The 56012-nt window shown below is 53.5% G+C and carries 53 protein-coding genes, 17 tRNA genes and 2 rRNA genes (1 of these 72 only partly in view); 58 read left to right on the top strand and 14 right to left on the bottom strand.

From position 1 onward, the window contains the following. The 28 genes from N0M98_RS16720 to N0M98_RS16585 all read left to right on the top strand — a co-directional run. Positions 1 to 177, top strand: a 23S ribosomal RNA gene (locus N0M98_RS16720); the annotation flags it as partial. Positions 178 to 330: 153 nt separating this feature from the next. Then, a 5S ribosomal RNA gene (rrf, locus tag N0M98_RS16715) occupies positions 331 to 447 on the top strand. Between the two features lie 7 nt (positions 448 to 454). Continuing rightward, positions 455 to 530: transfer RNA gene (locus tag N0M98_RS16710), tRNA-Asn, on the top strand. Positions 531 to 533: 3 nt separating this feature from the next. Further along, positions 534 to 622 (top strand) — tRNA-Ser (locus N0M98_RS16705). 9 nt (positions 623 to 631) lie between these two features. After that, positions 632 to 706, top strand: a tRNA-Glu gene (locus N0M98_RS16700). Between the two features lie 21 nt (positions 707 to 727). After that, positions 728 to 803: transfer RNA gene (locus tag N0M98_RS16695), tRNA-Val, on the top strand. A 15-nt stretch (positions 804 to 818) separates the two neighbouring features. Further along, positions 819 to 895, top strand: a tRNA-Met gene (locus N0M98_RS16690). A gap of 18 nt (positions 896 to 913) precedes the next feature. Beyond that, positions 914 to 990, top strand: a tRNA-Asp gene (locus N0M98_RS16685). 27 nt (positions 991 to 1017) lie between these two features. Then, positions 1018 to 1093, top strand: a tRNA-Phe gene (locus N0M98_RS16680). Positions 1094 to 1113: 20 nt separating this feature from the next. Then, positions 1114 to 1189, top strand: a tRNA-Thr gene (locus N0M98_RS16675). Positions 1190 to 1207: 18 nt separating this feature from the next. Further along, positions 1208 to 1293: transfer RNA gene (locus N0M98_RS16670), tRNA-Tyr, on the top strand. Positions 1294 to 1299: 6 nt separating this feature from the next. Further along, positions 1300 to 1373: transfer RNA gene (locus N0M98_RS16665), tRNA-Trp, on the top strand. A gap of 20 nt (positions 1374 to 1393) precedes the next feature. Continuing rightward, a tRNA-His gene (locus N0M98_RS16660) sits at positions 1394 to 1469 on the top strand. A gap of 9 nt (positions 1470 to 1478) precedes the next feature. Beyond that, a tRNA-Gln gene (locus N0M98_RS16655) sits at positions 1479 to 1550 on the top strand. A 10-nt stretch (positions 1551 to 1560) separates the two neighbouring features. Continuing rightward, positions 1561 to 1635, top strand: a tRNA-Gly gene (locus N0M98_RS16650). 10 nt (positions 1636 to 1645) lie between these two features. Then, positions 1646 to 1719 (top strand) — tRNA-Cys (locus N0M98_RS16645). 9 nt (positions 1720 to 1728) lie between these two features. Continuing rightward, positions 1729 to 1817 (top strand) — tRNA-Leu (locus N0M98_RS16640). Positions 1818 to 1836: 19 nt separating this feature from the next. Further along, a tRNA-Arg gene (locus tag N0M98_RS16635) sits at positions 1837 to 1913 on the top strand. A gap of 5 nt (positions 1914 to 1918) precedes the next feature. Then, positions 1919 to 1998 (top strand) — tRNA-Leu (locus N0M98_RS16630). 302 nt (positions 1999 to 2300) lie between these two features. Then, positions 2301 to 3242, top strand: a complete 942-nt coding sequence (locus N0M98_RS16625) for an ABC transporter permease (protein ID WP_249865639.1) — start codon at positions 2301 to 2303, stop codon at positions 3240 to 3242. A gap of 3 nt (positions 3243 to 3245) precedes the next feature. Further along, a complete protein-coding gene (locus N0M98_RS16620; protein WP_259618593.1) occupies positions 3246 to 4118 on the top strand; it encodes a carbohydrate ABC transporter permease in 873 nt (290 codons plus the stop codon). Between the two features lie 36 nt (positions 4119 to 4154). After that, complete coding sequence (locus tag N0M98_RS16615) at positions 4155 to 5168, top strand: response regulator (protein ID WP_259618592.1); 1014 nt, start codon at positions 4155 to 4157, stop codon at positions 5166 to 5168. Then, positions 5165 to 7015 carry a sensor histidine kinase gene (locus tag N0M98_RS16610; protein ID WP_259618591.1) on the top strand — a complete coding sequence of 617 codons (1851 nt, stop codon included), beginning with the start codon at positions 5165 to 5167 and terminating at the stop codon, positions 7013 to 7015. The genes N0M98_RS16615 and N0M98_RS16610 overlap by 4 nt, the downstream gene beginning before the upstream one ends. A gap of 13 nt (positions 7016 to 7028) precedes the next feature. Next, positions 7029 to 9056, top strand: coding sequence for an alpha-L-arabinofuranosidase family protein (locus N0M98_RS16605; RefSeq protein WP_259618590.1), 2028 nt, complete (start codon positions 7029 to 7031; stop codon positions 9054 to 9056). A 197-nt stretch (positions 9057 to 9253) separates the two neighbouring features. Then, the gene (locus tag N0M98_RS16600; RefSeq protein WP_259618589.1) at positions 9254 to 11371 is read left to right on the top strand and encodes an alpha-L-arabinofuranosidase family protein; all 2118 of its coding nucleotides are present in this window, start codon (positions 9254 to 9256) and stop codon (positions 11369 to 11371) included. Positions 11372 to 11723: 352 nt separating this feature from the next. Continuing rightward, positions 11724 to 13265: an extracellular solute-binding protein gene (locus tag N0M98_RS16595; protein ID WP_259618588.1), complete on the top strand. Its 1542-nt coding sequence runs from the start codon at positions 11724 to 11726 to the stop codon at positions 13263 to 13265. A gap of 77 nt (positions 13266 to 13342) precedes the next feature. Beyond that, on the top strand, positions 13343 to 14269 hold the full coding sequence (locus N0M98_RS16590; RefSeq protein ID WP_259618587.1) for a hypothetical protein: 927 nt from the start codon (positions 13343 to 13345) through the stop codon (positions 14267 to 14269). 85 nt (positions 14270 to 14354) lie between these two features. After that, positions 14355 to 16232 (top strand): fibronectin type III domain-containing protein, encoded by a 1878-nt coding sequence (locus tag N0M98_RS16585; RefSeq protein ID WP_259618586.1) that lies wholly within the window; start codon positions 14355 to 14357, stop codon positions 16230 to 16232. 56 nt (positions 16233 to 16288) lie between these two features. Here the strand turns inward: N0M98_RS16585 and N0M98_RS16580 are convergent, their stop codons facing one another. Beyond that, positions 16289 to 16513, bottom strand: a complete 225-nt coding sequence (locus N0M98_RS16580) for a hypothetical protein (RefSeq protein WP_249865631.1) — start codon at positions 16511 to 16513, stop codon at positions 16289 to 16291. 148 nt (positions 16514 to 16661) lie between these two features. Here N0M98_RS16580 and N0M98_RS16575 point away from each other — a divergent pair, with 148 nt between their 5' ends. After that, positions 16662 to 16949, top strand: a complete 288-nt coding sequence (locus tag N0M98_RS16575) for an alpha/beta-type small acid-soluble spore protein (protein ID WP_249865630.1) — start codon at positions 16662 to 16664, stop codon at positions 16947 to 16949. Between the two features lie 213 nt (positions 16950 to 17162). Here the strand turns inward: N0M98_RS16575 and N0M98_RS16570 are convergent, their stop codons facing one another. The 4 genes from N0M98_RS16570 to glpX all read right to left on the bottom strand — a co-directional run bounded on the left by N0M98_RS16570 (position 17163) and on the right by glpX (position 20195). After that, positions 17163 to 17687 carry a polysaccharide deacetylase family protein gene (locus tag N0M98_RS16570; protein ID WP_259618594.1) on the bottom strand — a complete coding sequence of 175 codons (525 nt, stop codon included), beginning with the start codon at positions 17685 to 17687 and terminating at the stop codon, positions 17163 to 17165. Continuing rightward, positions 17618 to 18238, bottom strand: coding sequence for a hypothetical protein (locus N0M98_RS16565; RefSeq protein WP_259618585.1), 621 nt, complete (start codon positions 18236 to 18238; stop codon positions 17618 to 17620). The genes N0M98_RS16570 and N0M98_RS16565 overlap by 70 nt, the downstream gene beginning before the upstream one ends. Positions 18239 to 18322: 84 nt before the next feature. Further along, on the bottom strand, positions 18323 to 19132 hold the full coding sequence (locus N0M98_RS16560; protein WP_259618584.1) for a sulfite exporter TauE/SafE family protein: 810 nt from the start codon (positions 19130 to 19132) through the stop codon (positions 18323 to 18325). A gap of 91 nt (positions 19133 to 19223) precedes the next feature. Continuing rightward, complete coding sequence (glpX, locus tag N0M98_RS16555) at positions 19224 to 20195, bottom strand: class II fructose-bisphosphatase (RefSeq protein ID WP_249865627.1); 972 nt, start codon at positions 20193 to 20195, stop codon at positions 19224 to 19226. Between the two features lie 320 nt (positions 20196 to 20515). Between glpX and ccpN the strand changes: the two genes are divergently transcribed. Beyond that, complete coding sequence (gene ccpN / locus N0M98_RS16550) at positions 20516 to 21169, top strand: transcriptional regulator CcpN (protein ID WP_249865626.1); 654 nt, start codon at positions 20516 to 20518, stop codon at positions 21167 to 21169. Between the two features lie 53 nt (positions 21170 to 21222). Beyond that, complete coding sequence (locus N0M98_RS16545; RefSeq protein ID WP_249866295.1) at positions 21223 to 22029, top strand: pyruvate, water dikinase regulatory protein; 807 nt, start codon at positions 21223 to 21225, stop codon at positions 22027 to 22029. A gap of 208 nt (positions 22030 to 22237) precedes the next feature. Here N0M98_RS16545 and N0M98_RS16540 read toward each other — a convergent pair whose 3' ends face one another. Next, positions 22238 to 23386, bottom strand: coding sequence for a GerAB/ArcD/ProY family transporter (locus N0M98_RS16540; protein WP_249865625.1), 1149 nt, complete (start codon positions 23384 to 23386; stop codon positions 22238 to 22240). A 114-nt stretch (positions 23387 to 23500) separates the two neighbouring features. Between N0M98_RS16540 and N0M98_RS16535 the strand changes: the two genes are divergently transcribed. Genes N0M98_RS16535 through N0M98_RS16525 form a run of 3 tightly spaced genes read left to right on the top strand, consistent with a single transcriptional unit; the run spans position 23501 to position 26125 of the window. Beyond that, entirely contained in the window at positions 23501 to 24160 is a 660-nt protein-coding gene (locus N0M98_RS16535; RefSeq protein ID WP_259618583.1) for an MOSC domain-containing protein, read from the top strand. Between the two features lie 26 nt (positions 24161 to 24186). Further along, the gene (mobA, locus tag N0M98_RS16530) at positions 24187 to 24813 is read left to right on the top strand and encodes a molybdenum cofactor guanylyltransferase (RefSeq protein WP_249865624.1); all 627 of its coding nucleotides are present in this window, start codon (positions 24187 to 24189) and stop codon (positions 24811 to 24813) included. A 58-nt stretch (positions 24814 to 24871) separates the two neighbouring features. Then, positions 24872 to 26125, top strand: a complete 1254-nt coding sequence (locus N0M98_RS16525; protein ID WP_259618582.1) for a molybdopterin molybdotransferase MoeA — start codon at positions 24872 to 24874, stop codon at positions 26123 to 26125. 62 nt (positions 26126 to 26187) lie between these two features. Here the strand turns inward: N0M98_RS16525 and N0M98_RS16520 are convergent, their stop codons facing one another. Together N0M98_RS16520 and N0M98_RS16515 are read right to left on the bottom strand one after the other, a co-directional pair. Next, a complete protein-coding gene (locus tag N0M98_RS16520) occupies positions 26188 to 26280 on the bottom strand; it encodes a YjcZ family sporulation protein (protein WP_249865622.1) in 93 nt (30 codons plus the stop codon). 137 nt (positions 26281 to 26417) lie between these two features. Next, positions 26418 to 27620, bottom strand: a complete 1203-nt coding sequence (locus N0M98_RS16515) for a C40 family peptidase (RefSeq protein ID WP_249865621.1) — start codon at positions 27618 to 27620, stop codon at positions 26418 to 26420. Between the two features lie 593 nt (positions 27621 to 28213). Between N0M98_RS16515 and N0M98_RS16510 the strand changes: the two genes are divergently transcribed. After that, positions 28214 to 29494, top strand: a complete 1281-nt coding sequence (locus N0M98_RS16510; protein WP_249865620.1) for an ATP-binding protein — start codon at positions 28214 to 28216, stop codon at positions 29492 to 29494. Next, positions 29491 to 30684: a GNAT family N-acetyltransferase gene (locus N0M98_RS16505; protein ID WP_249865619.1), complete on the top strand. Its 1194-nt coding sequence runs from the start codon at positions 29491 to 29493 to the stop codon at positions 30682 to 30684. Before N0M98_RS16510 ends, N0M98_RS16505 begins: the two co-directional genes overlap by 4 nt. Before the next feature lie 15 nt (positions 30685 to 30699). Here N0M98_RS16505 and N0M98_RS16500 read toward each other — a convergent pair whose 3' ends face one another. Beyond that, on the bottom strand, positions 30700 to 31182 hold the full coding sequence (locus tag N0M98_RS16500; protein ID WP_249865618.1) for a hypothetical protein: 483 nt from the start codon (positions 31180 to 31182) through the stop codon (positions 30700 to 30702). A 290-nt stretch (positions 31183 to 31472) separates the two neighbouring features. Here N0M98_RS16500 and N0M98_RS16495 point away from each other — a divergent pair, with 290 nt between their 5' ends. The 8 genes from N0M98_RS16495 (at position 31473) to N0M98_RS16460 (ending at position 37688) form a co-directional block, all read left to right on the top strand. After that, positions 31473 to 31775 carry a LiaF transmembrane domain-containing protein gene (locus N0M98_RS16495; RefSeq protein ID WP_249865617.1) on the top strand — a complete coding sequence of 101 codons (303 nt, stop codon included), beginning with the start codon at positions 31473 to 31475 and terminating at the stop codon, positions 31773 to 31775. A gap of 67 nt (positions 31776 to 31842) precedes the next feature. Next, positions 31843 to 32529 (top strand): PspA/IM30 family protein, encoded by a 687-nt coding sequence (locus N0M98_RS16490; RefSeq protein ID WP_249865616.1) that lies wholly within the window; start codon positions 31843 to 31845, stop codon positions 32527 to 32529. Next, positions 32529 to 33032: a PspC domain-containing protein gene (locus N0M98_RS16485; protein ID WP_249865615.1), complete on the top strand. Its 504-nt coding sequence runs from the start codon at positions 32529 to 32531 to the stop codon at positions 33030 to 33032. Before N0M98_RS16490 ends, N0M98_RS16485 begins: the two co-directional genes overlap by 1 nt. 2 nt (positions 33033 to 33034) lie before the next feature. Beyond that, the gene (locus N0M98_RS16480) at positions 33035 to 33748 is read left to right on the top strand and encodes a PspA/IM30 family protein (RefSeq protein ID WP_249866293.1); all 714 of its coding nucleotides are present in this window, start codon (positions 33035 to 33037) and stop codon (positions 33746 to 33748) included. A 155-nt stretch (positions 33749 to 33903) separates the two neighbouring features. Further along, complete coding sequence (liaF, locus tag N0M98_RS16475; RefSeq protein WP_249865614.1) at positions 33904 to 34569, top strand: cell wall-active antibiotics response protein LiaF; 666 nt, start codon at positions 33904 to 33906, stop codon at positions 34567 to 34569. Between the two features lie 69 nt (positions 34570 to 34638). Beyond that, on the top strand, positions 34639 to 35733 hold the full coding sequence (locus N0M98_RS16470; RefSeq protein WP_249865613.1) for a sensor histidine kinase: 1095 nt from the start codon (positions 34639 to 34641) through the stop codon (positions 35731 to 35733). Then, complete coding sequence (locus N0M98_RS16465; protein WP_283942821.1) at positions 35711 to 36361, top strand: response regulator; 651 nt, start codon at positions 35711 to 35713, stop codon at positions 36359 to 36361. Before N0M98_RS16470 ends, N0M98_RS16465 begins: the two co-directional genes overlap by 23 nt. A 1027-nt stretch (positions 36362 to 37388) precedes the next feature. Next, the gene (locus N0M98_RS16460; RefSeq protein WP_259618581.1) at positions 37389 to 37688 is read left to right on the top strand and encodes a hypothetical protein; all 300 of its coding nucleotides are present in this window, start codon (positions 37389 to 37391) and stop codon (positions 37686 to 37688) included. Here the strand turns inward: N0M98_RS16460 and N0M98_RS16455 are convergent. Further along, on the bottom strand, positions 37672 to 38457 hold the full coding sequence (locus N0M98_RS16455; protein ID WP_259618580.1) for a hypothetical protein: 786 nt from the start codon (positions 38455 to 38457) through the stop codon (positions 37672 to 37674). The two genes, N0M98_RS16460 and N0M98_RS16455, sit on opposite strands and share 17 nt — an antisense overlap. A 296-nt stretch (positions 38458 to 38753) precedes the next feature. Between N0M98_RS16455 and N0M98_RS16450 the strand changes: the two genes are divergently transcribed. Continuing rightward, complete coding sequence (locus tag N0M98_RS16450; protein ID WP_259618579.1) at positions 38754 to 39197, top strand: GNAT family N-acetyltransferase; 444 nt, start codon at positions 38754 to 38756, stop codon at positions 39195 to 39197. Between the two features lie 200 nt (positions 39198 to 39397). Here the strand turns inward: N0M98_RS16450 and N0M98_RS16445 are convergent, their stop codons facing one another. Beyond that, positions 39398 to 39772: a hypothetical protein gene (locus tag N0M98_RS16445; RefSeq protein ID WP_259618578.1), complete on the bottom strand. Its 375-nt coding sequence runs from the start codon at positions 39770 to 39772 to the stop codon at positions 39398 to 39400. Between the two features lie 291 nt (positions 39773 to 40063). On the opposite strand from N0M98_RS16445, the gene zwf reads away from it, so the two are divergent. From zwf to N0M98_RS16420, 5 genes are all read left to right on the top strand, one after another. Beyond that, complete coding sequence (gene zwf / locus N0M98_RS16440; RefSeq protein ID WP_259618577.1) at positions 40064 to 41584, top strand: glucose-6-phosphate dehydrogenase; 1521 nt, start codon at positions 40064 to 40066, stop codon at positions 41582 to 41584. A gap of 186 nt (positions 41585 to 41770) precedes the next feature. Then, entirely contained in the window at positions 41771 to 42835 is a 1065-nt protein-coding gene (locus tag N0M98_RS16435) for a metallophosphoesterase family protein (protein WP_249865607.1), read from the top strand. 30 nt (positions 42836 to 42865) lie between these two features. Next, the gene (locus N0M98_RS16430) at positions 42866 to 44443 is read left to right on the top strand and encodes a peptide chain release factor 3 (RefSeq protein WP_375295496.1); all 1578 of its coding nucleotides are present in this window, start codon (positions 42866 to 42868) and stop codon (positions 44441 to 44443) included. A 34-nt stretch (positions 44444 to 44477) separates the two neighbouring features. Further along, positions 44478 to 44996: a CcdC protein domain-containing protein gene (locus N0M98_RS16425; RefSeq protein ID WP_259618575.1), complete on the top strand. Its 519-nt coding sequence runs from the start codon at positions 44478 to 44480 to the stop codon at positions 44994 to 44996. A gap of 306 nt (positions 44997 to 45302) precedes the next feature. Continuing rightward, complete coding sequence (locus N0M98_RS16420; RefSeq protein WP_259618574.1) at positions 45303 to 46070, top strand: YheC/YheD family protein; 768 nt, start codon at positions 45303 to 45305, stop codon at positions 46068 to 46070. Between the two features lie 106 nt (positions 46071 to 46176). Here the strand turns inward: N0M98_RS16420 and N0M98_RS16415 are convergent, their stop codons facing one another. Both N0M98_RS16415 and N0M98_RS16410 read right to left on the bottom strand, forming a co-directional pair. After that, entirely contained in the window at positions 46177 to 47658 is a 1482-nt protein-coding gene (locus tag N0M98_RS16415) for an ATP-binding protein (RefSeq protein ID WP_249865603.1), read from the bottom strand. A 1-nt stretch (position 47659) separates the two neighbouring features. Further along, complete coding sequence (locus N0M98_RS16410; RefSeq protein ID WP_249865602.1) at positions 47660 to 48373, bottom strand: response regulator transcription factor; 714 nt, start codon at positions 48371 to 48373, stop codon at positions 47660 to 47662. Positions 48374 to 48532: 159 nt separating this feature from the next. On the opposite strand from N0M98_RS16410, the gene N0M98_RS16405 reads away from it, so the two are divergent. The 4 genes from N0M98_RS16405 to N0M98_RS16390 all read left to right on the top strand — a co-directional run bounded on the left by N0M98_RS16405 (position 48533) and on the right by N0M98_RS16390 (position 52767). Further along, entirely contained in the window at positions 48533 to 49603 is a 1071-nt protein-coding gene (locus N0M98_RS16405) for a LacI family DNA-binding transcriptional regulator (RefSeq protein ID WP_259618573.1), read from the top strand. Positions 49604 to 49669: 66 nt separating this feature from the next. Beyond that, positions 49670 to 50830, top strand: a complete 1161-nt coding sequence (locus N0M98_RS16400; protein WP_259618572.1) for a Gfo/Idh/MocA family protein — start codon at positions 49670 to 49672, stop codon at positions 50828 to 50830. A 15-nt stretch (positions 50831 to 50845) separates the two neighbouring features. Then, positions 50846 to 51574 carry a ThuA domain-containing protein gene (locus N0M98_RS16395; protein WP_259618571.1) on the top strand — a complete coding sequence of 243 codons (729 nt, stop codon included), beginning with the start codon at positions 50846 to 50848 and terminating at the stop codon, positions 51572 to 51574. Between the two features lie 89 nt (positions 51575 to 51663). Further along, complete coding sequence (locus N0M98_RS16390; RefSeq protein ID WP_259618570.1) at positions 51664 to 52767, top strand: Gfo/Idh/MocA family protein; 1104 nt, start codon at positions 51664 to 51666, stop codon at positions 52765 to 52767. A 148-nt stretch (positions 52768 to 52915) separates the two neighbouring features. Here N0M98_RS16390 and sspI read toward each other — a convergent pair whose 3' ends face one another. Further along, on the bottom strand, positions 52916 to 53119 hold the full coding sequence (gene sspI, locus N0M98_RS16385; RefSeq protein ID WP_249865598.1) for a small acid-soluble spore protein SspI: 204 nt from the start codon (positions 53117 to 53119) through the stop codon (positions 52916 to 52918). A gap of 278 nt (positions 53120 to 53397) precedes the next feature. Here sspI and N0M98_RS16380 point away from each other — a divergent pair, with 278 nt between their 5' ends. From N0M98_RS16380 to N0M98_RS16365, 4 genes are all read left to right on the top strand, one after another. Next, complete coding sequence (locus tag N0M98_RS16380; protein ID WP_249865597.1) at positions 53398 to 54057, top strand: potassium channel family protein; 660 nt, start codon at positions 53398 to 53400, stop codon at positions 54055 to 54057. A 9-nt stretch (positions 54058 to 54066) separates the two neighbouring features. Next, the gene (locus N0M98_RS16375; protein WP_259618569.1) at positions 54067 to 54879 is read left to right on the top strand and encodes a TrmH family RNA methyltransferase; all 813 of its coding nucleotides are present in this window, start codon (positions 54067 to 54069) and stop codon (positions 54877 to 54879) included. A 429-nt stretch (positions 54880 to 55308) separates the two neighbouring features. Further along, entirely contained in the window at positions 55309 to 55449 is a 141-nt protein-coding gene (locus N0M98_RS16370) for a hypothetical protein (RefSeq protein ID WP_259618568.1), read from the top strand. 209 nt (positions 55450 to 55658) lie between these two features. After that, on the top strand, positions 55659 to 56012 hold the 5' end (the start) of the coding sequence (locus N0M98_RS16365) for a sigma-70 family RNA polymerase sigma factor (RefSeq protein ID WP_259618567.1). The gene runs 606 nt beyond the window's last position; only the first 354 of its 960 coding nucleotides appear in the window; its start codon is at positions 55659 to 55661; its stop codon lies beyond the right edge, outside the window.

The following is a 56012-nucleotide window of genomic DNA, read 5'->3' as shown; positions in this document are numbered from 1 at the left end:
CTGGATAGCTACGTACGGACGGGATAAGCGCTGAAAGCATCTAAGCGTGAAGCCCCCCTCAAGATGAGATTTCCCAGTAAGTAAGACCCCTTGAAGACGACGAGGTAGATAGGTTCGGGGTGGAAGCACGGCAACGTGTGGAGCTGACGAATACTAATCGGTCGAGGGCTTAACCAAATTCCCAAGAAAGTGAAGAGAAGCTTTGAAGCTGATTCCAAATACTTTCTCGGGGCCCGGAAACAAACCGGGAAGAACAAATAACCATTGCTCGCTACGCGCACGAGTTTCGTATCTAGTTTTCAAGGCGCAAGCCTTGAACAAGCTATACCGTTTGGTGATGATGGCGGAGGGGAACCACGCGTTCCCATCTCGAACACGACCGTTAAGCCCTCCAGCGTCGATGGTACTTGAACCGAAGGGTTCTGGGAGAGTAGAACGTCGCCAAGCGGTACATTCCCTGATAGCTCAGTTGGTAGAGCACTCGACTGTTAATCGAGTTGTCACAGGTTCGAGTCCTGTTCGGGGAGCCATATGGAGAGGTGTCCGAGTTGGCCGAAGGAGCACGATTGGAAATCGTGTAGGCGTCACAAGCGTCTCGAGGGTTCGAATCCCTCTCTCTCCGTAGCAGTAAGGCCCGTTGGTCAAGGGGTTAAGACACCTCCCTTTCACGGAGGTAACAGGGGTTCGAATCCCCTACGGGTCACCATTTATGTTATAATGGTTATATGGAGGCTTAGCTCAGCTGGGAGAGCATCTGCCTTACAAGCAGAGGGTCGGGGGTTCGATCCCCTCAGCCTCCACCATATAAACTTCAACGACGCGGGGTGGAGCAGCCCGGTAGCTCGTCGGGCTCATAACCCGAAGGTCGCAGGTTCAAATCCTGCCCCCGCAACCAATTTATCTTTTATAGTGTGGAGCCGTGGTGTAGAGGCCTAACATGCCTGCCTGTCACGCAGGAGACCGCGGGTTCGAATCCCGTCGGCTCCGCCATTTAAGTCAGAAGCGAATGTATAGTAAGGCTCGGTAGCTCAGTCGGTAGAGCAGAGGACTGAAAATCCTCGTGTCGGCGGTTCGATTCCGTCCCGAGCCACCATGTACTACACAATGTGTTACGCCGTTGTAGCTCAATTGGTAGAGCAACTGACTTGTAATCAGTAGGTTGGGGGTTCAAGTCCTCTCGACGGCACCATTGATTACAACATAATATGGAGGCTTAGCGAAGTGGCCAAACGCAGCAGACTGTAAATCTGTTCTCTGACGAGTTCGGTGGTTCGAATCCATCAGCCTCCACCATATTATAGGGGCATAGTTTAAAGGTAGAACAAAGGTCTCCAAAACCTTTGGTGTGGGTTCGATTCCTGCTGCCCCTGCCAATTTTTTTATTATAGCTGTGGCGGTCGTGGCGAAGGGGTTAACGCACCGGATTGTGGCTCCGGCATTCGTGGGTTCAAGTCCCATCGATCGCCCCATGTTTATATTGGGGATTAGCCAAGCGGTAAGGCAACGGACTTTGACTCCGTCATGCCTAGGTTCGAATCCTAGATCCCCAGTTTATTTTATGCGGAAGTGGCTCAGCGGTAGAGCATCGCCTTGCCAAGGCGAGGGTCGCGGGTTCGATTCCCGTCTTCCGCTCCATATGTTACCTGGCGCCATAGCCAAGTGGTAAGGCAGAGCTCTGCAAAAGCTTTACCCCCAGTTCGAGTCTGGGTGGCGCCTCCATTTTTTTACGCCGGAGTGGCGGAATCGGCAGACGCACAGGACTTAAAATCCTGCGGTAGGTGACTACCGTACCAGTTCAAGTCTGGTCTTCGGCACCAAGTAAAACTTCATAATTATGTGCCCTTAGCTCAGCTGGATAGAGCGTTTGACTACGAATCAAAAGGTCAGGAGTTCGAATCTCTTAGGGCACGCCATACTTGCCGGTGTGGCGGAATTGGCAGACGCGCGCGACTCAAAATCGTGAGGGAAACCGTGGGGGTTCGAGTCCCTTCACCGGCATACAAAAAAGCATGAATCTTTAAGATTCATGCTTTTTTGTATTTTATACGAAAATCCCCAGTCGATCTTAAATCCGCTATGTGTCCGAAATACTCACTTTTCCGGCTGGCAATTGTATTCAAACCCGCTGGAGTCGTAATGTATGATAGTTTTATGAAAGCGTTTCCTCGAACTTATACTAGGGTCTGCCGATCATCGATAACAAAGTGAAATCAGTTAAGAAATCGATATATTGGGGAACGCAATTCACAGGATGAGCCTCTATAATGAGTTCAAATGCCGTTTATACATTGGAGGTCATTATGAGAGGTGCTCAAGCAGCAGCTGCATCCGTCGGGCAGGGTCTAAAAAAAGCGCGGATCGCAGCCCATCTTCCGTTTTATGTCATGATTTTGCCGGGATTGGTTTATTTCCTGATCTTTAAGTATGTGCCCATGCTTGGATTACTTATTTCGTTTCAGCGCTATGATCCGTTTTCCGGCATGTGGAGCAGTCCATGGGTCGGTATGGATAATTTCAACAGGTTATTTACCGAACCGGATTTTCCGTTACTGCTTACAAATACATTTGCTTTCGCTTGTTTGGATATCCTGTTTTTTTTCCCGGCTCCTATCATCCTCGCTTTGCTATTGAACGAATCCAGACTGAAAACGATTCGGAACACCGTACAGACCATCATGTACGGACCGCATTTTATTTCCTGGGTCGTTATCGTGTCCATGACGATGACTCTGTTCTCTTCACAAGACGGAATTATCAATCAATGGCTGGTGTCGGCCGGCTTCGGTAAAATCGAGCTGTTTACGAAATCGGAGTGGCTGCGTCCGATGTGGCTGCTGCAAAATATGTGGCAGGGTGCAGGATGGGGGTCGATTTTATATTTGGCCACGATGGCCTCCATCGATCCGTCGTTGTATGAGGCGGCCAAGGTGGACGGTGCGGGACGGTTTCGGCAAATATGGCATATTACGCTGCCGGGCATTCGCTATGTCGTTATCGTGCTGTTCATTTTAAGACTGGGTCATTTTATGGATATCGGGTTCGAGCATATTTTCTTGCTGCAAAATCCGCTCAATGTGGGCGTATCCGACGTATTCGATACGTATGTGTATCGTACCGGCATACTTCAGCGGGATTACAGCTACTCGGCGGTCGTCGGCATGTTTAAATCGATTGTCGGTCTTACGCTGGTGCTGACTGCCAACAAGCTGGCGCGCAAATTCGGCGAGGAGGGGGTGATCTAGCGGATGAAAGCGGGACAGTCTTTTAAGGATAATGTCTTCAATACTTGCGTGACCGTCATCCTCATCGGTTTGGCGGCGACCGTCGTCTTCCCGTTGCTGTTTACTTTGTCCAGTTCTTTTGCGTCGAGCAAGGAGCTGCTGCTGAAAGGCGTTGTTCTATGGCCTGAGGAATGGACGCTGGAAGCATACAGGTTTTTGCTGGACAACGCCCAATTTACGCGCGCTTTCTATAATGCTATTTACATTACCGCAGTAGGAACGCTCATCAATATGGCGCTGTCGACGCTCATGGCTTACGGGCTTTCTCATTCGGGGGTTAAGGGCAGGACGGCCGTCAATGTCATCGTGCTGTTCTCAATGCTATTTCAGGGCGGAATGATTCCAACTTACCTGGTGATCCATGGGCTCGGACTGATCAATTCGTATTGGTCCATATGGCTTGCGGGAGCGATCGCTCCCTTTAACCTGATTGTGATGCGCAGCTATTTTCAGACTTTGCCCGTTGAAATCAAAGAGTCGGCCCGGATCGACGGCTGCGGGGAATTTAAAATATTATGGCGGATCATCCTTCCGGTTTCGCTGCCGGTGCTAATCACTTTTACGTTATTTTATACGGTGGCTAATTGGAATACTTACTTTCAGGCGATTTTGTATTTGAATGATGCCAATTTATATCCGCTCCAGGTGTTTCTTCGCCAAATCCTGATCGTGAACTCCTCCGAGCTGGGGCTCGTTGTTACGGATACCGGGTACAGCTACACCTCCGCCGTACCGTATGCAGCTATTCTGCTGACGGCCTTGCCTCTGCTTATGGTGTATCCGTTCATGCAAAAATATTTCAGCAAAGGCATGATGATGGGTTCGGTCAAGGGATAGCTTAGCACCCTGCGCGGTATTGTGGGGGGGATTACAGTGTATCATGTGCTTGTCGTGGAAGACGAACTGCTGATCAGGGATGCGCTTGTGGAAATGGTGCATCAGTTGGACGGATTCAAGGTTACGGGGGAGGCCGCCAGCTGTGAAGAAGGCTGGCGCCTGATGCAAGAGCTGTGGCCGACGGTGGTCATCACCGATATTCAGCTGCCGGATCAGGATGGTCTGGAGCTGATTCACCGAATTCGCACTCAGCGGCTGCCGGTTGTCACTATTATAATCAGCGGGCATGACCGATTCTCTTATGCGCAAAATGCGATCCGGCTGCATGTATCCGAATATTTACTGAAGCCCATCTCGGAGGTCGAGCTTCACTCCGCGCTGTCTCGTTCTGTCGGCAGGCTGGAAACGTGCATAGAGCCGAATCAAATATTGCGCGACATTCAGCGGTTCATCGACCGGTTGCATGAATTCGAGCCGATCGGGCTGTTTGAACAGACCGACCGGATATTGCATGCGATTCTGGGCGGACGTTCGCTGGATCAGGGCTCCCAAACCAGTTATCTTCGCATTTTTATGGGGAAGCTCACGGAATTTATCAAGATCATTCATCCGGAATTTCAGGATGCCTCACTTCCGGAGGATTTGAACGAACAGCGGGTGCGGCACGTATTTCACGATCTGCTGCACGAATGGACGCTTCGTTACCCCCAGTTTGCCGGGAACAATATGAGATTGGTCATCAAACGCGCCTGCGAGTATATGGGGGCGCATATGCAGGACGAATTGACGCTGAAACAAATGGCGGATTACTCCAATTTGAGTTCTTCGTATTTCGGAGTGCTGTTCAAACAATATACAGGCAAAAGCTTTGTGAACTATTTGAATTATATCCGCATTGAAAAAGCGATGGAGCTCCTTCGGACTTCGGATAAAAAGGTATATGAAATCGCCGAGGATGTCGGTTTCGCCACGCTGCCCTATTTCAATCGCGTATTCAAGCATGTCGCGCTGGTGACTCCTAACGAGTACCGCAAAGGGTTGGGCCTATGAATGCGGGAAGCTGGTTCAGCCGCCGCTCGATCAAAGTCAAGCTGATTGTTATCCTGCTGGCGGCGGCGTTATCCTCCATATTGCTGACGGGCGCGCTGTCGCAATATTTCTATATGAAAGCGGCCAAAAACGATTTTTACCAGTTTGCCGACGATGCTTCGTATCGCCTCAACCGGCAAATCGAATTGTATTTTCAACAAATGAAAATATCCGTATCTACCCTGATAGCCGGTCCGCTGCCGGAACGCAACGATTTCACCCGAAACCGGGGCAAAGCGGGAATTATTCAGAACTGGCTTGTCAGCGGAGGGACGGTCACGCCGACGTACCCTGCGGACATTGAGGATGTATTGAACAACTATGTCGCTCTGAACTATAGCGAAGTGGACAGCCTGTTTCTGATGTCTCTTGACGGAAGGGTCATATCGAACATTCAGCGCTTTGACGAAATTTCCAAATCGTATACGAAGGAGCCTTGGTACGGACTGGAGATGATGAGCGACTTGAAGCTGCTTCCGACCCACAGATCCCAGGTGACCGGTAAAAACGTCATCTCCATGCTGGTTCCCGTCTATTCGACGGAAACGATGAAATTGGCGGGAAGGCTCGTAATGAATCTGAAAATTAGCGAGCTGGAAAAAACTATCGTCCGTTCCTCATTCGCTAAGAAGGGGTATTTTTTTATCGTATCCAAGGAGGGGACCATTGTGTATCATCCCGACTCGGCCATGATCGGCCAATCGCTTCAATCCACCTCCCTGGCCGGGCTTAAGTTCGATACCGCGTCCTCCGTTCAGACCATCCAAGACAAGGAGATGCTGGTCGCTTACAATACTTCCGAGCTCACCGGGTGGAGAGTGGTTGCCATGGTTCCGTTCGAAGTGATGGCCAGCGGGGTTACCGTAGCGCGCAATGCGATGATCGTGGCTATGCTGGGGCTCGCCGCCATGGTTCTGATCGTTGTGCCGGTCATTGCGCAAAGGTTTACAAGTCCGCTGCGCAAGCTGAAGCAGCTTATGGAACATGTAGAGAAAGGGAATTTGGATATGCGGGCGGAGGTGGTTCCGGGCAAAGACGAAATTCAGCTGCTAAGCCGCAGTTACAATCGCATGACCAAGCAGCTGCACGAGTATATCGAGACGATCGGCAGCATGAAAGTAAATGAGATGCAAATGCTGCTCAGGCAGAAGGAAGCGATGATTCAAGCTCTGCAAAATCAAATCAATCCGCATCTGCTGTATAACACATTGGAAATCATTAACAGCTTGGCCTACATCGAAAAAAACGAGCGCATTCAGGTGATCGCCAAAAATTTGGGGGATTATTACCGGTATACGGCCTCCATCGTCGAGCCCGTCGTTTCGCTGAGTGAAGAGATCAGTCAGGTCAAGAAATATTTGGAAATCGTCAAGATCCGCTTTCCCAGACATTTTCAAAGCCGTTTTTATGTTCACGAGAAATATTTGGACGTTCTGATTGTGAAATGCTCTTTGCAACCGATTATCGAAAATACGGTCAAATACGCGGTGGAGCCAAGCGGAGGCCATGGCACGGTCATCGTCAGCGCCTACAATGAAGCTCAAGACCTGATCATTGAAATCGCCGATAACGGCAAAGGCATTTCGGACGGCAAGCTGGCGCAGCTGCAGCAGCGGCTCAATAGCATCACGATGCAGGACAATAAGACGCTGATCCGAAGCGAATCGCTCGGCATTGTGAACGTTCATGCCCGGCTGGTTTTGCAGTATGGTTCGAAGTACGGGCTCACGATTACCTCATTCGAGAACAGAGGGACGGTCGTGTCCATCAGAATCCCTTTTCTGACAGAACGGCCCGCAAATAAGTGATAAGGAGCGGAAAATGATGGTTAACGTACAAAATGCACGGCTTACTATCGGCAGAGATATTGCGGATCATTGCATTCATCCGTATATTTTCGGACATTTTATCGAGGATATCGATGATCATATGCCCGCGATGCTGGCGTATCCTCTAACAAATATGGATTTCGAAGAGGAGGATCATAATTTGGACGGCGTGTCCGGGCCTTGGTATCCGCTCAATTTCGGAAAGCATACGCAGTATGCCTTGGAGCCCCCGGCCCGATTTCATTCCGGCCATAGCCAGAAAATCAGGATATTCAATAAAGACCGCTGCGCGTCGGGAATCGGACAGCGGATGCAAGTCGACGGGAGTATTCCTTATGCCGTCAGGATGTATGTAAGAGCGACACGCGAATTAAACGCGGTGCACCTGAAGCTGGTCGACCGCGCGAACGGCGACATGCTGGGGGAACTGGAGCTTGAGGTAAACTCCCATAGCTGGAAGGAAGTTACCGGCCGGATAACGGCTTCCCGTTCCTGCGCTGCGGCCGAGCTGCAGGTGTGGGCCGTCCCTCTTCCGCCGGCCGCATGGGCCGATTCGACTTCGACCGGCGTGATCTGGTTCGATCATATTTCCCTTCTCCCCGAAGGGCAGACCGGACTGCTGAAGCGGGAAGTGTTCGAAATGGCCAAGGCGCTGAACGGCGGCATTCTGCGGCTGGGCGGAAACTATATCAGCTTGTATCACTGGGAGGAGTTTGTCGGTCCTGTGTACTTGCGCCCCAATTATGTCAACGAAGCTTGGGAGCAGGCAGGACAGGTGCATAAATATTTCGGCACCGACGAGTTCGTGGACTTATGCCGGCAGCTTGCCGCCGAACCGCAAATTTGCGTAAATATGGGCACCGGAACGGCAGAAGAAGCGGCCAGATGGGTCGAATACTGCAACGGAGACGCGAGCACCCCTATGGGAGCGCTCAGGGCGAGCCACGGGCATCCGGAGCCTTATCGGGTCAAATATTGGGAAGTGGGCAACGAGATGTACGGACCATGGCAGGCGGGCGTCTGCTCCGCGGAGACGTACGCGCAGCAATTCCTCACATTCGCGGCAGCGATGAAGGCCAAAGATCCGTCTATTGTGCTGCTCGGCTGCGGGACGGCGCGGGATTCGCTGGTTCCCGGCTGGAACCGCATCGTATTGGAAACAGCCGGTCATGCTATGGACTTCATTACGCTGCATATTTACCAGGGACAAAACTTTTTCCCTATCGATGCGGCAACGCCGGGAAGCGACCGGTTCAAAGCGATCGCCGCCTTCCCGGAAACGGCAAGATATTTGTTCGAAGAAATCGAATCGATCATTCAAGGCAGGGAAGATTTACGGCATCTGAAAATCGCGGTAACGGAATGGAACACGATGTATTTTCCGAATCCCGATATGCCGAACAATCATACGCTGGAGGCGGCCGTGGCGAATGCGTGCATGCTGAATGAAATGATTCGACAAAGCCATCTAGTGCATATAGCCAACTTTTCCGATCTGGTTAACGGGTGGGTCGGCGGCTGCATTCGGGTAGGGGATCATTACGAGCGTATGAAAAAGCCCGGCTGGAGCGGAAAAAACGACGTCATATTCGGAACGGCCACCTATCACTTGCTGCGCTTATACGCGAACCGTAATCTTCATCGCGTCGTGCAAACCCGGACGCAGTCCGGTACGTTTCATGCCGGTCCCTGCAAGCTGCCGATGGAGTGCGACAGTCTGCCGAATGTGGACACGGTTGCCTGCATCTCCGAAACGGGCGATCTCTTGACGGTTTTTGTCGTCAACCGGACGCTGGAGCCTACGGAGCTCGTCTGCGATCTGGGCGCATGGAAGCCGAAGGAAGAGGTACTTCTGCATACTCTGACGGGAGAACATTATGAGCGGTACAATACGGTATTCGAACCTTCCCTAATTACGGCCGAAGCGCAGCGCGTGCGAATAGACGGGTCTGTCTGGACCTATGAGCTGAGGCCTCATTCCGTGTACGTCTTGGAAGTGCCGCTCCAACAATCATCCTGAAATCGGATAATATTTCGAGGGATTGTGTAACGAAATAGCGATGGATTCCGCGCATACTGGAAGAAGCGGGGGCTAGAGGGGAAGACGGTGTTGACCGTGTGTTGACCGCGCTCCCCCATCCAAGTCGCAGCTTGGCTGACATCATGTCTAACCGGCATGGCGAGTGTTCCCTGGAATAAAAAAGCAGGAGGGCGGTCATGGGCTTGCATACAACCGTTCGCACCGGATCGGCGGAGCCGAGTTCGTGGTATGTGGACAAGCGGATATTTGGGAAGTTTTTTGAAATGAACGGGCGGGATACGTATCCCGGCATTATCGAGGATTGTATCGCCAACGGCTCGTTCGAGAACTGGTTTTCCAAAAGAAAAAAGGACGGCACCAACTTGCCGTGGATGATGCGGACCGAGATCATGTACAGAGATACGCCGCTGACGCCGGGGCTGGCCTATCCATGGGAGCCTGCAGGCAGCACGGACGGCGCTTTCGAGCAGCGTGACGGAGGGGTTCACGGCAAGCAGGGGCAGAAGCGGTTTCAGCGGGTCAAGATCGGCGAAGGAACGGGCAGGCAAGGGATTATGCAGCGCATTACGCTGGCCGATGAAAGAACGCTGGAATATTGTCTGCGATTTTATGCCAGAGCCTCAGGAGCGGTTACCCGCCTATATACGGCGATCGAGGATAAGGCGGGCGCTACATTTGCCGAGAGCAGCATCGTCTTGGGCGAGCAGTGGAAGCGCTATGAAGTCAAGCTGACATTGCCAAGGGCAACCGAGTTCCGCTATAAAGATTCTCCCTTCGGCGAATATAGACTGAGCTTGACGGCGGATGCGGATGGGCCGGGCTGGTTTGATCTGGATTGGGTTATGCTGGCGTCCGGCGATGCGGTAGAGGAAATCTACAACCCGACGACGATTGAGCTGCTCAAGCAGTATCGCGTCACCACCCTTCGATGGGGCGGCAATTACGCGAACGAGTACAATTGGAAAGACGGCATCGGCCCGTGGGAGCAGCGTTGCGTCCGGGACAACCAGAACTGGGGCGGGCTTGAGCCCAACTATTTCGGCACGAACGAGTTTCTTAGGTTTTGCCAGATCGTCGGGGCCGAGCCGCTTCTGAATGTAGGCTTCAGCTACGACCTGCCGCCGGAGCTGGCCGCGGACTGGGTGGAGTATGTTAACGGAGACGAGACGACGCCGATGGGCCGTTTGCGGGCGGAGCACGGTTATCCGGAGCCTTGGGGGGTCAAGCTGTGGCAGGTGGGCAATGAGAGCTACGGCGATTATCAATTCGGCTACACGAATTCGATCGATTTTTCCAGGAGGATTCAAACGTACTACTCCATGATGAAGCAGGTCGATCCCGGCATTACGATCATTATGGCCGGCGCGGACCCGATGTATGTGGACTATTCGGAAATTCCGGGAGAGCCGCCTATATGGAACCGGCGCATGTTTGAAACGGCCGGACCGGATTATATCGACGGACTCGATATTCATCAATATACGAGAGGGATTCGGGACGAGGGGCTGCGCCAAGACTGGCTTACCGCCAATCAAGCCGATCCCGTGTTTTACAATCAGGTGCTTGTGTCTTATCCGACGCAATATGAGGCGAATATTATCGAGCTGAAGAAACTGGCCGAGCGGCACGGCTTCAATCCGCTCATTCTCGAAATTGGGGAATGGAACCTCGAGCCGGAAACCGAGGGTGGCTGGCCCAAAGCGGAATATGAGACGATGGCTCACGCCTGCTATGTGTCTTCTATGCTCAATGCCTTTATTCGTCAAGGCGATGCCGTGAAATATGCCTATCAGAGGGATAACACGCTGTATTACCGGGCTTATCCGGTGGATATGCGGCCCGTGAACCCCGGGAACGACACCTCTCGGTTGTACGCGGAGCCGTTCCTACGAGAAGATACGCGTTGGCGGCATCTGCCTCTCGAGACGGAGGGCTCGGCCTTCGCGATGCCGCAAACCTGGGTGCGTATCCGGCCGATGGACGATGTGCCTCATGTCGATGCGGCCGCCGTCATTTCGGACCGGCAGGACGAAATCATCCTGTTTCTTGCCAATCGCGACATGCAGGATGCGCATACGGTCCGTCTTCAGGGAGACTGGGCTGGAGAGCAGACGGAAGCTTCGCTGCTGCTGCAATACAGCGACTCGCCTTTTCTCGTCCATGCGCAGTGGGATCGAAGAACCGGCTATCACTTAAACGAATCGGCGCTGGCGATAACGTCTGCCGGTTGTGCTGAATTCGTCATGCCGGCGGGTTCGGTCGCGAGATTGCATATGCGTTTGGAAGTCTGGTGAAAAAAGAGCGGAGGGGCCATTTGAATCTGGAAAAGCGTAAGCGTTCGCCTTTGAAAACGGATTCTCTCCGCAGAAAAACGAAAAAACAATCCAAAGAATCCGTTTTCAACAGCGATTGGAGGATCAAATGGACACCGCAGCGGACTTTTTCACCACACTTTTAGAAGCGCGGTGAAAAAGCGGCCGGATAGTCGGTAGAGAGTTGGAACAGCGTTAGCGTTCGCCTTTGAAAACGGATTTTCTCCATAGAAAAAAGCAATAACCATTCAAGGAATCTGGGAACAAGAGCGATCGGAAGATGCTCTCGCATGCGCATACGGCGTTTTTCATCACATTGTAAAGAAGGGAATGGATGTCCACTATGAAAAAAAGCTGCTGCATTAGCATGGCCGTACTGCTCGCGGTCAGCAGCCTCACGGCCTGCTCGACAAGCGGAAGTCCTTCGTCGCAAGCCGGGGGAGCCGGAGCGAAGGCTGATACCAACGCTGAACAAGAAACGATGAACATCTCGCTGATGGTTCCGCAATATGCGGAAATCGGGCCATCGAGCGATTCGGCGCTTGTGAAGAAACTGAACGAGAAACTGAATATCAAGCTGGATATCCAATGGGTTCCCGGCGCCAGCTACAATGATAAAATCAGTGTGCTTGCCGCATCGAACAGCCTGCCCGACGTATATCGGATCGCAACCCAGGATTATATGCAGTGGCGAGATAAAAACGTCTTCCTGGATGTCAAGCCGCTGCTGGGCCAATATCCGAATTTAACCAAGCATCTTCCCGAGGAAGCGTGGATGGAGCTGAATCCGAAAGATGCCTACTACGGCATCCCGTATTACGGTATTCCGCATCTGTTCTCGATGTCCATACGTAAAGATTGGCTGGACAAGCTGAATTTGAAGATGCCCGAGACGATCGACGACTTTTATCAGGTCGCCAAAGCCTTTGCGACGGAGGACCCGGACGGCAACGGCAAGGCGGACACGACAGGCTTCTCGATTCTCGTTAATTCGAACGGCACCTTCGGCAATGCCGCCTATTTGCAGGGGGCGTTCGGTTTGGGGAACGATTGGGCTTTGAAGGACGGTAAGCTTGTGGCGATGCAGGCTCAGAAGGAGGAGCTGAAAGCGTTCATCGGGTTTCTGCGCAAAGCTTACGCGGAAGGGGTTCTGGACAAAAACTTCCTCGTCATGAAGTCGGCGGACGCCCGCAACAAGCTGTGGAACGGCCAGTCGGGAATTCAGCTGGTCAATCCCAACGAGGTGATCCGCCTCGACATTCCGAATATGAAGAAAAATGCGCCGGGGGCCCAGCTCGTCCAGCTGCCTCCGCCGGCGGGTCCGAACGGGATCAGAGCTACTCAAACCGACGGAATGGGGCAAAACAAGGTCGTCATTAACAAAAATATCGACCCGAAGAAGCAGGAGCGCATCCTCAAGCTGCTTGATTATATGCTTTCCGACGAAGGGTACGATCTCATCAAGGAAGGCGTGGAAGGCGTCGACTATCAAAAGAAGGCGGACGGCGGCTTTGAGAAGCTGGAGACGAAGGAAACGGGAAGCTTGTTCTCGATCAACTTTTTCCGCCGCGCCGACAAAGGAATTCAGCTTCATAAGTATCATGACCAGGAGTACGTCAAGCAAGTGGAGCAGTGGCTGAACACCAACGATAAGTACGATTGGCCGAACTACGGACTGGGCCTCGAAGCGGAGACCGCGGCCTACAAGAAGCTGAACCTGACGACCTTAAATACGAAATGGATGTCCTCCATGGTGCGGGTCATTGCCGGAGACGCTCCTATCGAAGAAGTGGATAAAGCCGCGGACGAGTGGCTGAAAAACGGCGGCGAGCAATTGACCAAAGAAGTAAATGAAATTTATCAGCAGCGCAAATAAACTTGCGTTTGTCCGTTTCTAAAAAACGGAGGAGTACCTTTGCACGGATACCTTTGCTCATGGAGAGGAGATATGGCGTGAAGAACATTTACAAGTCCCATTTCCTTATTTTGTGTATGCTCGTATGGTCTATGGCTTGCGCCTTGCCGGTTCCGGCACATGCGGCCACCCCTTCAGCCACCATCGACATTGATACCGGATCGGTTATAAACTATAATCCCGATTTCAGGGGACTCAATAACGAGCCGGAGCGTACTCCCATCAAAATGAACGCCGTGGATTTCATTGACTCGGCGGTCGACTACGGGCGTATCGGTTTTATGAGATGGCCGGGTGGCACCCCGACGAACAGCTTTTCCTGGAAGCTGGGGGTAACGGATGCCGAGTTTAACGGACAGACGCAGAAGGAGCCTCGCCGTTATTACAATCAGCTCTACTCCCGGCGCTATCAGATGGCCAAGGGGGGCGAGCGCATCTCCGACTACGTGGAATTTTTGCAAAAGACAGGGGCCAAGGCTGTGATCATGGTCAATGTGCTGCAGTATAATCCGGAGCAGGCGCGCGATCTGGCCAAATATTTGAACGATAACCACGTTCCTGTCCTCTACTTCGAGCTCGGGAATGAGATTTCGTTCTACGTGCCGGAAAGCGGCAATCAGCAGGCGGCGTTCAAAACCGGCACGGACTATCTGGACCGCGCAAAAACGTTTAACGATGTGATCAAAAGCGCGTATCCCGGCGCCAAAACGGTAATCTCCATGAGCAATACGCAGGCGCAAAGCTTCGATGAAGACGTTTATCAATATCCCGACAAATATTGGGACGCCATCACAACCCATCGATTTCGCGGCAACGGTTCTACGCCCGCTGCGGCTATGACCGACGCCAACGGGTATTTGGATGACTGGAACGCGCTCATTGCCGATAACTATACTTCCCATCTGACCCAACCCCAAAATCTTTATAGGCGAGCACGGCGTTACGCTGGGCGGACTTCTCGATAATACCCAGTACGGAGGCATTTATGTCAGCGAGTCCGTTCTCCGTCTGGTCACCAATCCGAACATCGCCTATTTGGCCGGTTATCGCATGACGAACGGCGTGTTCACGCCTTCCGTCGATTACAGCATGCCGCTGGAGGACGCTTATCAGGACGGCGCGACGATCGATACGGCGGGCTTGGACATGGCTCCTTACTACAGCACGCCGGCCGCCTCGCTGAAGGTCATCGACGGAGCCATTAACCAGGGGACGACCGCCTGGGGAACGACGGTAACGGGCGGCGATACGGTGACCAAGACGGGCGGTACGATGCCTGCGCTCTTCGCCCAGGCGTTCAAGGGCGATAACGGCAAAAACTACGCGGTCATTACGAACAAATCGGCGAACGCGCATGATGTCGTTATTCGGCTGGACGGAAGCAATGTAACGGCGGCAATGACCAAAACGTATACGACCAGCGCGGACCCGCTGACGACTAATAGTCCGGATATCCCGGACGCCGTTGCCGTTCAAACGGAGCCGACGGCCAATCCCGTGCTCGTTCCGCCTTACAGCGTCGTTCGCGTAGAGTGGACGCGCAGCAGCCAACCGGCAGTTCCGAGGCCGACGCAGCTGATGAATACCGAAGCGGGAAATCAAACGGTCACCCTCAAATGGCAGCCGAGCTTGAACACCGCTGGATATAAAGTCAAATACGGCACCGCTTCCGGCAGCTATACGCATACCATCGATGCGGGCAACGCGTTAACGGCGAGCATTACAGGGCTTGCTAATAATGCAGCGTATTATTTTGCAGTGACCGCTTACAACGCTTCGGGCGAAAGCGCACTCTCCAATGAGACGAATACGACGTTAGCGAGCCCTGCGGCTCCGATGTCAAGGCGGGCTTATGCGGAGACAGCGGGCAATATCGCCGTCGAATGGCAAAGCGTCGCAGGGGCGACCGGCTATAAGGTCAAATACGGGACCGCCTCGGGCTCTTATACGAGCACCGTCGATGCGGGCAATAATGTGGGGCAGCTGATTACGGGCTTAACGCCGGGGACCGCATATTATTTTGCGGTTACCGCCTATAACGGCAGAGGAGAAAGCGCGGCATCTTCCGAGATGACGGCGACGGCTGCCGGCATACTTCCGCTTGCGCCGTATGACGCAAGGATAACAAGCGAGGGCTCGACGTCCATCTCCATGAGCTGGACTCCGGCGCGCGCCGAGACGTATCACGAATATTTCGAGGACGGGGAAGCCAACCAGTGGACGCAAAATAAAGGAACGTGGTCCGTGGTCACGGACAGCGGACGGAATGCTAATTTTTACCAGTCGCCGCTGGAAGGAACGGGTCTGACCATATTCAGCAGCAGCGCAACCGGAAATTATGAAGGCGAAGCGATGGCGGAGCAAGTTGCCGCAGCCTCCGGAAAAGCTGCCTATGCCTACGGGGTCGTTGCCAGATATGTTGACGATAACAATTATTACAAATTTGTTTACAATATTAACGAAGACAGGTTTAAAATCGTGAAGGTCCAAAACGGCGCGGAGACGGTGCTGGCCGGCAAAACGCGAGCCCAAGTATTGGCGGACGTCAAAGCCAAATCGGTGGACTTGTCGAAGCTGCTTATGTATATACGCGTCGAAGGAAACACGATTGAATGCTCGCTGAATCAGTTGGGCCCGATTCTGAAGGTGACGGATAATACGTTCCCCAGCGGCAAATTCGGGCTGTATTCGCTGAATGTGAAGACGAACTACAATTGGACGCGCATTTACCGAAACAATGCGGTCAGCTATACCGTGTACCGCAGCACCAGGACGCACACGGACTTTACCGTACTGCAAAGCGGAATTACCGGGACTTCGTATACGGACAATAGCGCGGCAGCCGGCACGACCTACTACTACCGGGTGACATCGCAAAATGCCAACGGTTCCAGTTATCATCATTCGAATACGTTAAGAAAAAATTGAGCATCGCTGCAGGGCGCTTCTTCGGAGGCGTCCTGTTTTTGTCTGGCGGCTAGTCGTTACAAGCGGGCATAGTATTGGCTTAAAGAATCGATAATTTCTGCGCAGTAAGCCGATTCTTCCTCTGTATTTTTGTCCTCGCCGTCTTCATCCTTCTGAATTTGCTCGAAGCGTTGGACAAGCGCATCGGTAACGAATTCGGCGCTGACGCCGTAATGCTTAATAATGGCAAATAAATCGTCCAGATTTTTATGGTTTTCTATAATTTCAGATAAGTGGCTCATAGGTTCTTCTGTTCTCCTTTAACTTTTCATGTTCGTTTAATGTCATTAGTGTTCGCGCCGCTACCCCGTTTTATGTGTTGAGAAGAATACTCCGTTTCCTTTGCGACCATGCTATGACTGATGACGTTGATAAAGGAGGACAATCGTAATGGCAAGAAGAAATAGGAACCGGCTGGTCGTGCCGAACGCCTCTGCGGGTATGGAGCAGTTCAAGGGCGAAGTCATGCGCAGACAAGGCTATGAAGTAAATATGAACAGACCGGATGATGTAAAGTACGAGGTTGCGCGCTCGCTCGGCATTCCGCTGGAAGCTCAAGGCGGCAACGGGCAGCTGTCGACGGAGCAAGCAGGCAAGATCGGCGGACAAATCGGGGGAAGCATGGTGAAGGAAATGATCCGCATGGCTCAGCAAAAGCTGGCCGAGCAGCAAAAATAATCGAGGCACGATTGGTTGGATGCCCGGTTTGGTCCGGATCAAGTTCATCGCAAGAGAAGGCAGCTTGAATAAGCCCGGAGGCATCTCCGGGCTTTGTCGTTGTTTAGGAAATGATGCGCAGCCATTTCCTGTGGATATCCGGGGGCTCCCCCGAAAGTAATGTCTACCCATAGAACGATCCCAGAGGCGAAGTGGGCGTTTTTTACCATCCTCTTAGAGCTGTTTGGAGACGTTCAGCAGTTCCGGCAAGGTGACGAGCTTGTAGCCCCGTGACTGAAGCGACTCGATGATGGTAGGCAGAGCGGCAACGGTGCCCGATAAATTTTGGCGAGGGCCGCCGCCGGAATGCTGAAGAACGATAGAGCCGGATGCGGCATGGCTCAATATGTTGTCGGTTACTTGCTCCTGGCTGAGCTGCTTCCAGTCTTTGGAGTCTACGTTCCAGTTGACGATAACGTAATTGTTTTTGGAAGCCCACAGCAGCTGGGATTCCAATATTTCCCCGTAAGGCGGACGAATCAGCCGCGGGGTGTAGCCGATCGCGTTTTTTACGATGATTTGCGTTTTGGCGATTTGCGATTGAAACTGCTCGACGGAGAGCTTCGTTAGTAAAGCATGGTTGTACGTATGGTTTCCTACGACATGTCCTTCCTTGTGCATTCGCTTTATTACCGCCGGATGTTTTTCCGCAAGGCGGCCAACGACGAAGAACGTCGCCCGAACATCGTATTTTTCAATATGTCGAGCACCTGCAGCGTATATTTGGTATCCGGCGCATCGTCGAACGTAAGTGCGATCTGTTTGCTTTTCGAAGATCCCTTAAGCAGCAATAGATCGGGATATTTCTGAACGAGCTGAGCCAACGTCAGCCGTTTGGCGGCCGTGCTTTTTTTGGTGGCGGTGGACGCCGACTTTTCTTTGGCAGCGGCTACCGGCTTTTTATCGGTTTGACGTACAGGTGCAGGTGCGGGAGATGCCTGCGTTTGCTCCGGAGGCTTCGCGGCCGAGGAGTCCTGTTGTCCCTGCTGCGAAGAATCGGAGACCGTAAGCTTGGGCATTTGCAGAGGAGCCTGGTCGGCAGGATCGGGCCGCACCGCTTTGGCAATATCTTGCTCTGTAAGGGCAGGGAACATAAGGTCGTCGGCAGAACGCGTCTCCCCTTGCCGGTTTTGCGTATGTAACGCCGGATTCGGCGCATTGTTGGACTGTGCGGGATGCTGCTCGCAACCCGAGATGCTAAAAACGGCAATAGACAGAAAAAGGGCCGTTTGCCGTAAAGACGGTTTCATGCGCTCTCCCCCTTGAACTATAGATAACCATTAGTCTTTGTGGAGGAGCGCAAGATTATCCTTCGCGGAAAAATAATTTCGGTTTCAGACGCTTTCCGCGATCATTTTGACGGCGACGGCAAAGAACGTAATCCGCAGCACCCAGAGCAGCGCTTTACCGCTTAATTTGCCGGCGATTTTGGCGCCTAGCCAGCCGCCGACCAAAGCGCTTGGAGCAAGGCCAAGAACCATCCAGCCGTCGATTTCGCCCAGACTTAGATGGGTTACGGAGCCCATGATGGACGATAAAAAAATGACGAACATGGACGTAGCCGTCGCGACATGGGCAGGGTAACGGAACAAAATCACCATGGCGGGCACGAAGAGCGAGCCTCCGCCGATGCCGAACAGCCCGGAAATAAAGCCGACGATCAGTCCGATGGCGAGCGCTGGAACGATCCCGTAGCCGTATTCATGCCGCTTTCCTTGAGCGTCCGTAAAAGTTCTTTGGATGCTCCAGTTCACTTGCAGCGGCTTGATGTAGTCTCTTGCCACGAGCAGCGACGCCATCACCAGCATAAATAAGCCGAAGATGAGCTGAAACGATTGGGCGTTAACGAGCTGGGTCGTATAGGAGCCGAGCATAGCTCCCGGGCCGCAAGTAATGAAATACAGCCAGCCGCTCCGGAAATCGACTCTTTTTTGCTTATAAAAAGTAATCGTGGAGGAAAACGCGGTGAAGATTAGCACGGCAAGCGAGGTGCCTACGGCAGTAGCAACGGATATATGCTGGCCGATGAACCAAGGTCCCAAATAAACGAGCGCAGGGACGATGATGACGCCGCCGCCTAAACCGACTAGACTGCCGAATGTAGCCGATAGCAAGCCGACAGCGGTATAAAAAAAGAACGACATAAAAAATAGACCTTCTTCCCTGGAGATGTCATGGACATTTTACCATATAGGGGAAGAAGATCACTAGAAGCGCGGTGAAAAAGCGCGGGCTTTACAGAGAAGCTACCGCAATCGGTTTATTGGGCAAGTAATGAATGGAGCGGATGAAGCGTACGGTTTTCGTCTTGGCCCTCATGACGATGGAATGCGTTTCTGCGCGCTGGTTGCCCAAATACTGCACGCCGCCCAGAAATTCGCCGGGAGTGATGCCTGTGGCGGCGAAGATGACATCTTCGGTACCGACCATATCCTCCATGGAAAGCACTTTGTGCGGGTCCAAAATACCCATCTGCAGGCAGCGGTTATATTCTTCGTCATTGGACGGCATCAGTCGTCCTTGAAGCTCGCCTTCAAGGCAGGACAGCGCCGCGGCCGCCAGCACGCCTTCGGGAGCGCCGCCGGAACCGACGTACAGATCGATGCCGGATTCCGACAAAGCCGGCGCCATGGCCCCGGCTACATCGCCATCGCTGAGCAGCTTGATGCGGACCCCGACGCGGCGAAGCGTGCCGATCATATCCTGATGCCGATCGCGGTCGAGGATCATGACGGTCAAATTGCTGAGCGGCTTATCCAAACCATGGGCAGCCTTCTGAAGCGTGATCTCCAGAGGATCGCTCAGCGAGAGCTTGCCGGCAAGCGCCGGTCCTACGGCGAGCTTCTCCATGTACATATCCGGTGCATGCAGAAGGCAGCCTTTGTTGGCTATGGCGATAACGGCGAGAGCGTTGTTTAGCCCCTTGGCCACAAGCTCCGTCCCTTCCAGAGGATCTACGGCTACGTCTACTTCGGGCCCTTGCCCGTTGCCCACCTGCTCGCCGATATACAGCATGGGAGCCTCGTCCATCTCGCCTTCGCCGATCACGACGGTTCCCTGTACGGATACCGAATCGAACATTGTTCTCATCGCGGATGTGGCGGCTCCGTCGGCTTGAATTTTGTCGCCTCGCCCCATCCATTGTGCGGCGGACAATGCAGCCAACTCCGTAACTCTAACGATTTCCAGCGCCAGTTCTCTTTCCATCTCTACTTTTCCCCCCGGTATCCGAATATTTCGTGATTATGTGTTGTTTATTGATCAAATAGGATACAATGATTACTGAATATAGTATAATAATTAAGGAATAAATGTGCAATATATTTTATAAAAACAGGTCACTATCATGTCAAAAGTATGAATATAACGCCTTTAAAAGTAGGATGCGGTCAATTGAAAGGCCGAATTTCCGTTTAGAAGGGACGGTCTATTTGAAGGCGGCAAGCTATTATGGATTCAAGTTAGCCGCAATATTTGATACAATGCAGATAATCGTTAATGTTCGATACGATACGGACAGGGAGGTTATGGACATCGAACTGACTGCCAGACAATTACAAATTGTGGAATTTGTCAAACAACATGCCCCGATTACAGGGGAACAGATCGCAGAAATGCTCGGCTTAAGCCGTCCGACGCTTCGTTCGGATTTGGCTCTTCTCGTGATGCTTGGATACATTGACGCCAAGCCCAAAGTAGGGTATTCCCCCGGATCGGCGATGTCGACCGGAAGCCAGGCTTCCCGCCGATTGCAGGGGCTTAAAGTGAAAGATGTGCAGTCGATGCCGGTCATTGTGCGGGAGAACGCTTCGGTGCACGATGCGGTAGTAACGCTTTTTATGGAAAATGTAGGAAGCCTGATGGTGGTGGATGAAGAAAGCTGCTTATCCGGCGTCATTTCCCGTAAGGATTTGCTGAAATTTACGCTGGGCAATACGGCGGCGGCTTCGATGCCGGTCAGCATGGTCATGACCAGGGAGCCCAATGTCATTCATGTGCAGCCGGAGGATACGGTCATCGATGCGGCGCGCAAAATGATACATCATCAGGTCGACAGTCTACCGGTTGTCGTTCGCTCCAAGCATAATACGGCGAACGGAAGGCCGCGCTGGGATATTGTAGGCCGGGTGACGAAGACGATCATGACGCAGATTTTATTGGAGCTGGCAACGGAGCCGTAAGCTGCGGCAGGGGATAAAAGGTTAATGAGCAAATAAAGGAGAAGAGCCGGATGATGAAAGACGAGCAGCAATATCAAATAACGATTTGTTCGGATTCGGTTGGGGAGACGGCCGAGGCGGTAGTAAAAGCGACGATGCGCCAGTTCGATGCGCAGCAGGTCAAAACGAAACGAATCGGTCATATCAAGCATGAGGATGAGATCCGGGCGATTATGGAGGAAGCGGCGAAACGGGGCGGATTCGTAGCCTATACGCTCGTGCAGCCGGAGCTGCGGGAGATGATGAGAGAGGAAGCGATCCGCCTGGGCGTACGCGCGGTCGATATTATGGGGCCGATGATGCAGGCGTTTATCGATACTTTCAACGATTCGCCGAAGCGCAAGCCCGGATTGCTTCATGAGATGGATGAAGATTATTTCAAAAGGGTGGAAGCGATCGAATTCGCCGTAAAATGCGACGACGGACGCGACACGAGCTCGCTGTTAAAAGCGGATATCGTGCTTATCGGGGTTTCGCGGACTTCGAAGACGCCTCTCAGCATTTTTTTGGCGCATAAGGGAATGAAGGTGGCGAACCTGCCGCTTGTGCCCGAGGTCAAGCCTCCGAAAGAGCTGTTTATGCTCCCGGGCAACCGGATCGTCGGTCTTATTATGGATGCGGACAAACTGCTCAAAATCCGCACCGAACGGTTAAGGGCGGTCGGTTTGCCGTTCGGCGCCAAGTACGCGGCTATGGAGCGGATCGTCGAGGAGCTGGATTATGCGCAGAAGCTGATGAAGCAGGTCGGTTGTCCGATCATTAACGTGACGGATAAGGCAATTGAGGAAACAGCGGGCATTATTATGGGATATATACAGTAGTCTTACGGGAAAAACACACGGCATGCGGTCCGTTCCGGCGGATTTGCATGCTTGTTTGTCGTGGCGTAAAACGCGGGATTTATAGGGCGCGCTTATGCTACAATACTAATAAAAATATCCGGCTGATCGACAAAGAGCATATACCGGTTGCCCTAAAGCTGCGGTCGTTACACAAGGCAATCAAGGCTATATCGATGGTGGTAAGAGCTTATCCCTGTTCGGGCGCACGAGCCCGCGGCGTCCGCTGTTCCCCGGGTTCTTGAGGCTTAGCACGTCTGTTGCGTATGCAAGCAACCAAATACAGCACGGACGGAACGATCAATTGCAACGTTATGTAAAAAAAGACCAGCGATGACGACAGCATCGCATTAAGCTGTTCCGCATTGGGGGCGACCCATTTGCTGTTCAGCGCGATCAGGAAGCCGACCGTAAACACCAGAGGCCGGTAGTCTGCGAGTTTCAGCCAATCGGCAATCATGATGACAAGCACATAATAGACGACGGATATTTTAATGAACATGCCGAGCACCCAGAAAGCCATGGCGAGAGCTTCCAGATGTTCCAGAAAATCGGCCAGGCTGACATAGCGCGCTCCCATCATGACCGGGTAGCTTTCGTCGGCGGTTAGCTTGCCCAATAAAAAAAGAGCGACAATGTTGGTTATAACCATCGACATCATGACGATCAGTACGGAAATGCTGCTCCATTTCATAATCTTGCCGCGGTCTTGCCGGGCGACGAAAGGAATCAGAATGACAAGATCGATATACTCGCTGTACCAGGTCAATGTCGGAACGGCTCCAAGCAAGGACGGTTTGAGTCCATACTCAAACATCGGGAACATGTTATGCGGATCGAAATCGGGTATTAGCAGCAGAAAAATGAAAAACAAAATGATCATGGCGATCGGAACGAAAATGAGCGCGCAGCGGGCTAAAACCTCGATGCCGCTTCGCACAGCCAGCGCGCTGATAAATACCATACTGAACGTTACCACTTGCATCGGCGTCTTATTTAAAAAAGCGCCCATTATAAATTCGCCGTATTCTCTAACGATAATGCCGTCATTAATAAAATAAGAGAATATTAGGATCAAACCAAGCAGTTTACCGGGGATTCGGCTAATAATGCGTTCGCTGTATTGAATCAGGTTTTGCCCGGGATAAAATTGAAACAGCTTATACGAAACATACACTATGAATAGCCCGGTAACGCACGCCAAAATCGGAGAACACCATAAATCCCGGCCCGCATATTTGGCGGCGACGGAAGGCAGTACGAGAATTGCCGTAGCTACTACCGTAGGAATCATCATGACGGCCAATTGAAAGGCGGAGATTTTACCTTTATCGATCATTTAGGAGACATCTCCTATTCTTCGTTCTTGTATTTTATTGTATCCTTGACGGCAAAGCGTTAAACAGCGAGCGGGTCCAATCATATTGGTCTACCGGCGGGAGGAAAGGATGAGATGAACGCAATGCAACTATTGTCGCTTAATGTCGGCAAGCCGATCGTGATCGATTATAACGGCAAGCCTGTGGAGACGGGAATATATAAGCAGCCGACGGAACACGCCGTCTATTTGTCCGCTGTGCAGCTGGAAGGAGACGGTCAAGCGGATAGGGTCAACCATGGAGGCGAGGACAAGGCGGTGTGCGTATACAGCGCCGGCCGTTACGGCTACTGGAGAGAGCGGCTGAATTTGGAGCTGCCTTACGGCGCCTTCGGGGAAAATTTTACGGTATCGGGAATGCTGGAGCAGGAGGTGCATATCGGGGATATATTCCAATTGGGAGAAACCGTTGTACAGATTAGTCAGCCGCGGCAGCCCTGTTTCAAATTGGGTAAGAAACATAATGAGCCTACATTGCCGATGCAGGTGCAGGAAACCGGCTATTCGGGATATTATTTCCGGGTGCTTGAAACGGGATATGTTCAGCAGGGACAGAGTTTTAAGCTGGTGCAGCGCGATGCTGCGGGAATCAGCATTGCGGAAGCGAATCGGGTGAAGTATCGTGATAAGCGCGATTGGGATGCCATAAATGCACTGCTCTCCGTAGAGGCGCTTTCGGACAGCTGGCGCGCTTCGCTGCAAAAACGGTTGGATGAACGGGACAAGCAAGGTTAGATCAAGCTAAAGAAGGGGAAGCAAGCATGACGACAGGCATATACGAAGGTCTTACGGGCGTCCTGTTGGCCGGAGGGCGAAACCGGCGGATGGGCGGGAAGATGAAGGCGCTGCTGCCCTTGAACGGGCAACTGTTCGTAGAGCGGCAGCTGGCAGAGCTCGGGGCGCTGTGCAGCGAGATTTTGATTGTGGCGAACGAGCCCGCACAATTGGAGCCGCTGCTGCCCGGCTACGGTCCGCCGACGCGGATCATTCCCGATCTGCATCCGGGCTGCGGGCCGCTCGCCGGGCTGCAGGCGGCGATGGCGCAGGCATCCGGCAAGCTGCTGTGGGTCGTCGCTTGCGATATGCCTTATGTCTCCGCAGCCGCCGCCGGAGCGATGGCGGAGCTGCTTGCGGACGGCGCGGAGGCTGCGGATGCGATCGTACCGCAGCTTGCCGGGAAGCTGCAGCCGCTGCATGCGCTGTATCGCGCGCGCTGCCGTTTCGTTGTGGACGCTCTGCTGGCAGAGCGGCAGTATAAAGTAATGGAGCTGCTGAGCAGGATCAGCTGCAAGACGGCGGACGAGCATTTCTTCGCAGCGAGGGGGATTGCGGCCGACTTTGCCGTCAACGTCAATGAGCCCGCAGACTACGAGAAGCTAATTCCATAACGAGAGCAAGGCGAAGCCCTGCGCTGCGCAGAATGTCGCAAATAGGAGGATAAGACCGATGTCCAGATTCAGGTTCCAGCGCACAACGATTCAGGTTGAAGAGGCTCAGCGGGCCATATTGGAGCACATACGCTTACAGCGCACGGAATGGGTCGATCTGGAGGACAGCTTCGGGCGCAGGCTGGCAGCGCCGGTGGCGGCGGACCATCCGGTGCCGCATTTTCGCCGGTCGGGCGTGGACGGCTATGCGGTTCGCTGTGCCGACACCGCAGCGGCGTCTCCCGAGCGTCCTGCCGTGCTTGAAGTTGTCGAGTGCGTCGCGTCCGGGACGCTTCCCCTCCGCCGCGTCGGTCCGGGTCAAGCCGCCCGCATTATGACGGGGGCCGTCGTGCCGGAAGGGGCCGATGCGGTCGTGATGCTGGAGATGACCGCGCCGGCGGAGCGGGAAGGGGCGGTGTGCATCCGCCGGAGGATGGCGGATGGAGACAATATTACCGCAATCGGGCAAGAGACGCCCTGCGGGGACATTCTGCTCATGCCCGGCAGAATCATTGAAGCGGGTGAGGCGGCTATATTGGCCGCGTTCGGCTACGCGCGCGTTCCCGTGTACTGCAAGCCAAGGGTAGCTATCTGCTCGACCGGCTCCGAGCTGCTAGCCGTCGGTTCGCCGCTGGAACCGGGGAAAATCCGCAACAGCAACGGCTATATGCTGGCTGCTCAGGTTAGAGCCGCTGGAGGGGAGCCGGTGATTATGCCGGCGCTGCCCGACGAACCGGAGCTGGTCGAGAAAGAGCTGCTCGCTCTCATGGACCGGTTCGACTGCGTCGTAACGAGCGGGGGCGTGTCCGTGGGTGACAAGGACGTGATGGCGAGCGTATTCGAACGATGGGAAGGCCGCCTCCTGTTTAACAAGGTAGCCATGCGGCCGGGAAGCCCTACATCCGCGGGCGTATGGCAGGGCAAGCTGCTTTTCGCGCTTTCGGGCAATCCCGGCGCCTGCTTCGTCGGCTTCGAGCTGTTCGCAAGGCCATTTTTGCGCGGGCTTCTGGGACATCCCTCGCCGCTGCCTAAGGAGGCGAAGGCGAGCTTGGTCGCCGATTATTCCAAAGGCTCGGCCTATCCGCGATACGTAAGAGGCAAACTCGAGACGACAGACGACGGCAAGCTGCAGGCAAAGCCCGCCGGTGCGGATAAATCGAGCATAATGGTATCGATCAAAGATGCCGAATGCCTGATTCTGATCCCTGCCGGAGGGCGCGGCGCGGCTGCCGGACAGCTTGTCTGCGTTCTGCTGCTGCAGGAAACGAAATAAGCACGGTATGAAAGAACCCCCCGCTAACAGCGAACGCTTTAGCGGGGGGATTAAATTAGCTATTAATATAAGAAGCCGCGAGAAACAATAACCAGCAAAATGAACAATACAAGGATCACGCCTGTGCTTGTAAAAACTCCGCCTACACCGCTCATTTGAAATCCCCCTTTCAGAAGACATACTATATCATATGTCAGGGAGATGAATGCTGATTGGACTTAAGCCTCTTTTTTAGGAGAAAAACTGTTGTCCTTACGGGAAATACAACGATCCGTTCGGCTGGGGGAAAGCATTAATAAGTGGCGCCTCCTTGAAGAAAACGGTTTTCCCATTGCGTTCCTGCGATAGAATCGATCCGGACGCCGCCGGAAGTCTGGGAGTAGGTGTGCAGTATTTTACCGTCCCCCAAATAAATCGCCACATGAGTAACAGTCTCCTTGCTTCTGTCAATTCCTGCGTAATCGGCCGCCGAGTAGCCCTTGTACGACATAAAGAACATCAGATCCCCCTTGTTCAGCTTATGCCAATCCGCTGTCGTTTTGCCGATCGATTTCACGTAATCCGCCTGGCTGCGCGAGTCTCCCGGAAGCTGCTGGCCGATACCGTCCAAATAGGCTTGCCGGACAAAATCGGAGCAGTCAAACGTCGAGGTGTCCGAACGGCTGGAGCCGAACTCGTATGGAGTGCCCAAATAATTCATTCCCGCGGCAATGACGCGGTCAGCCGCCACGGCGTGATCCAATTTTTTGTAGGGTTCTACGTACGTCGTGGATATGTATTTGGAGCTGGTGCTGACGTAGCCTGTCACCCCGTTTTGATCCTGCACGTTGTACCAATAATCGTTCACTTTATTAATGATGAGAACTTTTTCGCCGCTTTGCAAGTACCGTATCCGGCTGGCATCGGCGTTCGGTTCGGTTCGGAAGGAGACGGAGCTTACGATCGTCGCATTAGGAGGCGAGGGCAGAACCGGCTCCTGCTGATCTCCGTTGTCCCCGAAGGCGGTATCGATGTACTGCGCATTGGTGCTGACATAACCGACTTTTTGGTCTTTATCCTCTATTTTGTACCAATAATCGTTCACTTTCTCCAAAACTAATACAAGCTCTCCCTTTTGCAAATACCGCATGCGGGCTGCATCGGTGGAAGGCCCCGTGCGAAACGATACGCTGCTGAGCACAATCCCGTTAGGCTTGTCGGCGGCTGCTGCGGTTTTCAACCGGACGTATGTCGACGAGGAAGATACATAGCCGGTGACGCCTTTGGAGTCTTTGACCTGAAGCCAGCTGCTGTTCACGGTTTGCATCACTTCGAGCGTTTCCCCAGGCTGCAGATAACGAATGCGCTTTCCGGATGTCGAAGGCTGATCGCGGAAGTTGACGGTTTGAACGATCTCTGCCGTCTGTGCGGGGGCGGAAGAAGCCAAGGCTTGCAGCGGGATGACGGTTAAAGAGATGGCGGTGCCAAGAAACAGGGCGAGCAGCTTTTTGTTCATGAGGTGACCTCCGTGTTCGGATGATAGATTTTATCGAAGCAGACCTTTCCTTGACTCTCAGAATCTGCCTCCTGAGGGGATCATAACATAGCCTTTTTCAATAATTGAGTTGTAAAATATGGCATATCCCGGCGGCGGATGTCGATGCGATGGGTATTTAGGTTCATATGAAAAAGGTCTTACGGCGGATGCGAAATAAAAGCTTCGGTCTATTTTATTGGTTTCCGAACCATGGATTAACGGAAAGCCGCCTTATATCCAAAACAGGCAGGGCGGGCGAACAAAAAATCAGGTCTGAAGACATGGTCGAAACTTGCGGATTAACCGCGAGAAATGCAGAATATACGTTCTTATTTTTGAGTTTTGGAATTTCATGGGATATATAAGGAAAAATGCCTATTAACTTGTATGAAGTTTTCTTTCATAATGTTAAATAATAGAGGAAAATATGTTTCAGATTTTTGCGGGATAGGCAGGATTACTTATCTTCTAAAGCTAATATGTATTAGGTACTCGGTGGAATGGTGCGTTTCTCCGGAGCGTGATTGATTGCATGAACTTATCTTTGTTACGTAGGGAGGCGTGCTTGACGTTTGAATCATTTGCTATTGAATGTGCTGATTATTTGGGCATGCATTTTTTTGTATCAAATGTTGTGGCTGGAGCGGATGAATCGCGACTCGAAGCGCGATAAAATCGTGTTCACGGTAATTATAGCTGTTGGAATAGCGGCTTGCATGTCGTTTCCGATCTGTTATTTTCCCGAGTATCCGTTCGATCTGCGCGGAGTTTTGCTGATGATCGGAAGCTTATACGGCGGGCTTAACGCCGGCGTCGTTCTGGCGCTGTTTACTATAACGGTCAGAATGGTCCAAGGGATGGGCGGCTTATGGACGATGATTCTCGTCGTGCTGCTTGCTTGCGTCTTGATTTCGCTCTTTATTCGATATTATTCCCGCTTAAAGATGAGCGGAAGGCTGATCGCCGGGGCGGCTCTTGCCGGTGGAAGCGGCGTGCTCACTATCGCCATGGTTTCCGCGTTACGGCAAAACGACGCCTATTTATGGAGCTATCCATTATTCGGTCACGTTATTATGTTCGGTTTATTGCACGCGGGTTCAGCATATATCAGCATTTATTTCATCGAGAAAATGAAGGAAAATGCGCAGATGCGGGCGGAAATCAGGCAGCGGGAGAAGATGGACATGCTGGGGGAGCTGGCCGCTTCCGTCGCTCACGAAATCCGCAATCCGATGACGGTCGTGCGCGGGTTCATGCAGCTTATGAACGGGCATAGCTTTGCGCTGAAACGATTTAACGAATACGCTCCGATGATTATTGAGGAGCTGGATCGAGCCGAGTCGATTCTGAGCGATTATCTGTCGTTCGCCAAGCCGCAGGAAACGGCCTGGGAGCGGATTGATTTGTCAGGTCAGCTATCGCATGCGGTACATACGGTCACTCCTTATGCTCATATGAATCAGGTAGAAATCCAGACGTATTGGCAAACTTCGCTGTCGATTATTTATGACCGCAAAAAGTTCGGGCAGTTAATTGTCAACCTGTTAAAAAACGGGATCGAAGCTATGCCTGACGGAGGGATGCTGGACGTGGAGCTGTACCGGGAGGAAGGACATGCCGTCATTCGGATTTTGGACAAAGGGATCGGGATGACGGAGGAGGAGCTCGGGCGGCTAGGCTCGTTATTCTATTCCACCAAAACGAAAGGGACCGGGATCGGCATCATGATATGTTATAAAATAATTGAGGCGGCAGGCGGGACGATCCGCTTCGACAGCAAAAAGCTCGAAGGAACGACCGTCACGATCCGGCTGCCGCTAGCGACGGAACTAAGCAGGGAGGAACTACAATGAAAACATACGAAATCCGCAATATTCCGCGGGAACAATTTGCCGACAGCTTGGCCTTGTCTGAATTTGCCTTTCAATACGAAATTCCGCCCGAGGAGCGGGAGAACAGGATGGCGCTGCTGAAGGAGCGGGAGTGCTGGGGGGCATTCGTCGGCGGAAAGCTGGCGGCCCGCATGACGATTCACGGGCTGCATACGTGGATTCTAGGGCGTCGTATGGCTATGGGAGGCGTCGCTTCCGTTGCGACATGGCCCGAATACCGCCGCGGCGGTATGGTAGCGTCGCTGCTGGGCAATGCGCTGAAGGTGATGCGCGAGGAAGGCCAGGCCGTTTCGTTTCTGCACCCGTTTCAATTTGCGTTCTACCGCAAATACGGCTGGGAGACGTACACGGAAACGAAGAAGTACGAAATTCCGACGGAGCTGCTGCCCAAACTGCCGCCGCAGCCCGGACGCGTGGAGCGGACGGCTTGGGACGAAGCTCTGATCGCTCCGCTCTATACGGCATATGCCAGGCGCTATAACGGCACGCTCGACCGCGACGCATCGTGGTGGAAGAACCGGATTGTGGCGAATAAAAAAGGCGTCTTCGCCGTCTACTATGACAGCGAAGGCGAGCCTTCGGGGTATGTGCACTACATGGTCAGAGAGCGGCATTGCAGAATTCACGAGCTTGTCTATCTTCATCAGGAAGCGTGGAAGGGACTGTGGAAATTTATTGCCGATCACGACTCGATGATCGATAAAGTGACTTGGAGCGCGCCCGCCGACGACAGATTGACATTCCAACTGGACAACCCGCGCGTCAAGCAGGAGATCCAGCCATATTTCATGGCGAGGATCGTGGATGTGAAGCAGTTCGTGAAGCAGTACCCGTTCGCTCCTATAGGCGGAGACGGCGCCCGTATGCGGCTGCAGATAAGCGATGCGCAGGCCGGATGGAACGACGGCGAATTTCTGCTGCAAGTTTCCGCGGACGGGCAGGCGGAAGCCGTCAAGCTTCCCGCAGGGGAATCGGCGGCCGGTCTGCCGGCCGCCAGTTGCGGTATCGGCACGCTTGCCGCGATGCTGACAGGCTACCAACGGCCGTCCTATTTGCGCGAAATAGGACGGCTCGATGGAGACGAAGAAGCCGCCTTCCTGCTGGAGCGGCTTATCCCGGTGCGGTCGACGTATTTGCCGGATTTTTTCTAAAAGCGCGGCGCAGGGCTACTTCATATAAACCTGCAGCCCGTGCTGCTGCAGGAACAGATCTGGTTTTTCCGGACAATCGAATACGTACGGCTTGCCCTCACTGCTGAATACGAGCAGGTGAGGGCTTTCTTTTTCCTGCGGGTCGACGAATAAGTAGATCTCCGCGGCTTGAAAGGAAAGCCATTTGTGGCTGACCGGCAGCGGGGGATCGAGCGGAATATGGACGACGATGCCCGTTTCGGCCTCGATGCGCGACCGCTCGGAGAGCCGCCGAACCGCTCTGAGCCAATGGTCCGCCTGTTCTCTGAAGGCGGGAGAGTTGGGCAGGGTCGCTACGACCTGTTCCTTCTGGACGTCAAATACTTGAATCGGAGCTTGCGAAGCGGCGCTTGCGGCGTTCGGAGCGAGCGGGAAGCCCATCGTTAATGCCGCGAAGCATAAACATAAGGCCAAGCCCCGACGGAGCCGGCGCAAAATACGGATAGTCAGGCGTTTCACGGTATGTATTCTCCTATTCTTTCAACGATTGATTCGCGGAGCTAGAAGGACGCCTATCACCCGCGGGTCTAGCCGTAGTATGGTCCAACCGGGCGCTTTTCATCCCCGGCGGATGGCGGTATGCCGGCCTTGAGGCTTTGTACGGCGCAGCATTTGACTAAGGTCTATCCGCCTACTCGACTTTGGTCTAGGTTTAAAAACCGCCGCAGGTCCGTTTTGGAAAAACGCTAAACCACCTAAAATAAAGACATGAACGAACGACATCACAACGAAAGGCGGTGAATACATAAATGAGACTGAATCGACACAGCGGACTGGCGCTTCTCTTGATCTTCTTCGGAGCCCTCATCTTACTGAACAAGTTTGGCTTTCATACCGGACATGTTATGAGTTACGTGTTTCCGGTGGCCATTGCCGGATTAGGTTGGTTGGGTATCAAAAACGGACGCTCCGTAATCGGTTGGATCTTGCTCGTATTCGGAGGGTTGTTGCTTCTTGGCAAATTGTCCGGATTGATCGCAATTGCCGTTGCCATCGGATTTATCTGCTACGGCGTCACTTTGCTGAAAAATAAATCGGGCGGCGCTTATTAAGTTGAATGACCGGGTTGTCAATGCCCGCACAGAATGTAACGAAATACATGTAAAAGGTGGTTAGAGCATGAGCTTGGGCAAACGATTCAGAGACATTACCGTTGCAACGTTTAACGACATGCTGGAGCAATCGGAAGATCCGGTTCGCCTGATCGATAAATATTTGAGCTCGCAAGCCGAGCAAATCCGCGAATCGGAGAAGCTGCTGCAGCAATGCTTATCCCACGCCGCATCGCTGCGGCAGGAATATATGAGTGCGGCGCAGCTGAAAGAACGCCGCGAGCAGCAAGCGCTGATCGCCCTGAAGGCGGGCGAGGAGGAAGTGGCCCGCATCGCGCTGCAGGAGAAGCTGCAGCAGGAGGAACGCAGTGTGCAGTACAAGGCGCTGTACGAGCAAAGCAAGCTCGGCATCGTCGAGCTGGAGGAGCAGCTGCAGCAGCTGAAGGCGGACTTCGAGGAAGTGGCCGCCAAGCGCAGCTACTACATCGCAAGGCTTGAGAGCGTACGCTTGCAGCAGCGCATGAACGAGCGGCTGCGCGGCATGGGCGGCGGCCACGGTTCCACGCCGCCGCGGATGTTCGACCGGCTGGAAGAACGCGTATCCGACATGGAGATGACTGCGCGCACGCTGCGCGAGGTGCGCGGCCAAACCCGCGACGCGCTGCTGTCGGTAGGCAATGCCGCATCGCAAGCGCTGGAGAGTGAAATGGCCAAACTAAAATCTAAATTGCAGCAGGAGGGCTGGATGCGATAATGACCAGAATCTACCGTTCACGCACCGACCGTAAAGTAGCCGGCCTCTGCGGCGGGTTATCCGATACGTTAGGGATCGATTCCAATATACTGCGTTTGATTGTTGTCGTGACTACCTTTTTCTCGGCCGGAGTGGTGATTCCACTGTACTTCCTGGCGACGTTGGTTATTCCGACGGAGCCGTATCCGGATGGCACTTACGGGCCGAGAGGCTACGGAGGCGCGGGCCGCTGGAACGGCGGCGAGGCTGAGTGGGGCGGACGTTTCGACGGATCGCGCAGACATCACGGCAGAGACCGCGGAAGACATCATGGACAGGAAGGCCATTACGATCAAGCCGGCAGCGGCTATCAAGGCGGACAAGCGCAAGGGCAGCAGGCCGGTTCAAATCTGGACGATATGATGAAAGACATCGAGAAGAAGGCTATGTGGAAAGAAATCGAAGAACTGCGGGCTAAGGTGGCCAATTACGAAAAACAACAACAATCCAAAGGAGATGTTTAATGATGGGAGTATTTTCTAGAATTAAAGATATGACGAAGGCTTCGATGCATGAGCTGCTGGATAAAGTGGAAGACCCGATCATTATGCTGAATCAATATCTTCGCGATATGGAAGAGGAGATCGCCCAGGCCGAGGTGACGGTAGCCCGTCAAATCGCCAACGAGCGCAAAGTGAAAGAGCGCTGGGATGAAGCGGTTCGCCTGACGTCGCAGCGCGAAGAGCAAGCGAAGGAAGCGCTGAAAAGCGGCCAAGAAGCGACAGCCCGTCAGGCGCTGGAGCAAAAGCTGTACTACGAAGGCAAAGCGGTCGAATATGCGGAGATGCACGCCCAGTCGAAAGCGCAGGCGGAAGAGCTGGTACAGCAGCTGCATGAGATGAAGGATGCTTTTTATCAAATGCGCAACAAACGCAGCGAATTGATCTCTCGCGCTCAGCTGGCCAAGGCTAAAAAGCAAATGGCCGAAGTGACCTCAAGCAACGTCATCGAAGGCGGCAATGCCGTCAAAGGCTTCCGCCGGATGGAAGACAAAATTTTATCGCTGGAGGTCGAGGCGGAAATAGCCCGCAAGCCTTATGTAGGCACCTCTTATGCCGGATCGGCATTCGGCGGGCAGGGTGCAGCCGGTTATGCGTCGGCGGACCCGGCCAAGCAGCAAAAGGTGGACGATCAGCTGCAGCTTCTGAAAGAAAAGCTGAGCGCCGAACAGTCCCAATAAGCAGGGCCGCCGGATAAAATCCGCTTTGAGGCCATAGTAAATTATGATATGCTAGGAAAGGCAAAAAGCCATAGGGCAGGCAAGGCCGCCGCTATGGCTTTTAGCTCCTATGGCAAAGCGACCCGAGAATCGGCATAAGAAGGGAGGCAGCACGGATGAAGAGAAACTGGAGACATCGAAACAATAACCGGAACGTGGCTCTAATCTTGATTGGAGTGGGCATTTATCTGCTCTTCAACAACCACTTCGGTTTTTTCACCGTGATGGCCCTTCTGTTTATTCTTTTCGGCATTAATAAAATCCGTTCGGCTTCGATACGCAAAGGCTATATTTTTATCGGAATCGGGCTGGTCATTCTGATCGGAGGGAATCTCTCTCTCCTGCTGTCTGTCGTGCTGATTTCTTTAGGATATTTCTATATACGCTCCAGACAATTGCAGCGGGACGACAAATATGTCCGCAAGCAGTCGCTGATCGATAGCATTCGCTGGGGCAGAGAACCATGGGTGCTGCGCAGCAGCTCGATCTGGAACGTGCTCGGCGAGCTGCAGATCGACTTGACGTACGCGATTCCCGAACAGCCGGAAACGACGATCGTGCTGCAGGGCGTTATCGCCGATGTAGACATTATCGTGCCGGAGGATATGGGGCTTTCGGTCACGGCTTGGGTGCTGTTCGGACAATCCGATATCGGTCCCAATAAAGAAGCGGGAGTGTTCAATAAAACCGTTTGGCAATCGGCCAACTATGAAACGGCGGATACGCGGGTCGAGCTGCTGATCACCTATGTTGTAGCCGACATTGATATCAAAGTGGTGTAATGAAGCGCGTTGGCATAATCTGAGAATCCCCGCAGAGGTTTTCTCGACATTACGGGAGGATTGCAATCGATGGAAGGGCACGATAAAAGACTGACCAACATGATATGGCGAAGCATGGGCGAGTCCATTGTACTCAGCCTTCTTTTGTTTGGCGTCATCGTGTACTTCCTGAATTCCAACGGATTTATCAAGGAATTTGCGACTTGGCAGGAAGGGGTCAAGCTCAGCCTGACGCTGATCGTCATCGTCACCGTGATCGGCGGCACCTACGGACTGTGGAGCAGCAGCAAGACGAAGCGGCGGCTGGAGCTGCTCCGCGAGGTTATGATTTCATTGGAAAAAGGCAATCTTAGCCGTAAGGTGCCCCCGATCGGGGAAGACGAAATCGGCCGGCTCGGCGAGCAATTGAACCAGATTACGAAGAAGTGGGAAGATCAGGTCAGTTCTTTGCAGCGACTGTCGAACAATAACGCCCAGCTTGCGCAAAAGGCGAAATATTCGGCGATCGTAGAGGAGCGGCAGCGGCTTGCCAGAGAGCTCCATGACGCCGTCAGCCAGCAGCTGTTCGCGATCTCGATGACGGCGACGGCGGTCGGCCGGACGCTGGACAAAGATTTCGACAAGACGCTCTTTGAGAAGGCGAAGCGGCAAATTCATCTGATCGAAGAGATGGCTTCGGTGGCGCAGTCGGAGATGCGCGCGCTGCTGCTGCATCTGCGGCCGGTGCATCTGGAGGGCAAGCGGCTGGCCGAAGGGCTGCTTGAGCTGATGCAGGAGCTTATGGCCAAGGTGCCTATGGAGATGGCCTGGGAGCTGGACGAAAACATCCGCCTGCCGAAAGGCATTGAGGATCATTTGTTCCGCATCGTGCAGGAGGCGATGTCCAATGCGCTCCGGCATTCGAAGGCGACGAAGCTGGAGGTGCGGCTGACGCAGCCGGCCAGCGACGGCATCCGGCTCTTGATCCGCGACAACGGCGTAGGCTTCGATATGGATGCGAAGAAGCACGCTTCTTACGGCATAGTCACGATGAGGGAGCGGGTTAATGAGATCGGCGGTTCATTGAACCTGATTACGGCGCCGGGCAAAGGGACCCGGATCGACATTCGCGTGCCGATAATGGCGGAAGGAGGAGATTGGCTTGGAGAACGAGACAGTGATTAAGGTGCTGCTGGTCGACGATCATGAGATGGTGAGAATCGGATTGGCTGCCGTTCTGAGCACGGAGGAGGACATTGAGGTGGTAGGCGAGGCCAGCAACGGGGCCGAAGGCATCCGGCTGGCGCAGGAATACCGGCCTGATGTCGTCTTGATGGATCTCGTAATGGAAGGCATGGACGGGATCGAAACGACGCGCAAGCTGCTGCAGCTGTATCCCGAATGCAAGGTCATCGTGCTGACGAGCTTTTTGGATGATGAGAAAATGTACCCGGTCATTGAAGCCGGCGCGTTCAGCTACCTGCTGAAAACGTCGCGCGCGGCGGAAATCGCGCAGGCGATACGCGCCGCCGTGAAAGGGCAGTCGATTCTCGAATCGCAGGTCGCCTCGAAGATTATGAACCGCTTCCGCCAACCGAAGCCGGCGGCTCCTGCGCACGAGGAGCTAACCGAGCGCGAGATGGAGGTGCTCAGGCTGATTGCTTCAGGCAAGTCGAATCAGGATGTGGCCGACGAGCTGTTCATCGGGGTGAAGACGGTCAAATTTCACGTTACGAACATATTGGCCAAGCTGGGGGTAGAGGATCGCACGCAGGCGGCCATCTACGCCTTCAAGAACGGTCTGGTTGAATAAGCGCCGGTTTCCAACGCCCTTTCCTTACCGATTGCGCCGGGAGCCGCCGCTGCATCTTCAATGAACTAACGAACGAACGGACTCATCGCGGATGAGTCTTTTTCAATATAACGGCAGCTTCTCTTCATGGAAGCGTTTTCTTTGTCGACAACTAGAAAGGGAGCCGCTTGTCGAACAACCCAGGAGTCGATCCTCAAGGGTTGGATTTGTCGAAGGCTTCGGGAGAAACATGAATATCTTCGACAAGGCTGCCGCTTATCGCAGAAGGCGGCAGGGCCGAATCGACACAAAATCGTCTTCGAATTGGTGTGAATGATGCGCAGCCTGCGGGCGATTGAGGTTCCCGTCAAGAAGTCGGTCTATATTGGCGTCCACTGACGGCGATAGATTAAGGAATTTGACGCCAGAGCGCGCTCCTGCGCTTCAAAGCCAGATCTTTGTCGGGAAACGGTCAACAAAAAGCGATTATTTCCAGGGAAATTGACAAAATAACCTGCGGCCCCGTTCTGTAATGAAGCTGCCGCCGTATCATTCTGCTGGCAATCCCGGTCGGGAGTGACCGGCAACAGGTTCAAGCGGGGGCCGATCTGCGCGTCGTTGAGCCGATTTGCCAGGCGCTGAAGGACGTACGCAAGCCGTTCGTAATTATGGGTGGCTTTTCGCCTGTACACCTTGCACTGATCTCGGATCTCGAATAGGGTCCAAAACCGAGCCCCCCTTGCCGGCAATCGTTCGCGAAGGGTGTTTTGCTTGCTGTGAACATCAGTCAAGGGGCAACTAAAGAAAAAATTTCAGAAATAGCGCAAGAAATCGGCACGTTGTTTCGTCTATATAATGTAGAAGTAAATGTAGAAGCGATGCGGAACAAAGTAATTTATCACATGGGAAAAATGATCTTTTATTAAAGCGTTAGCGTAGTAAAGAAAATTTCCTGTTGGCGATAAAACTGCCGTTAAACGCAGTCGAGCATCTTTGAACAAACGTGGAAGCGACGGGCTGACAGGTTGTTCGTCAAGGGGGAGGGAATATGTACGCAAATGCACACGTCGCTACGCGGCCTGGCGGACTCACGCGGAACGCAAACGAAAAAGCGGCGCTTCTTCGAACGTACGAAGAGTATTGCTATCAGGTGACGTTCTATATGCTGAGGGATGAGCGGCAAGCGCTGGAGGCCGCCGAGCAGACGCTCGCCGCACTGTTCCTATGCAAGGAATGGCGCGGGCTTACCCATTCCTTGCGCATGGAGCGTATCAAGCGCATAGCGATGCTGCAGGCGCTCGAATGCAGGAAGAGGCTGCTGGCTGCAAGCGTTATAAATAACGGTTAAGCAGCAGACCCGCAAGCGGAACGGGCAGATAAGCCTGCGGCTTCCCCCCGTCCCAACGATTAAATCCATAATGCGCGAAGGAACGCAGCGTCGGCGCATTCGGGTCCAGAAGCCGTCCAGGCGGCCGCGAAAGCAGCTGCCCTGCGGCTGCCGATAAGGCGGCTGCGAGTCCCTCTGCATCGGCGCAGCAAGCGGCGGTGAGGGGGGCAGCTGCTGCGACCGAAGCGGAGGCGGAGGTATCCGCATTGCCGGCTCCAAAGCTGCCGCTTGGAGGCTGCAGCGCTCCGGAATCATCATCCGGCTGAGCCGTTCTGCGCCGCAGCGAAAGGCCGCTGAGCGCCTCCGACGCGGCGCCGGCGTCCAGCCATGGCGAAGCGGCGGTAACCGCAGCTTGCAATTGCTTGCAGCTCTCCTTCAGCCGTTCTGCGCCATGCGCGGCTGCAAGCCCCTCCTCCCGCTCTTGGAGAGGGGCGGCTTGGGTGCCGGATGAATGAGCGGTCTCATCCGAATCGGCTTCCGTTGCGGCGGAGCGGGCATCGGCCAGATCCTTAGCTTGCCGGGCGGCGAAGATCACTTCCGCCAAATGCCGGGCCGCAGCGTAAGCTTGCGGCTCGAAGGCGGTTGCGCGGTCGGCGGCGGGAGTGTCCGCAGGCCGGGGACGGATGACGGAACGGACGGCTCCGGCCTGCCTTCGTCCGTAATCGTCATGATGCTGCCATAACGCGTTGGTCCGGTATGTACGGGTCACTTGAGCGATACTCATGATCATGCTGCGTCACCTCGCCTTTCTTCGTTAAATAAGCCTGTGCTTTCAGTATACAGCCGGAAGCCTTTTCCGTAAATTGGATCTTGACGTCCGAAGTGCTTGTCCTGTATGATAGTTAATTAACTTTCCTAAAAGGGGCATGCATCATGGAATGGGTACAAACGGCCGTTATTGCGGCTGTCATTATCGTCAGCGTGCTGTTCTTAGCCTTTGTCGGTAAAAAATATTTAAAATAATAGCAGAGCGCGCGATCGCTTCATACGATAAAGCAGAGTCTTTATCCAAGGAGGCGACGCCAGTTGATTCGCAAACGGATTCCGCGTCAGGACGATAGAATCATTTTGGAGTTGGTGGATCGGCTCCTGGTCCCTTTTGCAAGAAAGACCCAGCCCGATATTCGTATCGATCTTCGAGCGATTCGGGAACGGTTGAAGGATTGCAGCACGTTCGTTTCCGCATCGGGCGGCCGGGCGGCCAACGGATTTATTGCGCTTAGAAAGCAGCGCGAGGCCATGTACGTCGACATGCTTGCCGTGAGTCCCCGCGCCCAAGGCAAAGGGATAGGTTCGAGATTGCTGGAGCACGCGGAGCGACAGGCTCTGCTGGCGGGGCGAAGCGAGGTGAGGCTCTGGGTCGACGATGTCAACGCCAAGGCGCAAAGCTTTTATACTTCACGGCATTATATACCCATTCAATATAACGAAACGATTCGCTGTTATTTAATGTCCAAACAGCTTGAATAGTTGCAAAGAGCCAAGGGCCGTCAGTCGCGTCGGTCGGAGGCTCTTTTTTTGCATATGATCCGGTCCGGGACGGAATGATACGGGAAGAGAAGGGAGCCGCCGCGGCGGTATTCGCAGCGGTCCCTCGAAGACCCCTGCCCCGGTTTCCCGAATGTTTGGTCCGGAGAGTCGATAGGGGATGGAGCAGCGAGCGGAAAGCTTTAGATGAGCAGGAACAAGAGAGCAATCAGCGAGAGATCAATTGCGAACTCTCCTCCGAATCCCGGTCCAAATCCTGGTCCAAATCCCGGTCCAAATCCCGGTCCGAATCCTGGTCCCGCCACTGCTTTTACTTTGGCGGCAGATTTGCCCCTTACTTTGGCCTTCTTGGATTTCAGAGAAGCTTTCGTGGCCTGAAGGTCCTCGGCCGCTACCGCATTTTCCGCGTAATTAATTCTGCTGTTCAGGATCAGCTTGTCGGTCTCGTGCCTGCTCAATATGGCTACCAGTTCACTGCCGTCTCTTAGAACAATGAGAACCGGTTTGCCGTAATGCTCCCGGCAGGTTGGTTCGTCTATCGGATGAATACGCCTCATTGTTGCACCTCCGTCATAATTTCTACACTCCAGTCTATGCGCACAGCGCCGGGGCGATTGGTCGAATGCCCAGTGATATGAGCCTATTTTGTTGTATAAAGCGGCGGAGAAGCGGGGAAGCTTTTACGGATTTAGCAAGCTTCGTTCCGTTTTCGATCAGTCCAATCGACATTTTCTATACTAAATAAACGGGAAATTATTGAAACCTGCGGCTGTTTTCGTTATGCTAAAAGGGTTCGGACACAAATAAAGAAAAGCGTGAAAAAATACATATGAAAGAATGATGCCAATATGACCAATACTGTATTTTTCCTTTTCGGAGCTACGGGCGATCTCGCCCGCCGCAAGCTGTATCCTGCGATTTACAGCCTTTACCGCGAACGTAAGCTGGGTGACCGCTTCGCCGTCATCGGCTTGGCGCGCCGCCCCAAATCAAGCGAGCAATTCCGGGAGGATGTGCTCGAATCCATCAAAGAATTTGCGCGCTACAATGTGACGAAGGACGAGCAGTGGGCATCCTTTGCAGAGCATTTTGAATATATGCCCCTTGATATTAACAATACGGAAGCTTTTCGCGAGCTGAAAACCGTCGCCGACCGTCTGGACGATAAGTTCGATGTCGGAGGAAACCGGCTGTTCTATTTGGCATTGGCTCCGGAACTGTTCGGCAGCGTGTCGCATCATCTGCAGGCCGGAGGCTTGCTGGAGACGCCGGGCTGGGCCCGTCTGGTCATCGAGAAGCCGTTCGGCTACGACCTGCCGTCCGCAGAGAAGCTGAACGCCGAAATCCGCCAAGTTTTCGAAGAGAAGGATATTTACCGGATCGACCATTATCTCGGCAAGGAAATGGTACAGAACATTAACGTCGTCCGGTTCGCGAACGCGTTCTTCGAGCCGTTATGGAACAACAAGTACATTGCGAACATCCAGATTACGCTGAGCGAAACCGTCGGCGTCGAGGAACGAGGAGGATATTACGATCATTCCGGCGCGCTCCGCGATATGGGGCAGAACCATATGCTGCAGATGCTGGCTATGATGGCGATGGAGCCGCCGAGCCGTCTGTCTCCCGAAGACATTCGCGACGAGAAGGTCAAAGTATTCCGTTCCTTGAGGGGATTCCAAAGCGCTGCCGAAGCTAGAGCCAATACGGTGCGCGGGCAGTATGCCGCCGGCAATCTGAAGGGTAAACCCGTTGTAGGCTACCGCGAAGAAGATTCGGTCAATCCGGAATCGACGACGGAGACGTATTTCGCGGCGCGCGTATTCGTAGACAATTTCCGTTGGGCCGGCGTGCCGTTCTACATCCGCACGGGCAAACGTCTCCCGGTTAAAACCACGGAAGTCGTGGTGGAATTCAAGAACGTGCCGAACAACGTCTATTTGTCCAAGAAGCATAAGCTGGAACCGAATTTGCTCGTATTCCGGGTGAATCCGATGGAAGGCATCTATTTCAAGATGAACGGCAAGCAGCCCGGTTCCGAAGGTGCGATCGTACCTGTGGCGATGGATTTTTGCCAAAGCTGCCAGGTCGGGTTGAACACGCCGGAAGCTTACGAGCGGCTTCTGCACGATGCGGCCCGCGGCGATTCGACCTACTTCACCCGATGGGATGAAGTGGCGCTGGCATGGAAGTATGTGGACAAAATCGCCGCCGCATGGGGCGAGCGCACGGATAACCTGAACTTGTACCAAGCCGGCACATGGGGACCGGATCAGGCGCAGCAGCTTTTATCGGAAGACGGATTCAAATGGTGGCCTGTGAACGGTCAAGACGAAGGCGAAGTGGCCTGGGAGTTTACGAAGCGGTAAAGAAGCGATAAATTAGTGGGATCGATATCCAGCGGGCCGTACTTGTTACCGGGTACGGGCCCTTTCTTTTTGCCATCCGAAAATATGTGCAGACAGCCGAATAAAACGCTATAATAGAGAAACCAATCGTAAGGCAATCGATACGAGAGAGACGGATTCATATTATTTGGGGGGTTATCGTAAATCATGTCGCGTCGGGCTTTTATTCGCTGGATGCTTGGTTTGTTGATCCTTATTGGCGCCGCGCTTACCGGTTTGTTCAAGCTGCTTCAGAAGTCTGCAGGCGAACAGCAGACCGCGAATGCAAGCGGAGATCCGGATCTGTCGCTGGCTAGGCAGGAGCCGCCTGCTCCGAAGCCTGCGCCGGAGGACGAGAAGGAGCCGTTATTTTCCTTTATGATCTTAAGCGATCTCCATATTTCGGTATACGATCAAAATACGATTAAGCACATGAAAGAAGCGCTGGAGGACATCAAGCATTTCGAGTCGCCGATCGATTCCTTAATTATAACGGGCGATATGACCGATTTCGGAGGAGACGACGGGTACAAGGAGCTGCATAAGCTGTTATCCGCCTATAAGCTTCCTCCGCTCTATGCGAACATGGGCAATCATGATTATTACGATATATGGGTCGATAAGAAAGGCGCTTTCAATAAAGACACGATGCCGAACGGAAAAACCGATTGGCAGGCCCGCGAAAGGTTTCAGAAATTTTTTAATGTGGATAAAATATATAATGCGGCTACTATTAACGGCTTCCCGCTCATATTGCTGTCGCAGGAGTGCTATGTCCAAGAGAAGCCTGAAGTTGGAGAAGGCGCTTGGTATTCCGACGAACAGCTTGATTGGTTCAAGAACAAGCTGGCCGAACATAAGGACGGAAAGCCTATTTTCGTTATGACGCATCAACCGCTGCCGCCGATCGGCTCGGACGGTGGAACCCACCAGCTTATTCCCGCGAAGAAGTTCAGAGAAATCTTGAAACCGTACCCCAATGTGTTTGTTTTTTGCGGGCATCGTCATCAGGATTTTCAGAACGGATCGGAGCATTATGTAAAAGAAACGTTCCATTACTTCCATAACTCCTCTGTAGGACGGGTATTGAACCGCAGCTATCAGAATGCATCCAAAGAAAAATCGCAAGGATTGTATGTGCAGGTATATAAAGACAGAGTGACCGTACGCGGCAGAGAATTCAGCAACCGCACGTGGCTGAAGGAAGCGGACTGGAGCTTGAAGCTAACTTAATATAGGGAAGGAATTACGAATCTGATGAGTATGGATACGAAGCAAAAAATGAATGAAGAGGTGCAGAAACGCCGCACCTTCGCCATTATTTCCCACCCTGACGCGGGGAAAACGACGCTGACCGAGAAGCTGCTTCTCTTCGGCGGAGCGATTCGGCTGGCGGGGACGGTCAAAGGACGTAAAGCGAGCAAGCACGCGACCTCCGACTGGATGGAAATCGAGAAGCAAAGAGGGATCTCGGTTACGTCGAGCGTTATGCAATTCGATTACGAAGGACACCGCGTCAACATTCTCGATACGCCGGGTCACCAAGACTTCTCCGAGGATACGTATCGTACGCTGACGGCTGCCGACAGCGCCGTGATGCTGATCGACTCCGCCAAAGGCGTCGAGGCCCAGACGAAGAAGCTGTTCCAGGTGTGCCGGATGCGCGGCATTCCGATTTTTACGTTTATCAACAAGCTGGACCGCGAAGGGCAAAATCCGTTCGACTTGCTCGAAGAGCTGGAGCAGGTGCTCGGCATCCGTTCGTATCCGATGAATTGGCCGATCGGCTCGGGCAAGCAGTTCCGCGGCGTGTACGATCGCAAGATGACGCAGGTGGAGCTGTTTCAGGGCGACGACCATAAAGAAATCCAAGTGCGCAAGGTGAGCGGTTACGAGGATCCGATCGTGAAGGAAATCGCCGGCGATTTCTTCTACGATCAGTTGGTGCAGGATCTGGAGCTGCTCGACGTGGCCGGAGACGAGTTCGACTTTGACAAGGTGGCGAGCGGCGAGCTGACGCCGGTCTTCTTTGGCAGCGCGATCAATAACTTCGGCGTGCAGACGTTCCTGGAAAATTTCCTCAAGCTGGCTCCGACACCGTCGCCGCGCGGCAGCAGCGCAGGGGAAATCGACCCGCTGAGCGATAAATTTTCCGGCTATATTTTCAAAATTCAGGCCAACATGAACCCGGCGCATCGGGACAGAATCGCTTTCCTGCGCATATGCTCGGGCAAATTCGAGCGCGGTATGTCCGTTAAGCACGTTCGCGCCGGCAAAGATATTAAGCTGTCCCAGCCGCAGCAGTTTCTCGCCCAGGACCGCGATATCGTCGAGGAAGCGTATCCCGGCGACATTATCGGTTTGTTCGACCCCGGCATCTTCCGGCTGGGAGATACGCTCAGTCAAATGGGCAACATCGAATTCAATGAGCTGCCGACCTTCTCTCCGGAGCTGTTCTGCAAGGTGACGGTCAAAAATGCGCTGAAGCATAAGCAGTTTCAAAAAGGCGTCGATCAGTTGACCGAAGAGGGCACGATTCAGGTGTTCCGGACGATCGGCTTCGACGATATGATTCTCGGCGTCGTCGGCCAGCTTCAATTCGAAGTGTTCGAATACCGCATGAAGGCGGAATACGGGGTCGATGTGATACTGCAAAGAATGAACTATCAGTTTGCCCGCTGGATCATAGACGAGCAGGTCGATCCTGGCAAGTTCCGGATCAATTCGCAGCTGGTTAAAGACAAGAACGACCATTATGTCGTTCTGTTCGAAAGCGAATATGCGATGCGGTCGGCGATGGAGAAGAATCCGACTGCGCAATTTTTAGAGAATGCTCCTTAAATGAATAAACCAATGACGACGGGAGTGTGAAGGAATGCAGCATATTGGACCGACTCTCGGAATAGCCCTGCTCGTAGGGCTGATGATATACCGCCGGACGAAAAGAACGATCGGCTTGCAAAAACTGGTCCGCTCCCGCCTCTTGTTCCGAACCGTGTTGTTCGCGATTATCGGGTGCGTGCTCCTGTATGCGGGCTTCCTGCATCCGGTCAATCTGATTGCCGCTGCTGCCGGCTTGATCTGCGGTCTTGTGCTTGCTTACTACGCCGTCAAGCATACGGAGTTCGAGCAGCGGGCCGACGGTTTGTATTATCGCACGCATCTATGGGTCAATATCGCGGTGCTTGTTCTTCTGGTCGGACGTATCGCCTACAGGGTTATGCAGATGAACGCTCAGGCGCCTATGGCCGCCCCTCCGATGGGAAATCCCATGGAAATGTACGGCAGAGACCCTCTGACCGTAGGCATATTTTTCGTGCTGGTTTCTTACTACATTCGTTTTTTTACGTTTTTGCTGCGCAAGGAAAAAGAACTCGGTTCCGCCTCGGTCTAACCTTGGAAAACGGCGAACCGTACATGATTTGAACACCCCCCATTCATATAAAATTGCGGTGAAAAAGAAGATGTGCCTGCGCATGCGCAGCCGTCGTTTTTACAGCATTTTTAGGATAGGGGGTGTTTGGCATGCGGCCGGGAAGGGGAGGGCTGCTGGCTGACGTAAATGGCACGGGGAACAGAATGCGGACGACCGAATTACGTAGAAAAAGTAGGTTGACGCCGTCTTTCTAGGCGGATGACGAAGGCCGCCGCCGCCGTCTATGCATACAATATTGTGATGAGGCAAAGAAAGGTGGTTCCCATGGGCAAAGTCAAATCCAAGCGGCACATTCTCAGCAAATGGAAAAAAACATGCGCGCTGATTCCGAATGCCCGAATCCGCCGCTTTATTCCCGATACGGAGAAAATGACGCGAGCTTCGTTAAAACAGATGCTTAGCCAGTTCCAAATGGTGTATATCAAGCCGGACGTAGGAACCTACGGCCATGGGGTTATGCGTGTCGAGATGGAGGCCGACCGGTCGCAATTGGTATACCGGTACCAGAGCGGCCTCGAAATCAAACGGTTTGCGACCTATGACGAGATGTACGATTCCATTAAAGAAAAGACGAAAAACCGTCTGTACCTCGTTCAAATGGGCATTCATTTGGCCCGGTACCGGAAGCGCCGCTTTGATATCCGGGTGATGGTTCAGCAGTCTCCCAGCAAGAAGTGGGAGACGACCGCGATGATCGGCAAGGTAGGCGATCCGAAAAAAGTAGTGACCAATATCCACAACGGCGGCACACCGACAGCGGTGGAAGCGGTCCTGAGCGCTTATTTGCCTAAAGACAAACAGCAAGAACTGATAGCTTATTTGAAGAGGCTGGGGACGCTTACGGCCAAGCAGCTTCATTCCAAATACCGCGGTATTAAAGAGATCGGGCTCGACGTGGCGCTGGATAAAAATATGAATCCGTGGCTGCTGGAAGTCAATACGCGCCCGGACCCGTATGTGTTCAACAAATTGAAAAATAAGAGCATGTACAGGAAGGTGTACCGCTATGCCAAAGCCTATGGAAGAGTGTAAGCCGGCTGCTATGCCCAGAGATAATCCCGTATGCTACCGAAATAGATACGGGATTATCGTTGGTTCGGTCAAATCGCGCGAAGGGCCAGGAGCTGCAACCTCGGGCCTAGGACGAGGACAGGCCTCTCTCCGATTGCGGCAAGGCGGACTGCCGCTCTTCTTTGGGCATCGAGACGATAAAGACCGAGCCCAGGCCGGGTGCGCTTTGCACTTCGATAGTCCCTTGATGCGCTTCGACAAGCTGCTTCACGATCGACAGTCCCAAGCCGGTCTCGCTGTTGCTTTTGGTCCGGGACGGGTCCGCCTTATAGAAACGTTCCCAAATTAGCGACAGCTCCTCGCTGGACATGCCCCGGCCGGTATCGGATATTTCGATTCTCGTCTCCGTATTCGTCTCGGACCCTTTCAAGCGGATGGAGCCGTATTGAGTGAATTGGATACTGTTTTTGACCAGATTAAGCAAAATTTGCGTCAGCCGGTCATAATCTCCGTAAACTTGCAAACCGGGCTCGCATTCGATAATGATTTGCAGATTTTTCTCCTCCACCAGCACTTCCAGCGATTCCGCGACGATCTCCATCAGTTCCCGAAGCGGCGTATGCTTCTTGGCCAGCGAGATCATGCCGCTCTCGATCTTCTCCATGTCGAGCAGCTCATTGATGAGCCGGATCAGACGGAACGTTTCTTTCTCGATAATGCCGTAATACCGGTACCTCTCTTCCTGTTCCGCGACCAGATCGTTCTTCAGCCCTTCAATAATGCCGCGAATCGAAGTCAGCGGCGTTCGCAGCTCATGGGTGACATCCATAATAAACTGCCGCCTGCGGTTCTCGTATTGCCCCAGCATATTGGATGAGGCTTCCAGCTGAGCGGCCATCGAATTGAAGTCCGCCGCCAGGTCGCCGAGCTCGTCCGTACGGTTTACGGGGAGGCGGGCGGCATAGTCCCCCGCGGCAATTTGCCGGGTAGCTTGACGCAGCGGCTGAATGCTTTTGCTTATATTGCGCGAGATGAGCAAGCTGACGAAAACGGCCAGCAAGAAGACGATCGCGATCATGAAGAGCAGGGCGTCATAGAACGTCTGCAGCGTCTCCTTATAGCCTTCAAGCGGCGAAAATATAAACAAGTGCATATCGCCCTTTTCGCTGCGGGGCTTGATCGTTTTGCCCAGCACGACCAGCGGCTCGGGGATATTCCGGCTGACGATGAAGCTCTCGTTGTTCTGAATGGAAGAAATTCGCGCGCGAAGACTGTCCAGAAACGGCTTGCCCAGCAGCGCCGCCGGCATATTCGGATCGCTGAAGAGAACTTCCCCCGTCTTGTTGAAAAGAATAAACGAAATTTTGCGCTCATTGAGCAGGTTGCGGTAATTTTGCACCTGCGGTCCGGAGTTTTCTTCGTCCTTGGACAGCAGTTTGGAGACGACCTTCGCCGAATTGTTCAGCTCCTGCGTTACCGAATCGTACACCTGCTGCTTGACGTAATAGGCGAAGCCCATGCTGAGCAGGGCGAGTATGAGCAGCGAAACGATGAGGTGGCTTAGAGCAAGCCGCTGGAAAAAGGTAAAACGGTATTTGATCTTGGGCATGCTACTCCTCCAGCTTATAGCCTACGCCCCATACCGTGACGATCAACGGGCATTCCTGAGTCGAAATTTTATTGCGCAGCCGCTTAATATGTACGTCGACCGTGCGCTCTTCTCCGATGTAATCGTAGCCCCAGATGCTCTCAAGCAGCTGTTCCCGGGTGAACACCTTCTTCGGGTAGCGGACGAACAGACAGAGCAGTTCGAACTCCTTCGGGGTCAAATTCGTAATTTCCTGACCTTGAATGACCGCCGTACGGGATTCCAGCTGAATCGTAATCGATTTATGCTTAAGCACGCTGAAGCGGTCCGATTCTTCTACCGCCGCGGCGGTTTCTCGTGCTTCCGACGAGGTCCCGATCCGGTAACGGCGCAGCACCGCTTTCATCCGGGCGATCAGCTCCATCGGACTGAACGGCTTGGTGACATAATCGTCGGCTCCAAGCTCTAGCCCTTGAATCCGATCCTGCTCGCGGTCGCGGGCGGTAAGCAGGATGACGGGCGTCTCGCGGGTTTGACGCAGATCCTTGCACAGGCTGACGCCATCCTTTCCCGGAAGCATCCAATCGAGAATAATGAAATCCCAGGGCTCTCCGTCGATACGCTGCTGTGCCGTAAGCCCATCGTGTACGAAGGTCGTGTCGTACCGCTCTTTTTGAAAAAACAGCTGCAGCATTTCGCAAACGGACGTATCGTCCTCGGCCACAAGCAGCTTCATTCGCAAACACTCCTTGAACGAATAATGTGAAAGCGGGTGATTCTAATTCGCCCGCGGCTACTAACAGCATAGACGCTTGTCAGCATAATATCAATACCACTATCATTATAGGAATAAGGTCAAAATACCCGATTGACAGATAGGCGTTCGCATGAGAAAATGTACGCGTGTACATTTTGCTTTGATTTGGAAAAGGAGGGAGCGCATATTGTAACGAGGAAGGAAGTGGCTGAGTTAGCGCGCGTATCCGAAGCTACCGTCTCCAGAGTATTCAACGGCATAGGGCCGATGAAGGAGGAAACGAAGCTGCGGGTGCTGGAAGCAGCCAAGACACTCAACTATCATCCCAACGCGATTGCTCAGAGCTTTGCCCGCCGCCGCAGCGGCAATTTGGGCGTAGTTCTTCCATACGTTCCTAAAGTTCATTTATTCTCGACGTATTTTTTCTCGGAAATTTTGAGCGGCATCGGTTCGAAAGTGCGGGAGAAGGGATACGACCTGCTGCTGATGCTCCGCACCATGGAGGAAGAAAGCGATTACAGCGATATTTTTCGCTCACAGAAGGTCGATGCCTGTATTATTCTCGGCGCCGGCGATACGCCGCGGGAGCGGGACCAGCTGAAACGGCTGCAGGAGGCGGGACACCCGTTCTGCTTGGTTAATCAGCATTTCCCGGGCGAACGCTTCAACGAAGTGGATGCCGATCACGAGGCCGGCAGCTACATGGCGGTGCGGCATTTGCTTCAAAAAGGATACCGCCGGATCGCATTCCTGAACGGATCGCCTCAGTTCTCCAGCAGCGGCGATCGGCGCAAGGGCTATGAGAGGGCGATGCGCGAAGCGGGCATCGAGCCTGCGGGGTACCCTCATTGGTATTATGAGGGCAATTACAGCCGGACGAGCGGCTACCGCGCAGCGGCCCGCATCTACGAACATCGGGAGGAAATCGATGCCGTTTTTTCCGCGAATGACCGGATGGCGACCGGGCTGATGCAGGGATTGCGCGAGTTCGGCTGGGAAGCCGGGCGGGATATCGCGATCATCGGCTGCGACAATTCCGATGCGGCGCGCGTTACCGATCCGCCGCTGACCAGCGTCGGCGTCCCATTCTATGAGATGGGGAGCCTGGCCGCCGATCGGCTGCTGTCGCTCGTGCTGCAGGAAGGCGAACCGTTTCAATTGAAGCTGGGTACGCAATTGGTCGTCCGGCAGTCGTGCTCCAAACGGTAAGTCCAACCGGTAAACGAATCAAATCGAATGAAATGAAATTCATTTTCATGAACGGGAGGAACGGGAATGAAGCAGTTCAATATCGGGATGATCGGTTATAAATTTATGGGCAAGGCGCACAGCCATGCTTACCGCGATTTGCATATGTTTTTTCCGAAATCGGCCCGGCCGGTTATGAAGCTGATCTGCGGGCGCGACGAAGCGGGCGTCGCCCAGGCCGCCGAGCAATTCGGCTGGGAAGGCTACGTCACCGATTGGCGCGAGCTGGTGCAGCGCAGCGATATCGATCTGATCGACATCAACGCGCCGAGCGACGCGCATAAGGATATCGCGCTTGCCGCCGCCAAAGCTGGCAAGCACTTGTTCTGCGAGAAGCCGCTCGCGCTGACGCTGGCCGACTCGCGCGAGATGCTGCAAGCGGCGGAGGATGCGGGCGTGAAGCATATGGTCGGCTTCAATTACCGCTTCGCTCCGGCCGTGCAGCTGGCGAAGAAGCTGCTCGACGAAGGACGGCTCGGGCAAATTTATCACTTCCGCGCCTGGTTTCTGCAGGACTGGATCGTCGATCCGGATTTTCCGCTCGTCTGGCGGCTGCAGAAGGAAATCGCCGGCTCCGGCTCTCACGGCGATCTGGGCGCGCATCTGATTGATCTTGCGCATTATTTGGTCGGCGGGATGAGCGAAGTGATCGGGATGAGCGAGACGTTCGTCAAGGAGCGGCCGCTGCCGACGACGATGACGGGGCTTAGCGCCAAAGGCAGCAAGGATGCGCCGCGCGGGCCGGTGACGGTCGACGATGCTACGCTGTTCATGAGCCGGTTCGCGAACGGAGCGCTCGGCAGCTTCGAGGCGACGCGCTTCGCTCCGGGTCACCGCTGCACGAACGCTTTCGAAATCAACGGCTCCAAAGGCAGCGTCAAATTCGACTTCGAGCGGATGAACGAGCTGCAGGTATATTTTACCGATGATGCCGATGACGTACAGGGCTTCCGGCGCGTGCTCGCGACCGACGCGGCTCATGCCTACATGGACGCCTGGTGGCCTGCCGGTCATACGATCGGCTATGAGCATACGTTCGTGCACGAAGTTGTGGAGCTGATGCAGGCGCTGGAGGAAGACCGCCAGCCGGTTCCGAATTTCGTGGACGGTGTCAAATGCCAGGAAGTGCTGGAAGCGGTGGAACGCTCGATTGAAGAGCGCCGCTGGGTTAAAATCGAGGAAGTGTAAAGGAGCGTGCTGACGATGAAAAAAGCATTGATCGTACAAGGCGGATGGCAGGGGCATCAGCCGAAGGAAGTGTCCGAGATTTTCCGAGGACTGCTGGAGGAAGCGGGCTTCGAAGCGGAGGTATCGGATACGCTGGAAGCGTTCGCCGACGCCGGGAAGCTGCGCGGGCTCGATCTGATCGTACCGGCATGGACGATGGGGGAAATTACCAAGGATCTGGTCAAGAACGTGTCTGAGGCCGTGCAGAGCGGCGTAGGCATCGCCGGATGCCACGGCGGGATGTGCGATGCGTTCCGCAATAACGTCGACTGGCAGTTTATGACCGGCGGACAATGGGTCGCCCATCCGGGCAACGACGGCGTGGAATATGTCGTCAACATCAAGCACAGCTCGAGCCCCCTTGTCGAAGGAATCGAAGATTTCACCGTCAAGAGCGAGCAATATTATTTGCACGTCGATCCGGCCGTAGAGGTGCTGGCTACGACTCGTTTCCCTGTCGTTCAGGGTCCGCACTCGCTCAATAAAGCGGTCGACATGCCGGTAATCTGGACGAAGCGCTGGGGCGTCGGCCGCGTATTCTACTGCTCGCTCGGACATCAGGCGAACATAGTAGAAATGCCGCAAGTGAAGGAAATTATGCGCCGCGGTCTGCTGTGGGCGGCCGAAGGCAAATTGGCGGCAGCCCGGGATGCGGGAGCCTTCGCGACAGGCGCAGCCTATACGGGAATGGGAGACAGCAACTAACCGGCTGCGGCAGTGACGTTTGTTAGAGCATAGCCAGCATTTGGGACGATTCAATAAGGGCCTATAACAAGAGGAGGAAGCGGCAGGATATGGAGAAGGTTAGAATAGGTATCGTGGGCTGCGGCAAAATCAGCGGCATTTATTTCAAAAACTGCGGCTCGTTCGCTGCGCTGGAGGTTGCGGCTTGCGCTGATTTGAATGTGGACCGCGCCAGAGCGAGCGCTGAAGAATACGGCATTCCGAAAGCCTGCTCGGTTCAGGAACTGCTCGCCGACCCGCAAATCGATCTGGTCATTAATTTGACGATTCCCGCCGCTCACGCCGAAGTCTGCTTGCAGGCTCTGGAAGCGGGCAAGCACGTATATGTAGAGAAGCCGCTTGCAGTAACGCGCGAAGAAGGTAAGCGCATACTTGATACGGCGCGCAGCAAAGGACTGCTGGTCGGCAGCGCGCCGGATACGTTCCTCGGCGGCGGGATTCAAACCTGCATCAAGCTGATTCGGGACGGCTGGATCGGTACGCCCGTAGCCGCATCCGCTTTCATGATCGGCCGCGGTCATGAGCATTGGCATCCCGATCCGGAATTTTATTATGCGCCAGGCGGCGGTCCGATGTTCGATATGGGCCCTTACTATTTGACGGCTCTGGTCGCTATGCTCGGACCTATGCAGAGAGTGACCGGGTCGGCCAAAATTTCGTATCCCGAGCGCACGATTACGAGCCAGCCCAAATTCGGCCAGACCATTCAGGTGCAGACGCCGACTCATGTCGCAGGGGTTATCGATTTCCACGGCGGAGCTATCGGCACGATCATCACCAGCTTCGATGCGTTCGGCGGATCGCAGTTGCCGCGGATCGAAATTTACGGCAGCCAAGGCACGCTGAGCGTGCCGGACCCGAATACGTTCGGCGGTCCGGTTCTGCTGCGCCGGGCTGACGCCAAGGAATTCAGCGAAATTCCGCTGACGCACGGATATACAGACAACAGCCGAGGACTCGGCGTTCTGGATATGGCTTACGCCATTCGGGGGGGCCGAAAGAACCGGGCTAACGGCGAGCTGGCTTATCATGTGCTGGAAGCGATGCACGGATTCCATGATGCCTCAGCCGAAGGCAAGCATTATACGATGCAAAGCAGCTGCGATACACCTGAGCCGATGCCGTCCGGTTTAGTGAAAGGTGTTCTGGATTAATTATGCCTTTTTAGAAAATGCCGTGCCTGCCAAGCTCCCACTGAATGGGAACTGGCGTGTGCACGGCATTTTTTCCCGTTTAGAAACGGGCGCATATGACTGCCGAGCTTTGCTCGCCCGCGCAGCTTGAAGGGATTTTCGCTAGTCCTTAAGCCAAATGCTCTTTTAATGTGGAAACAAGCTGCGATTGTGTGTCGGGATTGCTATGCTGCCAAATAATCTCGAATAGCACGCCCAAGCCAGGAAGCACCTGCTCCTGTCCTCCCATGGAATCCTCGATCACCTCGAAAAGCTCCTCATTGCTTTTGTCCGTAACGCGTTGGATGATAGCCTGTCTCAGGTTTAAATTCATGGAAATGTCCTCGCCTTTCATCACATGGATTTACCCGCTTACTATGCTCCAAAACAGCCTGATTCATGCCTTCGATAGGCGGCAGCATTTTATGGTATAATATGAAGAAGCGCTTTATGGCTTACACTTTCACCACATAGGAACTTTAAAATTTATTGAACCGTCAACCTTGCGCGGGAATTTTTCCTATTGGCAAGTCTATTTCTGGACAAACCGGGCAGCGGCGACGTGATGGCTTATAAGCAAGTACATATACTCACGGTTAAGGGGATGTTTCCATGAAAAAGCAGTTCGCCGTTATCGGAATGGGGCGTTTCGGTTCGAGTGTAGCTAGGACGTTGGCCGATCTCGGTTACGAAGTATTGGCGATTGACGCCAGCGAGCAGAGAACGCAGGAAATATCGGCTATCGTCACTCACGTCGTTCAGGCCGATTCTACGGATGAAGAAGCGCTTCGTTCGCTGGGGCTGCGCAATTTCGACGTCGTAATCGTGGCTATTGGCCAGGACATTCAATCGAGTATACTGACAACGATTATTTTGAAGGAAATCGGCGTGCCGAAAATCGTCGTGAAAGCGCAAAACGAGCTGCATGGCAAGGTCGTCAAAAAAATCGGCGCCGACAAGGTCATCTATCCCGAGCGCGATATGGGCCAGCGGGTCGCTCATCATCTGATCTCTTCCAATATTCTTGACTATATCGAATTATCCGATGCTTACAGTATCATCGAAGTACAGGCGTCGCGGAATTTAATCGGCAAAAATTTGCGCCAGCTCGATATTCGCGCCAAATACGGCTGCAACGTCATCGCCATCAAGATGGGAGCGCGTATGAATATCGCACCCAATGCTGAAGATTTGATCACGGAAAACGATACGCTGGTGATCGTAGGAAAAAACGAAGATTTGAACCAATTCGAAAAAACATTTGCGGAGTAGAGACTGGCTATGACTTTATTGGAATCATCCATTACGTCCGTTCATAACCCGAGGGTGAAGAGCTGGGCCCAGCTTCTGGACAAAAAGGGCCGCGACAAGCAGGGACAATTCATCATCGAAGGCGTTCATCTGGTTCAAGAAGCGCTGGCATCGGGGGCGGCGGTGGAGACGCTTATCGTCGCCTCGGACCGGCAGCAGGAGCTGCCGACCGGCCTGCTCGAGCAGGCGCTTGCAGCGGGCATCGAGTGCGTCGCCGTCAGCGAGCAGGTGTTGGCGAAATGCACCGATACGCTCGCGCCGCAGGCGGTGCTCGCCGTGCTGCCGAAGCTGCGCTATGAGCCGCGCGATCTGCTTGCCGCCGCGGCGCCAGGGCTTGTCGTCGTCATCGACGGCATCCAGGACCCCGGCAACCTGGGGACGATTATCCGCAGCGCCGATGCGGTGGGAGCGACGGGCGTCCTGCTCGGCAGAGGCACCGTCGACTTGTACAACCCGAAGACCGTCCGCTCGACGATGGGCTCGCTGTTCCATCTGCCGATCGTGCAAGGCGATCTGCGGGACGCGCTGCCGCAAGCGGCTTCCGCCGGGGCGGCTATCGTGACCACCAGCTTGCAGGCTAAGATGAGCTGCTATGAGTACGACTTCCGGGAGCCGGTCTGGTTCGTTGTCGGCAACGAAGGACAGGGCGTCTCCGAAGAAGTATCGCTTCTGGCGACGGAGCAGATCATCATCCCGATGCAAGGCCGGGCCGAATCGCTGAACGCGGCGATGGCGGCGACGGTCGTGCTGTTCGAGGCGATGCGGCAGCGGGGAGTTAGCTGAGCGATCATTCATGACTAATGTGAGTTGTAATTCACTTTGTCACAACTAAGATAGTCCCGATGTGGTTCAAAGCCCTGACACATCGGGATTTTTCTTGTCTCTTGCTCTGCATGAACTTCACTTCATTTCAAGATACGATGGGAAATTGCGTGAGAAATTGGTAGCGAAATTGTTGCAATAACAATTTTGCTCAAAAGATAGGAGTTTTCTCAGGGCAGCTTGAGCGACATTGAGGTTGAGAAAAGTAAACCAGCTGTAGAAACAGTTATTTCTAAAATTAGACTGAGCCGGTGGCGTACGAACGGGCAGATTAGTGCCACCATACCCAATGGACATATTACGTAAAAAGGACATTGAGTTTGTTATGATGAATATCAATGGAAATGTTTGTGTTCCAAAACCATGTTTTTTTAGTGAAAGGAGTCAATTATGGGCGATCTTGTTGGATTCTTAATTTTAGGTGCATTGTTTGGAATATTTGTTGCTATTCAAAAACTTAACTCAAATATCATAACTCAAATTGATCAAAACGAAAGGATTATTGAATTATTGAAAGAAAAATGCAATTAACCAAACAACAATTATTCCTGTCCATTTACCCAAATAACTGTCCAGGAATAATAAAACCTGGCGATAATGTAAAGAGGCTTCGATAGATTCATAACTTCAATCAGGTTGAGAGGGCTGATAATCCTGCTTATTTATTCTATTGAGGCTGTCCGCTTCATTGCATATAATGAAGGAAATGCCCTTCGGGGAGATCGTTAAGGGAGGCCGCGATGAACGAGAAAGCATTTGACGAACCATTATTTGCAAGCTTGAAGCCGGGCTTAACCTCGTTCTGTTATCGAATGCTAGGCTCCATGGACGATGCGGATGATGCCGTTCAGGAGACGAGTATTCGGGTCTGGCAGAGCTGGAGCACGTTCAGACAGGATTCCTCGTTCAAAACTTGGGTCTATCGGATTGCCTCGAACCTATGCTTGGACAAGCTGAGACAATCCAAACGCCGCGCGCTTCCCGTTGACCTGTTCGATCCGGCCGTCGCCATCGTCGAGCCGCGCAACACGCTGCCGGATTCTGCCTGGATCTGGCCTTCTCCCGACTTTGGGGGCAATCCGGAGGATCGGCTC

The organism is Paenibacillus doosanensis, from assembly GCF_025060755.1.
In the GTDB taxonomy this organism is placed as follows: Bacteria; Bacillota; Bacilli; order Paenibacillales; family NBRC-103111; genus Paenibacillus_S; species Paenibacillus_S doosanensis.
The sequence above is the reverse complement of the archived record's forward strand: the minus strand, read 5'-3'. Positions and strand labels throughout refer to the sequence as shown.

Excerpts from the sequence above, each read along its gene's own strand:
- N0M98_RS16480 (WP_249866293.1), top strand. The coding sequence starts at position 33,035 with ATGGGAGTATTTTCTAGAATTAAAGATATGACGAAGGCTTCGATGCAT.
- N0M98_RS16515 (WP_249865621.1), bottom strand. The coding sequence starts at position 27,620 with ATGAACAAAAAGCTGCTCGCCCTGTTTCTTGGCACCGCCATCTCTTTA.
- N0M98_RS16560 (WP_259618584.1), bottom strand. The coding sequence starts at position 19,132 with ATGTCGTTCTTTTTTTATACCGCTGTCGGCTTGCTATCGGCTACATTC.
- N0M98_RS16595 (WP_259618588.1), top strand. The coding sequence starts at position 11,724 with ATGTCCACTATGAAAAAAAGCTGCTGCATTAGCATGGCCGTACTGCTC.
- N0M98_RS16445 (WP_259618578.1), bottom strand. The coding sequence starts at position 39,772 with ATGAGGCGTATTCATCCGATAGACGAACCAACCTGCCGGGAGCATTAC.
- mobA (WP_249865624.1), top strand. The coding sequence starts at position 24,187 with ATGACGACAGGCATATACGAAGGTCTTACGGGCGTCCTGTTGGCCGGA.
- N0M98_RS16375 (WP_259618569.1), top strand. The coding sequence starts at position 54,067 with ATGACTTTATTGGAATCATCCATTACGTCCGTTCATAACCCGAGGGTG.
- N0M98_RS16600 (WP_259618589.1), top strand. The coding sequence starts at position 9,254 with ATGGGCTTGCATACAACCGTTCGCACCGGATCGGCGGAGCCGAGTTCG.
- N0M98_RS16415 (WP_249865603.1), bottom strand. The coding sequence starts at position 47,658 with ATGCCCAAGATCAAATACCGTTTTACCTTTTTCCAGCGGCTTGCTCTA.
- N0M98_RS16525 (WP_259618582.1), top strand. The coding sequence starts at position 24,872 with ATGTCCAGATTCAGGTTCCAGCGCACAACGATTCAGGTTGAAGAGGCT.
- N0M98_RS16565 (WP_259618585.1), bottom strand. The coding sequence starts at position 18,238 with ATGAAACCGTCTTTACGGCAAACGGCCCTTTTTCTGTCTATTGCCGTT.
- liaF (WP_249865614.1), top strand. The coding sequence starts at position 33,904 with ATGAAGAGAAACTGGAGACATCGAAACAATAACCGGAACGTGGCTCTA.
- N0M98_RS16490 (WP_249865616.1), top strand. The coding sequence starts at position 31,843 with ATGAGCTTGGGCAAACGATTCAGAGACATTACCGTTGCAACGTTTAAC.
- N0M98_RS16575 (WP_249865630.1), top strand. The coding sequence starts at position 16,662 with ATGGCAAGAAGAAATAGGAACCGGCTGGTCGTGCCGAACGCCTCTGCG.
- N0M98_RS16435 (WP_249865607.1), top strand. The coding sequence starts at position 41,771 with ATGTCGCGTCGGGCTTTTATTCGCTGGATGCTTGGTTTGTTGATCCTT.
- N0M98_RS16585 (WP_259618586.1), top strand. The coding sequence starts at position 14,355 with ATGACGAACGGCGTGTTCACGCCTTCCGTCGATTACAGCATGCCGCTG.
- glpX (WP_249865627.1), bottom strand. The coding sequence starts at position 20,195 with ATGGAAAGAGAACTGGCGCTGGAAATCGTTAGAGTTACGGAGTTGGCT.
- N0M98_RS16405 (WP_259618573.1), top strand. The coding sequence starts at position 48,533 with ATGTACGCGTGTACATTTTGCTTTGATTTGGAAAAGGAGGGAGCGCAT.
- N0M98_RS16400 (WP_259618572.1), top strand. The coding sequence starts at position 49,670 with ATGAAGCAGTTCAATATCGGGATGATCGGTTATAAATTTATGGGCAAG.
- N0M98_RS16625 (WP_249865639.1), top strand. The coding sequence starts at position 2,301 with ATGAGAGGTGCTCAAGCAGCAGCTGCATCCGTCGGGCAGGGTCTAAAA.
- sspI (WP_249865598.1), bottom strand. The coding sequence starts at position 53,119 with ATGAATTTAAACCTGAGACAGGCTATCATCCAACGCGTTACGGACAAA.
- ccpN (WP_249865626.1), top strand. The coding sequence starts at position 20,516 with ATGGACATCGAACTGACTGCCAGACAATTACAAATTGTGGAATTTGTC.
- N0M98_RS16605 (WP_259618590.1), top strand. The coding sequence starts at position 7,029 with ATGATGGTTAACGTACAAAATGCACGGCTTACTATCGGCAGAGATATT.
- N0M98_RS16430 (WP_375295496.1), top strand. The coding sequence starts at position 42,866 with ATGGATACGAAGCAAAAAATGAATGAAGAGGTGCAGAAACGCCGCACC.
- N0M98_RS16390 (WP_259618570.1), top strand. The coding sequence starts at position 51,664 with ATGGAGAAGGTTAGAATAGGTATCGTGGGCTGCGGCAAAATCAGCGGC.
- N0M98_RS16470 (WP_249865613.1), top strand. The coding sequence starts at position 34,639 with ATGGAAGGGCACGATAAAAGACTGACCAACATGATATGGCGAAGCATG.
- zwf (WP_259618577.1), top strand. The coding sequence starts at position 40,064 with ATGACCAATACTGTATTTTTCCTTTTCGGAGCTACGGGCGATCTCGCC.
- N0M98_RS16580 (WP_249865631.1), bottom strand. The coding sequence starts at position 16,513 with ATGAGCCACTTATCTGAAATTATAGAAAACCATAAAAATCTGGACGAT.
- N0M98_RS16370 (WP_259618568.1), top strand. The coding sequence starts at position 55,309 with ATGGGCGATCTTGTTGGATTCTTAATTTTAGGTGCATTGTTTGGAATA.
- N0M98_RS16620 (WP_259618593.1), top strand. The coding sequence starts at position 3,246 with ATGAAAGCGGGACAGTCTTTTAAGGATAATGTCTTCAATACTTGCGTG.
- N0M98_RS16545 (WP_249866295.1), top strand. The coding sequence starts at position 21,223 with ATGAAAGACGAGCAGCAATATCAAATAACGATTTGTTCGGATTCGGTT.
- N0M98_RS16535 (WP_259618583.1), top strand. The coding sequence starts at position 23,501 with ATGAACGCAATGCAACTATTGTCGCTTAATGTCGGCAAGCCGATCGTG.
- N0M98_RS16460 (WP_259618581.1), top strand. The coding sequence starts at position 37,389 with ATGTACGCAAATGCACACGTCGCTACGCGGCCTGGCGGACTCACGCGG.
- N0M98_RS16395 (WP_259618571.1), top strand. The coding sequence starts at position 50,846 with ATGAAAAAAGCATTGATCGTACAAGGCGGATGGCAGGGGCATCAGCCG.
- N0M98_RS16425 (WP_259618575.1), top strand. The coding sequence starts at position 44,478 with ATGCAGCATATTGGACCGACTCTCGGAATAGCCCTGCTCGTAGGGCTG.
- N0M98_RS16520 (WP_249865622.1), bottom strand. The coding sequence starts at position 26,280 with ATGAGCGGTGTAGGCGGAGTTTTTACAAGCACAGGCGTGATCCTTGTA.
- N0M98_RS16420 (WP_259618574.1), top strand. The coding sequence starts at position 45,303 with ATGGGCAAAGTCAAATCCAAGCGGCACATTCTCAGCAAATGGAAAAAA.
- N0M98_RS16410 (WP_249865602.1), bottom strand. The coding sequence starts at position 48,373 with ATGAAGCTGCTTGTGGCCGAGGACGATACGTCCGTTTGCGAAATGCTG.
- N0M98_RS16610 (WP_259618591.1), top strand. The coding sequence starts at position 5,165 with ATGAATGCGGGAAGCTGGTTCAGCCGCCGCTCGATCAAAGTCAAGCTG.
- N0M98_RS16380 (WP_249865597.1), top strand. The coding sequence starts at position 53,398 with ATGAAAAAGCAGTTCGCCGTTATCGGAATGGGGCGTTTCGGTTCGAGT.
- N0M98_RS16495 (WP_249865617.1), top strand. The coding sequence starts at position 31,473 with ATGAGACTGAATCGACACAGCGGACTGGCGCTTCTCTTGATCTTCTTC.
- N0M98_RS16540 (WP_249865625.1), bottom strand. The coding sequence starts at position 23,386 with ATGATCGATAAAGGTAAAATCTCCGCCTTTCAATTGGCCGTCATGATG.
- N0M98_RS16505 (WP_249865619.1), top strand. The coding sequence starts at position 29,491 with ATGAAAACATACGAAATCCGCAATATTCCGCGGGAACAATTTGCCGAC.
- N0M98_RS16455 (WP_259618580.1), bottom strand. The coding sequence starts at position 38,457 with ATGATCATGAGTATCGCTCAAGTGACCCGTACATACCGGACCAACGCG.
- N0M98_RS16485 (WP_249865615.1), top strand. The coding sequence starts at position 32,529 with ATGACCAGAATCTACCGTTCACGCACCGACCGTAAAGTAGCCGGCCTC.